Consider the following 57,671-nt stretch of genomic DNA (forward strand, 5'->3'; position numbering starts at 1 on the left):
CGGGGGGGCTTGCCTTGGGCAGGGCTGCAGCTTAGGTTGATGACATTGCTCTGAACCCTACCCCTCCGTAAAAATAGGCGGATGGCAAAAGCTGGGCAATTCCTATGTTTATTATTTGCCGCCGGAAAAAGCTAACTACCCTGATATTCGTCAGATAATTAAAAACACGCCTCATGACATTATCTATTTAAATAGCTTTTTCGACACTACATTCACCATTTTGCCGCTTATCTTCAAGCTTTTATCACGCAAAGATACCGCACCGGTAGTGCTCGCGCCGCGAGGTGAATTTTCTCCAGCAGCGCTTAAAATAAAAATGCTTAAGAAAAAATTGTACTTGGCAACATTTAGGTTTTTAAGGCTCGATAGGAACTTAACTTTCCAAGCGTCAAGTCAGTTTGAAGCCGACGATATAAGAACAGGTATATCCGCAGACGAAAAAACAATCAAAATAGCGTCGGACCTTCCCGCCATGCAGTCTTCCTCTCCAGCCGAGCCTGAACCGTTGGTGAGCGTCGAGGGGCATACCGGACTTTTGCGTGTTATTTTTCTATCGCGAATATCTCCGATGAAAAATCTCGACTTTGCTATCGCCGTGCTTGCGAAAACAAAGTGCGATGTTCAGTTCGATATTTTTGGTCCAAAAGAAGACTTGCCTTACTGGCAACATTGCGAACAGCGCCTTGCTTCTCTCCCGAGCAATATCCAATATCAATACTGCGGTACTGTACTGCCGGTAGACGTGAGGAGGAGATTCGCTGAATACGATCTTTTTCTGTTCCCTACCCAAGGGGAGAATTACGGGCATGTGATCGCTGAGTCTATCAGTGCAGGCACACCTGTTCTGTTGAGCGACAGGACCCCGTGGCGGACGCTTGAGAGAGACAATCTAGGGTGGGTATTGCCATTGGATGCGCCTAATGCATTTGCCGAAACAATAGACACTTACTCCAAAACGTCATGGCAGGAAAGACAAGAAAAGCGCACTCATATGCTCAAGTTCTCTGAGCATCACCTGTGCGCTCCCGAATCGATCAGTCAAAATCGCGACTTGTTTTTCGACTTAGTGCGAGAGAGGGATGAGTTCTAAATAGCGCACTTGATGTTGGGATCATGGATCCCGACGTCTACGCTGTTGCTCATGCACCCAATCTACAATTTCACCGTCAGGGGAATAACCGCTGACGGATTCACGCAACAATTTACGTACCAGTGAATAATTGTCGTCGTTCACTGCGCTCATCAATTCTTGCAGTTTCTCCTTGAGCAGGTCCCAAGACAGATAGTCTTCATTCGCACTCATGATCATTGGGTGCCCCGTCGCAACGACGTCATCTCCTATCAAGAGTTCTTCATAAAGCTTTTCGCCCGGACGCAATCCCGTAAACTCGATGGCGATATCTCCGTGAGGGCTTTTATCTGATCGCACACTTAAACCCGATAAGTGGATCATTTTTTCTGCCAGTTCAACTATTTTCACCGGCTCGCCCATGTCCAAGACGAAGACATCCCCGCCCATCCCCATGGACCCGGCTTGAATAACCAGCTGTGCCGCTTCGGGAATAGTCATGAAATACCGAGTTATTTTCGGGTGCGTTACCGTTAAAGGCCCGCCAGATTTAATCTGTTTGTGGAATAGGGGAATTACGGAACCGGACGATCCGAGCACATTGCCGAATCGAACCATCGTGAATCTGGTTTTATTGACCCTGGAAACATTACTGGGATCGCCATAGAGTACAGGCGCGACTTCCTTGCTCAACGCCTGCAACGTCAGCTCAGCGAGCCTCTTGGTACTCCCCATGACGTTAGTCGGTCGAACCGCCTTGTCCGTGGAGATCAATACGAAATTTGCGACACCTGCCTCGAGAGCCGCCTGAGCGGTATTGAGAGTGCCCATGACATTATTGAATATGCCTTCGGCGATATTATGCTCGACCATTGGAACATGCTTGTACGCTGCGGCGTGGTACACGGTGGAGACGCTCCAACGCTTCATCACATCAAGCAGCTTTTCTGGGTGTCGTACCGAGCCTAATATAGGAAGCAATTTTACAGGTCTCGCCTCCCTGGCCACCCGCTGTTCTAATTCAGACAGGATGCTGTAGAGATTGAATTCACTGTGATCAAAAAGAAGCAGTAGCTTGGGACCTGACAACAGAATTTGACGGCACAATTCTGAACCGATAGACCCCCCCGCACCTGTCACCATGACAACCTGGCCTTTGATGCAACGTGAAAGCAAATCCTCTTGGGGTGGAACAGAATCACGACCTAAGAGGTCGGCAATGTCGACCTCTTGAATATCATCAACTTTGACCAAGCCGCTCGCAAGGTCCATGAATCCTGGCACGCTTCGAACATGAAATGGGAAACCTTCCAGGTAACCCAGAATTTCCCGGCGCCTGGCGCGTGAACAAGAAGGAATAGCCAGGAGAACCTCGCCCACACCCGTCTCATCAATCATGCGTTGAATATTTTTCGGCTTATAAACCTGCAATCCAGAAATCACGCGGTCTGCAATGCTGGCGTCATCATCGATAAATGCAACCGGACGCATCCTGCGCCCCATCCGAAGGGCCGCTACCAGTTGGTTGCCCGCGGCACCGGCGCCGTATATCGCAACCTTGGGCAAGCCATCGTCACGATTGGTGAATGGGACATGTTGCGCGGCCGTGAACCAATCACCCAGGAAATACTGACGCATGGCTAGGCGTAGACCGCCAATCATGACCATGCTCAGCCACCAGTAGTTGAATACAATGGAGCGCGGTACGACAGCCTGATGGTTGCTGTATACATAAACGGCAAGCGCTAACACCAAGGCGGAGAGAGTGACCGCCTTGATGATTGTAATTAACGCATCATTTCCGAAGTACCGCATCACCGCGCGATACATGCCAAACCGAACAAACAAAGGAATGGCGATGACTGGCGCGGTAATGAATAACCAAAGATGAACTAGAAATGGATTACTGAGTTCGTCAAAGCCTAAACGAACAACAAACGCCATCCACAAGGCAAACCAGATCAACAGGATGTCTGTGACGACCTGAAGAAAACGCTTTTGCCGGCGCGACATCCCCAGCAGGTATGCTCTTATCTTGTCCATAGCCCCTTTGATTACCTCTGTCCCTGCATTCAACTTAATAAACCGCCATGCACTAGCATATCTATACAACTGCAGCCTGACCCCATTATGCGGTTTTTTCCAGTTCGCCCGCATGAAACTTAAGGGCCAGGAGCACCAACGGTACATACGCTATCAGCAGCCCACCTGCCCCGCTGAAGCCCATTCCAACGCACAGTGCGATTGGAAGTAGCCAAAACAGATTGATTGCCGTCACAGCCAGCGTAACCGGCAAATGACGTCCGGCCTTTCTAGCCGCGTACTGATAGGCATGGCTGCGGTGTGCTTCGTAGATTTTATCTCCTCGGAGCAGTCGCCGCCCCAGGGTGAAAGTCGCATCGACGATGAAGACGCCTAGCAAGATCAACCACACCCAGAGCAACTCGCTGGCGGCCCAGGCGGCCTGCAAGGAAAGCACGCCCATCACGATGCCGATAAAGCCGCTGCCGGCGTCGCCCATGAAGATGCGCGCTGGCGGGAAATTCCAGTATAGGAAACCGATTACGGCAACCGCCAGGACGACTGGCGGCAAGATGATCTGGTCGTGGCCAGTGAGCCAATACACCAGGCTAGCCCCCAGGCATACACTGACTGCCTCAACACTGGCGATTCCATCTATGCCGTCCATGAAGTTGTAGAGATTGAGTACCCAGACCAAGTACACGGCGGCCAATAAGTGCCCAAGCCAGCCAAGGTCCAGATCAAACCCCATCAATTCAATGGTCGGCAATCCACCCATCCAGAAAAGCGCCCATCCCGCAGAAGAAAAGTGCGCCAAAAGCCGCCAACGCGCGGCCACATGACCGTGGTCGTCCAGAAAACCGATCAGGGCAATCAATGCGCCACTACCGAGCAACGGCACGGCATCAGACCACTGCATCATCCCGGCGGATGCCAGCAGCGCCAATGCCGCGAGATAGGCGAGCACTACGGAGACGCCCCCTCCCCTTGGCGTGGGCACCGAGTGCGAGCTACGGCCATTGGGTATATCCATCAGGCTACGCGACAGTGCATAGCGCCGTAGCACCCATGTCAGTAAGAACGATGCAATCAGCACCGCGGTGAGCACCACAAAGATGGCCATTAGAGATTTAGTTCCTAAAACAGAATTCGTGCAAACCGCGCTCCGAGCAGCGTCTTGCCAATTCAATCGATAGAATTCGTACAGCCGCTGACGGGTCTTCTGGACCCATCGTCACGTCAAGGCCGCAAAAAATGCTGGGCGGTGTTCGACAAGGCTTGATCAACGCTAACGGGCGCAACCCAGCCAAGCAGTCGTTGGGTTTTGCCGATATCGACCTGCAATGAGCCACACAGACGCTGGGACAGTGCCTTGCGTCCCAGCAGTGATGCGCCGGACTGGAGTAACCATGCAGGCACCGGTATCAATCGCGCGGGGACATCCAGAGCGACCGCCATTCTACGCAACAATTGGGTCGTCGAAAGATCCTCTCCGTCACTCACCAGGAAGGTTTCATTGGCAGCCGACGGATGCTCCACACAGGTGACAATGAGGTCCACGAGGTTATCCAAAGCCACCAGACTGCGTTGGTTGTTGATCGCGCCAAAAGGCAAAGGAACGCCTTTGTTCAACCAGCGCATCATGCTGAGAAAATTGGCTTTCACGCCTGGCCCATAGACCAGCGTTGGCCGAATAATGACAACTTCCATGCCGGTTTGAGCAGCTAACAGCCGCAGAGCCTGCTCGGCTTCCATTTTGGAAACGCCATAGGGATCTGCCGGGGCTGGCTCTGCATCTGCCGTGTAGGGCGCGCCCAGGGCTGTACCCTCGCCATTGACCTTGATGGAGCTGACGAATACGAACCGTTTTACCCCCGCCTCAGCGGCCTGCCTGGCGAGCTGCAACGTACCTTCAACATTGACTTTGCGAAATTCGGCCAATGGGTCTGCGCTGGTATCACTCATCACGTGCACACGGGCTGCGCAGTGAATGACGACCGCACATCCGGCGACAGCCTCGTTCCAGTCGGTCAACGCGTCGATTGAATTGACCTGAACCAGCTTTACTTTTTCTGGCACGTCAAGCCAAGCCTTACGCACTGCGATCACGGATTCAAACTGAGAATCCTGTCGCAGCTTCTCCAGCACAGCCCGACCGACAAAGCCTGAAGCGCCGGTCAATAATACTTTTTTCATCGACGATCTCTGCGCCTCAGGGTGGCCTTTCTGAATAGCGCCTCAAGGCGATCAAACAAGGTCACTTTGGAAAAATGCTCAAGATAATAGTCGCGGCCCGAGCGGCCCATTTTTTCGAGTTCTGGCGCCGACAAACCGCCCATGGTACGCACGATGTCTGCCAGCCCCGATGCATCGCCAGAGCCACACGCCATGCCGGCACCCGACTCAACGACAACCCTGGCTGCTTCACCATCAATCATCGCGATAATCGGCTTGCCCGATGCCAGATAAGCCTGAACCTTACCAGGAATGGTCTTTTCGAATACTTCATTGGTTTTGAGCGAAACCAGTAAGGCGTCAGCAACGGCGAAGAGTGCCGGCATTTTTTCCAAAGGATGCCGTCCCAACAAAAGGACATTGTCCAACTGATGCTCCGTTACGTGCGCCTTCAACCAATCACTGGCCCGACCATCGCCGACGATCACCCAGCGCACTGGCAAGTCTCGCTCCAGGGCCTTGGCTGCTTGCAGGATCGCTGGGAAATCCTGAGCCTCTCCGAGATTGCCGGCGAAAACTATAGTAAAGACTGAATCGTCACGCTGGAGCAGGTCAGAAGCGACCCTCACATCACCGGAAAAGTCATCTTCAGCCCAACTGGGGAAGTACACCAGCCGGTCGCTCGATATGGATCGGGTGCAGTACTTTCTGACATTCTCGTCAAAAGAGCGCGATTGCAGCAGCAGATAGTCGGTCCGGTTGTAGATCCAGGACACCATCTTGCCTACGAGCCCAAGCAGTTTCGGATGTTTGACAATACCTACCGCACTCAGTGTTTCAGGCCACAAATCAAGGACCCAGACAAACACCGGCGCCTTCTTTAGACGGCCAATCACGATCGCAGGGATCGCGGCCATGATCGGGGATACGGCGTAGACAAAGATCGAATCGAACGACTGACCACGTAACTTGTAGCTGCCAATCGTCGATGCGCTGGTAAAAAATGAAAGGTAATTCAAGGCCAGCGTGATGCTGCGCTTGCGCCTTGCCAACATCGGAACGCGGATGACGTTTGCGCCCTGATAGTGTGAGAACCGTGCTGGATCCTGCAAAAAGTCTGCATACACCTGCCCTTCCGGGTAGTTGGGCAATCCTGTCAACACAGTCACTTCGTGGCCTTTGGCAACAAAGCCTTCGACCATGTTGTTGATTCGCATGTTCTCTGGCCAAAAATACTGGGTAACTACCAGAATCTTGAGCGGTTTTTCCTGGGCGATGCTATTCAATCAGTATTGCTTCCATACAGTGCGCATGACGTAATCGCGATAGCTGTGGATGATCCTCACAACCTTCTCGGCCACGTTCGGCATGCCGTAATCCGTCACCAGCCGCAGTGTACGTTCTTCACCGACCGCCTGGCTTTCCAGCAGCTCAAGGCCTTGCATGGCACGTTCGACTTCCAGGCCGACCATCATCACTGCCGCCTCTTCCATACCTTCCGGACGCTCGTGCGCTTCACGCAGGTTCAGCGCTGGGAAATTAAGGATGGACGACTCTTCATTGATTGTCCCGCTATCGGACAGCACTGCCTTGGACGTCAACTGAAGCTTGTTGTAATCCTTGAAACCCAGGGGCTTGAGCAACTGCACATTTTTGTGAAACGTCACTCCCATGGCATCTACACGCTTCTGGGTGCGCGGATGCGTTGTCACGATTACCGGGAGATCGTAATGGGCAGCAACGGTATTCAATACGTCGACGAGTTTGAGGAAGTTCTTGTCGGAGTCGATATTCTCTTCACGGTGGGCGCTGACGACAAAGAACTTGCCCGCTTCCAGACCGAGACGCGCCAGTACGTCTGAAGCTTCAATCCCCTCACGGTAGTAATTGAGCACCTCAAACATCGGGCTACCGGTCTTGATGACCATGTCCGGCGGCAAGCCTTCACGCAACAGGTAATCACGCGCGATCGTGCTGTAGGTGAGGTTGATGTCTGCCGTATGGTCGACAATGCGGCGATTGATCTCTTCCGGCACGCGCATATCGAAGCAGCGGTTACCAGCCTCCATATGAAAAGTAGGGATCTTGCGACGCTTGGCCGGAATGACTGCCATGCAACTGTTGGTATCACCCAATACCAGCAATGCCTCTGGCTTTTCTTCTTCAAGTACGCGGTCCACAGCAATGATCACATTACCGATGGTTTGCGCCCCGCTGGCACCTGCTGCATTGAGGAAATGATCGGGCTTGCGGATGCCAAGATCCAGAAAGAAGATCTCGTTCAGCTCGTAATCGTAATTCTGCCCGGTATGCACCAGGACATGCTCACAGTGCTTGTCCAGCGCTGCCATGACCCGTGACAAACGGATAATTTCCGGACGAGTGCCTACGACGGTGACCACTTTCAACTTTTTCATTTCAACACTCTTTCCAGAATCATAAGCGTAGGGACTTGCCCCGGTTTGCATCAGGCTCAGGCGTGAGTCCCAACCGGTAATGCAAAAGTATCCGGACGTTCACGATCAAAAATTTCGTTGGCCCACAGCATAACGATCATCTCATCATCACCGACGTTCGTAATATCGTGGGTCCAGCCTGGCACTGTTTCTACAATGCGTGGTTGCTCGCCCTGGGTGAACAACTCGTAGAACTCACCCGACACAATATGGCGGAAGCGGAAGCAGGCATTGCCTTTGATGACCAGGAACTTCTCGGTTTTACTGTGATGGTAATGTCCACCGCGCGTAATTCCAGGATGAGCAGTGAAATAAGAAAACTGCCCACTGTCCTTGGTCTTCAGCATTTCGACAAATACGCCGCGCGGGTCGCCGTACTTCGGGACCTCATAGGTGAACTGCTCGACAGGCAAGTAACTCACGTAAGTCGAATACAGCGCACGCACCAGTCCAGTACCTACCGGCTCGCTGATCAGCGTGGCGCGACTCTCGTGGAATGCGTGCAATTGATCCGCCAACTCCCCCACCGTCACGCGGTACACGGGTCGAACTTCATTGACCGCGTCGATGGACACTCCGGCATCCATCGCCACAATGAAAGATTCGATGACATCATCGATGTAGACCAGGCTGACTTCAGCTTGCCGATCATTAACCTGAATCGGTAATCCCCGCGTGATGTTGTGGCAAAAAGTCGCCACAGCGGAGTTGTAATCGGGCCGTGCCCACTTACCGAACACATTCGGCAAGCGCAGTACATGAACCGTGGAGCCGTGGCTAAGGTGCAAGTCTTCCAATAGCTGCTCGGCAGCCCGCTTGCTGACCCCGTAGGGATTGTCGCGTTCGGCCTGAATCGAGGAGGTATATAAGACGGGTATGGGCTTGCCACTCGCCTTGATCGCGTCACAAAGCGCGGATGTCAGGTCCGTGTTGCCCACCTTGAATTCGTCCTGAGACTGCGGTCGATTGACCCCGGCCAAGTGAAAAACAAAGTCAGTATCGGCCACCATCGAAGGCAATTGGGCGAGGCTGTTTTCCCGGGTAAAGGGCACAACCTGTATATCCTTTCGCTCACTCAAGTGCGCAATCAGGTTTTTGCCAACAAAACCGTTGGCCCCGGTGATCAATACCTTCATGACTCACTCCTCCGGCGTAGCATGTTCGCCACGCTGGATAGCCTGCATGAAATCGAGCTTGAGCAAGAGACGCTGCATGCCAGCCACATCCAACCTTTCGGTGTTATGGGAGTTGTAGTCTTCAGTTCGAGAGATTTTTTCTTCGCCCAGCTCCACGAACTTGGAGTAGTTCAGGTCGCGCAAATCTGGAGGCACACGGTAGTAGTCACCCTTGTCTTCGGCGCACGCCATCTCTTCACGACTGAGGAGTGCTTCAAACAGCTTCTCACCGTGTCGAGTGCCGATGACTTGTATCGGATGCTCAGGCTTGCCAACCATCGCGGTGAGTGCCTTGGCGAGGATCTCGACTGTAGCCGCCGGCGCTTTTTGCACGAAGAGATCGCCATTGCGACCGTGCTCGAACGCATACAACACCAGGTCCACGGCATCCGCGAGTGTCATCATGAAACGCGTCATGTTCGGGTCGGTCAGGGTCAATGCCTGATCCGCTCGAATCTGCTCGATAAACAAAGGAATCACAGAACCACGGGAAGCCATGACGTTACCGTAGCGAGTACCGCAGATGACGGTTTTTTCGTCATCCACATTGCGGGACTTGGCAACCATCACCTTTTCCATCATCGCCTTGGATATGCCCATGGCATTGATAGGGTAGACCGCCTTGTCGGTGCTCAGGCATACCACACGCTTAACGGTGTTCTGAATGGCGGCTTCGAGCACATTCTCAGTGCCGATGATATTGGTCTTGACCGCTTCCATCGGGTGAAACTCACAGGAAGGAACCTGCTTGAGCGCTGCGGCGTGAAAAATATAGTCAACACCGCGGGTGGCGTTAAGGACACTTTGATAGTCGCGAACATCGCCAATATAGAATTTCAGCTTGGGGTTGGCGTAACGCTTGCGCATATCATCTTGCTTCTTCTCATCTCGACTGAAGATGCGAATTTCAGCAATATCACTGTCGAGGAAGCGTTTAAGAACCGCATTACCGAAAGAGCCGGTACCGCCAGTGATAAGAAGCGTTTTTCCGCTAAACATAATAGGTCCTAGAGCAACCCGCACAGCACGACAAGCTTTTAGCCGGCCACTCACCTCAAAACCTGCTGACCAACATAACCTACTCGCCCCCGGCATTGGCTCGGAGGTCGAGAGGCTCAAGGAAAACGTCGAAGCTGGCTGGCATGCAGGCTGAAAAATCAGCTATGTGTGGTGCAGTTAAAGATGAAGGGGTTGAAATTGATCACTATTTTAAGCCCTGCACCCTCAAAGTCAAAAGCGATCACGGATACGTGACGTCCAGCCACCTGCCACAGGGCGACTGGTATCTGAATCCCCCAGGCAAGACGGGGGAGCGCTGGCAGCGCTTGGCAACGGCTAGCTCTTCAAACCCGAACGATTACGCCCGAGCAACAGGCTCAATGCAGGCCCGACAGCTAAACCAGCGATCAACGCCAGTGTCACGAACACTGATACTGGAAACTCAGCCGTGGTCCAGCCGAGAAAAGATAATGACGCAGCTTGTTGGTTCTCCAGCACAAAGGCCACTACAACCAGAGCCAATAACAGGACGAACACTGCCAATAAAACGCGCTTGAATCTAAGCATGATCTTCTCCGAGGCGAAATTGAATCAAAGCCCCTCTTCTTCATCCTCATTCACCCGATCCCGCAATTCCTTCCCCGGCTTGAAATGAGGGACGAATTTGCCATCGAGGCTCACCGATTGCCCGGTCTTCGGGTTACGGCCCACGCGGGGTGCGCGGTAGTGGAGGGAGAAGCTGCCGAACCCGCGGATCTCAATGCGATCTCCGGTGGCCAGGCATTGGGACATTTGTTCGAGCATGGTCTTGATGGCCAGCTCTACATCCTTGGATGAAAGCAGCCCTTGATGGGTGACAATTCGTTCGATCAACTCCGACTTCGTCATATTTTTCCCTTCTTTTTCAAGCAGCTAGGAAAAGCGCTTCGAAGGTTTTAGCATGACTTGATGTATTTGAACAGCCCAGTCGGTAACTTATCCGCAGGATAAATGGCGAACTGCTATAGGGCGTTTGCCGCCTCAATTACAGATCACCAACATCGTGCGGGTTACAGCGCCGGCGGGGTTCCAGCCGAAGAGGTAATCGCCCTCTTCGTCCTTGGCATCGCTGGACCGGGTGATCACCTTGTAGCCCTGCATCTTGCATTCACGGGCGGCGCGGCTCTCACACTTGTCCCAGTGATTGCCCAGGCCCGAACAATCGATCTCGATGCCGCTGACGCCGCGTCGAGCATGGGTCTTGGCGCTGGTGGTGCTACAACCTGCCAGCATCACCACTATGAGCATTACGATCAGCCTGTTCATTCAGATCCTTATTGAAGCAACAACACGAGAACCATTTTTCTAAAGACTATAGTCAGTTCTGACCCTTCAAGGGCCACGATGGTTCTGAGGGGTTGATTCAACGAATTTCAGGCACAAAAAAGGGCGACCGAAGTCGCCCTTTTTCTATGGTCTGACAGAACTTAGTTCTGTTTTTCCATTTGTGCACGCAGCAGGTCGCCCAGAGTGGTAGGACCAGCAGCAATGTCAGAGGTCGCTGGCTTGTCGCGCAGGCTCTGGATTGCTTCTTTCTCTTCAGCATCGTCTTTCGACTTGATGGAGAGCTGGATTACGCGGCTCTTGCGGTCAACGCTGATGATCTTGGCTTCTACTTCTTCGCCTTCTTTCAGAACGTTGCGCGCGTCTTCAACGCGGTCACGGCTGATTTCGGAGGCTTTCAGAGTCGCTTCGATATCGTCGGCCAGAGTGATGATGGCGCCTTTAGCGTCAACTTCTTTCACGATGCCCTTAACGATTGCGCCTTTGTCGTTGTCCTGAACGTATTCAGAGAACGGGTCGCTTTCCAGTTGCTTGATACCCAGGGAGATACGCTCGCGCTCTGGGTCAACCGACAGGATAACGGTGTCCAGCTCGTCGCCCTTCTTGAAACGACGAACAGCTTCTTCGCCCACTTCATTCCAGGAGATGTCGGACAGGTGAACCAGGCCGTCGATGCCGCCGTCCAGACCAATGAAGATACCGAAATCGGTGATCGACTTGATGGTGCCGGAGATTTTATCGCCCTTGTTGAACTGGCCAGAGAAATCTTCCCATGGGTTAGATTTGCACTGCTTGATGCCCAGGGAGATACGACGACGCTCTTCGTCGATGTCCAGAACCATAACTTCCACTTCGTCGCCGACTTGTACGACTTTCGAAGGGTGGATGTTTTTGTTGGTCCAGTCCATTTCGGAAACGTGTACCAGGCCTTCCACGCCTTCTTCCAGCTCAGCGAAGCAGCCGTAGTCGGTCAGGTTGGTAACACGCGCGGTTACGCGAGTGCTTTCTGGGTAACGGGCTTTGATAGCAACCCATGGATCTTCACCCAGTTGCTTCAGGCCCAGGGAAACACGGTTGCGCTCGCGATCGTATTTCAGAACCTTGACATCGATCTCGTCGCCAACGTTGACGATTTCGGAAGGATGCTTGATACGCTTCCAAGCCATGTCGGTAATGTGCAGCAGGCCATCGACGCCACCCAGATCGACGAATGCGCCGTAATCGGTGAGGTTCTTGACGATACCTTTGACTTGTTGGCCTTCCTGCAGGGATTCCAGCAGAGCTTCACGCTCGGCGGAGTTCTCTGCTTCCAGGACGCTGCGACGGGAAACGACAACGTTGTTGCGCTTCTGGTCGAGTTTGATGACCTTGAATTCGAGTTCTTTGCCTTCCAGGTGCGTGGTGTCGCGCACAGGACGAACGTCGACCAAAGAACCTGGCAGGAACGCACGGATGCCGTTAACGTCGACAGTGAAGCCGCCTTTAACCTTACCGTTGATAACGCCCTTGACCACTTCTTCAGCTGCGAAGGCTGCTTCGAGAACAATCCAGCATTCAGCGCGCTTGGCTTTTTCACGGGACAGCTTGGTTTCACCGAAACCGTCTTCAACCGAGTCCAGAGCAACGTGAACTTCGTCACCGACATTGATAGTCAGGTCACCAGCATCGTTGTAGAACTGTTCCAGCGGGATCAGAGCTTCAGACTTCAGACCAGCGTGAACGGTTACCCAGCGAGCTTGGTAATCGATATCAACGATAACACCGGTGATGATGGAGCCTGCCTGAAGGTTCAGGGTTTTTAGGCTTTCTTCAAAGAGTTCCGCAAAGCTTTCGCTCATTTTAATTCCTGTTGATAAGGGCGAAGAATACGCCCATCTCCACACCCCAGACGGTGTGGGTCAATTTCAGTTAAAAGAAGCCACCGCAGGACTATGACTGGTCCCCTGCGGCCTTCTTGATCATCCGGCGATATCGCGGATGGCGATTTCGCTCAAGATGCGTTCCAGCACCTGCTCGATGGACAACTCCGTGGAATCCAGCTGTATGGCATCAGCCGCCGGCTTGAGCGGGGCTACTGCGCGCTGGGTATCACGCTCATCGCGTGCACGGATCTCATCTAGCAGACTCGACAGACTAACACCATCCACTTTGCCCTTCAACTGCAAGTAACGGCGGCGAGCACGCTCCTCGGCGCTGGCGGTCAGGAAAATCTTCAGCGGCGCCTCGGGAAACACTACGGTTCCCATGTCGCGGCCGTCAGCCACCAGGCCCGGCGGCTCCTGGAAAGCCCGCTGGCGCAGCAGCAATGCGTCACGCACCGCCGGCAGCGCGGCAACCTGGGATGCCCAGGACCCGACTTGTTCGTTGCGCAAGTCATCGGTCACGTCATCGCCTTCAAGGATGATGCGCTGGGGATGACCTTCCGTCGCGCCGACGAACTGCACATCCAGATGCGCCGCCAGCAGCTTCAGGGATTCTTCGTTGGTCAGGTCGACGCCATGGTTGCGTGCGGCAAACGCCAGCAGGCGGTACAGCGCGCCGGAGTCCAGCAGACACCAGCCCAGGCGCTTGGCCAGGATGCCGGCGATCGTGCCTTTGCCCGAGCCGCTTGGCCCGTCGATGGTAATCACCGGTGCTTTGATATTCACAATTGAGCCTCTTGGGCAACACGGATGCCGACTTGGGCACACAGTGTAAGAAAGTTCGGAAAAGACGTAGCTACGTTGGCGCAGTCACGGATACGAATCGGCGCCGCCGCCCGTAGGGAAGCCACGCTGAACGCCATGGCAATCCGATGATCGCCATGGGCATGGACGTCGCCACCTCCCATCGGCCCGCCGTCAATGATAATCCCATCGGGGGTCGGTTCACACTTCACGCCCAGGGCCAGCAGACCGTCGGCCATGACCTGGATCCGGTCGGACTCTTTCACGCGCAGCTCTTCGGCCCCCCGCAGGACGGTTCGCCCCTCGGCACACGCCGCCGCAACGAACAGCACCGGAAACTCGTCGATCGCCAACGGCACCAGCGCTTCAGGGATCTCGATACCCTTCAACACCGCAGCACGCACGCGCAGGTCAGCGACCGGCTCACCGCCCACTTCACGCGGGTTTTCCAGGGTGATATCGGCGCCCATCAGCCGCAGGATATCGATCACCCCGGTGCGCGTCGGGTTGATCCCGACATGCTCGAGCAGCAGTTCGGAGCCCTCGGCGATCGAAGCGGCCACCAGGAAAAACGCCGAGGAAGAAATATCCCCCGGCACTTCAATGTGGGTCGCCATCAGCGCATGACCGGACTCCACCGACGCTGTCGCGCCCTCCACCGCCACTGGATAGCCAAACCCACGCAACATGCGCTCGGTGTGGTCGCGGGTTGGCGCAGGCTCGGTCACCGAGGTTTTGCCCTCAGCGTACAATCCAGCCAGCAGCAGGCAGGATTTGACCTGGGCACTCGCCATTGGCATCGCGTAAGCAAGGCCCTTCAATGCCTGGCCGCCTCGAATGGTCAGCGGCGGACGCCCCTCGGCGCCGGTTTCGATCACCGCACCCATCTCCCGCAAGGGCTTGGCCACGCGGCTCATCGGACGCTTGGACAGCGACGCATCGCCGGTCAATACGCTGTCAAAGCGCTGCGCCGCCAGCAACCCGGACAACAGGCGCATGGAGGTACCAGAGTTACCAAGGTAAATCGGCCCCGGCGCGGCCTTCAAGCCGTGCAGCCCGACACCGTGAATGGTCACGCGCCCGTGATGCGGGCCCTCGATCACCACGCCCATGTCGCGAAACGCCTGCAAGGTCGCCAGCGCATCCTCGCCTTCGAGAAACCCTTCGATCTCGGTCACGCCCTCGGCCAACGACCCCAGCATGATCGAGCGATGGGAGATCGACTTGTCGCCGGGCATCCGCAGGCTGCCGCTCAAGCGGCCGCCCGGGCTGGCGAGAAAGGTCAACTCATCGGCATCCGCAGCGGTTTCCATGTAAGCCCGGCGCGCCAGGATCTTGCTGAAATGTTCACGCGCCACCCGCGCACGGGTGAACACGCCCAGCAATTGATGACCATCCCCGGCGTCCACCGCATCGCGCAGCGCGTCGAGGTCGCTGCGAAAAGTGTCCAGAGTGCGCAACACCGCCTCGCGATTGGCGAGGAAGATGTCGTGCCACATCACCGGGTCGCTGCCGGCAATCCGCGTGAAATCACGGAAGCCACCGGCGGCGTAGCGGAAAATATCGAGATTCTCGTTGCGCTTGGCCAAGGAGTCCACCAAGCCAAAGGCCAGCAAATGCGGCAAATGACTGGTCGCCGCCAACACTTCGTCGTGGCGCTCGACCTGCATGTGCTCGACATCCGCGCCCAACTCGCGCCAGAGGCGATCCACCACCGCCAGCGCGGCCGGCTCGGTCTGCTCCAGCGGCGTCAAAATCACTTTATGGCGACGGAACAGTTGCGCATTGGACGCTTCCACGCCGCTCTGCTCGGAACCGGCAATCGGGTGCCCCGGCACGAAACGCGCCGGCATGCCGCCGAAAGCCCGTTGCGCGGCGCGCACCACATTGCCCTTGGCACTGCCGACATCCGTGAGGATTGCCCGACCCAGATCCATCCCGGCCAGCAACGCCAGCAACTTCTCCATGGCCAGGATCGGCACGGCGAGCTGGATCACATCAGCGCCCTGGCACGCGAGCGCCAGGTCTGCCTCGCAACGATCGACGACGCCCAGCTCAACGGCCAGCTGGCGCGACTGCGGATCCAGGTCTACGCCGACCACTTCACCACACAGCCCGCTTTCACGCAGGCCCTTGGCGAAGGAGCCGCCGATCAACCCCAGGCCGACCACCACCAGGCGACCGATCATAGGCACAGCAGGTTGCAATGCAGTGACATCAACCACGAGTCAGAACCTTGGCCAACGCCTCCAGGAAGCGGGCGTTTTCAGCCGGCAGACCGATGGTGATGCGCAAGTGATTAGGCATGCCGTAGTTGGCCACCGGGCGCACGATCACACCCTCGCTCAGCAGGCCCTGAAACACCGGCGCTGCCACTTGGCCAAGGTCGACGCACATGAAGTTGCCCTTGGACGGAATCCAGTCCAGGCCCAACGCGCGGAAACCCTCTTGCAGCTGCTGCATGCCGCTTTCGTTGATCCGACGGCTCTCGGCGAGGTAGTCGGCGTCCTGTACCGCCGCACACGCCGCCGCCAGGGCGAGGCTGTTGACGTTGAAGGGTTGGCGCACGCGGTTCAGTACATCCGCAACGACGGCAGTGGACAGGCCGTAGCCCACCCGCAGCGACGCCAGGCCATACGCCTTGGAGAAAGTGCGCGACACCAGCAGGTTCGGGTAGGCCGCGAGGAAGTCCAGGCCGTCCGGCAGGTCGCTGCCTTCGGCGTACTCGATGTAGGCCTCGTCGAGCACGACCAGCACGTGCTCGGGTACGTCCTGCAGGAAGTCATTCAACGCCTGCGCATCGAACCAGGTACCGGTGGGGTTGTTCGGGTTGGCGATAAACACCACACGCGTCTGCGCATCGATGGCGGCCAGCATGGCCGGCAGGTCGTGACCCCAGGCCTTGGCCGGAATGACGCGCGCATCGGCACCCACCGCCTGAGTGACGATGGGGTAGACCGCAAACGCATTCTCGCTGAACACCGCGTTCAAGCCCGGCGCCAGGTAGGCACGCCCCACCAGCTCAAGAATGTCGTTGGAGCCGTTGCCTAGGGTGACCTGGTTCAGCTCGACGCGGCATTGCTGCGCCAGCAAGGATTTGAGCGCAAAACCATTGCCATCGGGATAACGGGTCAGCTCGGCCAGCTCATCACGAATCGCCGCCAGCACCTTCGGGCTCGGGCCCAGCGGGTTCTCGTTGCTGGCCAGCTTGACGATCTTCGCCGGGTCCAGGTTCAACTCACGTGCCAACTCATCCACAGGCTTGCCCGGGACGTAAGGCGACAGTTGTTGTACGCCCGGCTGCGCCAGGGCGAGGAAGTTGCCACTCATGTTAACGCCTCACAAAACCGCTTTCGGGTAGGAGCCCAGCACCTTGAGTGCCACGGCTTCCTGACTGATCTGCTCCAACACGCCCTTGACCAGCGGGTCGCGGTGATGGCCGACGAAATCGATAAAGAACACGTAGGTCCATTTACCGCTGCGCGAAGGACGGGTCTCGATGCGCGTCAGGTCAATCCCGTTGTCGTGGAACGGCACCAGCAGCTCATGCAGCGCGCCGGGCTTGTTGCTCATGGAGACGATGATCGAGGTCTTGTCGTCGCCGGTCGGCGGTACTTCCTGGTTGCCGATCATCAGGAAGCGCGTGGAGTTGTCCGGGCGGTCCTCGATTTTCTCGGCCAGGCGCGTCAGGCCGTACAGGCTTGCCGACATGTCCCCGGCGATGGCCGCCGAGTTCCACTCACCCTTGACCCGCTTGGCCGCCTCGGCGTTGCTGGACACCGCCACGCGCTCGACATTCGGGTAGTGGGCGTCCAGCCACTTGCGGCACTGGGCCAGGGACTGGGCGTGGGAATAAATACGGCTGATGCTGTCGGTCTTGGTGTTCTCGCCCACCAGCAGGTGGTGGTGGATACGCAGCTCGACTTCGCCGCAGATCACCATGTCGTGTTCCAGGAAGCTGTCCAGGGTGTGGTTGACCGCGCCTTCGGTGGAGTTTTCCACCGGCACCACGCCAAAGTTCACCGCACCGGCCGCCACTTCGCGGAACACTTCGTCGATGGCCGCCATCGGCTTGCTGATCACAGCGTGACCAAAGTGCTTCATGGCCGCGGCCTGGGTGAAGGTGCCTTCAGGGCCGAGGTACGCCACTTTCAGCGGCTGCTCGAGGGCCAGGCACGAGGACATGATTTCGCGGAACAACCGCGCCATCTCTTCGTTGCCCAATGGGCCCTTGTTGCGCTCCATCACACGCTTGAGCACCTGGGCTTCACGCTCTGGGCGGTAGAACACCGGCACCTCGCCTTCCGCCAGGGACGCCATCTTCACCCGGGCCACTTCCTGGGCACACCGCGCACGCTCGCTGATCAGCTCCAGGACTTTTTCGTCCAGGCTGTCAATGCGTACACGCAGGGCCTTGAGTTCTTGCTCAGACATTAGCCGTGTTCCTTTTCAAACGCTGCCATGTAGGCCACCAGCGCGTTGATCGCGTTGATGTCCACAGCGTTGTAGATGGAGGCGCGCATGCCGCCGACCGAACGGTGGCCCTTGAGGTTCAGCAGGCCACGCTCTTCGGCACCGGCCAGGAATGGCTTGTCCAGACGATCATCAGCCAGGCGGAACGGCACGTTCATCCACGAACGGTCGGTGAGGTTGATCGGGTTGCTGTACAGGCCGCTGGCGTCGATGAAGTCGTACAGGGTGCGCTTCTTCTCTTCGTTCAGCTTGCCCATCGCTGCCACGCCGCCCTGCTCTTTCAGCCACTCGAAGACCAGGCCGGACAGGTACCAGGCGAACGCCGGCGGGGTGTTGTACATCGAGCCGTTATCGGCCGCGACCTTGTAGTTGAGCATGGTCGGGCACAGCGAACGGGCGCGACCCAGCAGGTCTTCGCGGATGATGTTGACCAGGATGCCGCTCGGGCCGATGTTCTTCTGCGCGCCGGCGTAGATCATGCCGTACCTGGACACGTCGATCGGGCGCGAGAGGATGTCCGAGGACATGTCGCAAACCAGCGGGACGTCGCCCACTTCCGGTACCCAGTCGAATTCCAGGCCGCCGATGGTTTCGTTGGCCACGTAGTGAACGTAGGCAGCGTCCTTCGACAGCTTCCACTCGTTCTGACCCGGGATGGCGAAGTAGTCGTAAGGCTTGGCGGTACCGGCCACGTTGATGTTGCCGTAACGGGAAGCTTCTTCGATGGCCTTCTGGCCCCAGATGCCGGTGTCGATGTAATCGGCGGTGCCATTCTCCGGCAACAGGTTCAGCGGCAGTTGGGCGAACTGCTGGCTGGCGCCACCTTGCAGGAACAGCACTTTGTAGTTGGAGGGGATGTCCAGCAAGTCGCGCAGATCCTGCTCGGCCTTGTCGGCAATGGACACGAACTCATCGCTGCGATGGCTCATTTCCATCACGGAGAGGCCTTTTCCATGCCAGTCGAGGAGTTCACCCTGCGCACGCTGCAGGACTGCTTCAGGAAGCGCCGCGGGACCGGCACAGAAGTTATAGGCTCTCTTGCTCACATCCAATCTCACTCTAGATCTGGTGGGGTGGTGCAATAAACAGGTGTTTCGATACTTTCAGAAGGGACAAACAACAAGGGGGCGAATCTTCATCCGCCCCCTGTGTGTCCGCTTATTCCTGCGGTTCTTCTTCGTCTGCGGCAGCATCGAGGGTTGGCTCGTCGACGTGGTCATCGCCTGCTGCGATCACCTCACCGTCAAACGCCTCGCCTTCCAGCTCTTCGCCTTCGACTTCCGATGGTTCCTGCACACGCTCCAGGCCCACCAGCGTTTCGTCACTGGCCAGCTTGATCAAGGTCACGCCCTGGGTGTTACGGCCCAGGCTCGACACTTCATCCACACGGGTACGTACAAGGGTGCCCTGGTCGGAAATCAGCATGATCTCCTCGCCGTCGAGCACCTGCACCGCGCCGACCAGACGGCCATTGCGGTCGTTGCTGACCATGGCGATCACGCCCTGGCCGCCACGCTTGTACTCCGGGAACTCGCTGATGGCGGTACGTTTGCCGTAACCACGCGCCGAAGCGGTGAGGATCTGGCTGCCTTCTTCCGGGATCAGCATCGAAATCAGCTTCTGCCCTTCTGGCAGGCGCATGCCGCGAACACCACGGGCAGTACGGCCCATGGCGCGCACGTCGGACTCCTTGAAGCGCGTCACCTTGCCACCGTCGGAGAACAGCATGACTTCACGCTCGCCATCGGTGATGGCGGCGGAGATCAGCACGTCGCCTTCGTCCAGTTCCAGGGCGATCAGGCCCACGCTGCGCTGGCGGCTGAAGGATTCCAGCGGGGTCTTCTTGACGGTGCCTTTGGCGGTGGCCATGAAGATGAAGTGACCTTCGGTGTATTCCTCGACCGGCAACATGGTGGTGATGTATTCATCACTGTCCAGCGGCAGCAGGTTGACCAGCGGACGACCACGGGCGGCACGGGACGCTTCCGGAATTTCGTAGGTCTTGAGCCAGTACACCTTGCCCTTGCTGGAGAACAGCAGCAGCGTGGTGTGGCTGTTGGCGACCAGCAGGTGAGCAATGTAGTCCTCATCCTTCACGCCGGTAGCCGATTTACCTTTACCGCCACGACGCTGAGCCTGGTACGCAGCCAGCGGCTGGGTCTTGGCATAGCCGCCATGGGAGATGGTCACGACGCGCTCTTCTTCCGGGATCATGTCACCCAGGGTCAGGTCGAGGCGTGCATCGAGAATCTCGGTGCGGCGCACGTCGCCGTATTCGGCGCGGATCACTTCCAGTTCTTCGCGGATCACTTCCATCAGGCGCACGGCGCTGCTGAGGATGCGGATCAACTCGCCGATCTGGTTGAGGATCTCCTGGTACTCGGCCAGCAGCTTCTCGTGCTCCAGGCCGGTCAGGCGGTGCAGGCGCAGTTCCAGGATGGCCTGGGCTTGCTCCGGCGACAGGAAATACTTGCCTTCGCGCAGGCCATATTGCGGGTCCAGGGTCTCTGGACGGCACGAGTCGGCGCCGGCACGTTCAACCATCGCCACCACGGCGCTGGACTCCCAAGGCGTGCTGATCAGCGCCTCCTTGGCTTCCGACGGGGTTGGCGAGGCTTTGATCAGGGCGATCACCGGGTCGATGTTCGACAGCGCAACCGCCTGGCCTTCCAGGATGTGGCCGCGTTCGCGAGCCTTGCGCAGTTCGAACACGGTGCGGCGGGTAACCACTTCACGACGGTGACGGACGAAGGCTTCCAGCAGATCCTTGAGGTTCAGGATGCGCGGGCGGCCATCGATCAGGGCAACCACGTTGATACCAAACACGCTTTGCAGCTGGGTCTGGGCGTAGAGGTTGTTGAGGATCACCTCAGGCACTTCGCCACGACGCAGCTCGATCACCACGCGCATACCGTCTTTGTCAGACTCGTCGCGCAGCTCGGTGATGCCTTCGAGCTTCTTCTCTTTGACCAGCTCGGCGATCTTCTCGATCAGGCGCGCTTTGTTCAACTGGTACGGGAGTTCGGTGATGACGATCTGCTGGCGGCCACCGACCTTGTCGATGTCTTCGATCATCGAGCGGGCGCGCATGTAAATGCGGCCACGACCGGTGCGGTAGGCTTCGATGATGCCGGCGCGACCGTTGATGATCGCGGCGGTCGGGAAGTCCGGGCCGGGGATGTACTGCATCAGCTCATCGACAGTCAGTTCAGGATTGTCGATGAGGGCCAGGCAACCGTCGATGACTTCACCGAGGTTGTGTGGCGGAATGTTGGTGGCCATGCCCACGGCGATACCGCTGGAGCCGTTGACCAGCAGGTTCGGAATCCTGGTCGGCATGACCGCCGGGATCATCTCGGTGCCGTCGTAGTTCGGCACCCAGTCCACGGTTTCTTTATGCAGATCGGCCAGCAGCTCGTGCGCCAGCTTGGTCATGCGCACTTCGGTGTATCGCATCGCCGCGGCGTTGTCGCCGTCGACCGAACCGAAGTTGCCCTGGCCGTCTACCAGCAGGTAGCGCAGGGAAAACGGCTGGGCCATCCGAACGATGGTGTCGTACACCGCAGTGTCGCCGTGAGGGTGATACTTACCGATCACGTCACCGACAACACGGGCAGATTTCTTGTACGGCTTGTTCCAGTCGTTACCCAGCTCGCTCATCGCGAACAGCACACGCCGGTGCACGGGCTTCAAGCCATCGCGCGCATCAGGCAGTGCCCGACCGACAATTACGCTCATCGCGTAGTCGAGGTAGGACTGTTTCAGCTCGTCTTCGATATTGACCGGGAGGATTTCTTTGGCCAGTTCGCCCATGAGAAGCCTGATTCCTTTTTCGGGTGAAACCTCGTCACATCCATATGGGACGAACGAAGCTCGCCGCTGCCGGCAGAGTGCCTGACAACGACTTACGACAAATCAACGAGTTATGACACGGATCTGCACGTTATAGGCCACCCCTCGGGGCAACCCTGGAAACCGCCGGATGTTATCACAATCGCCGCCACGCACCTATCCCCCTGATGCGCATGGAGCATAGTAAGTTGACGGATGACAGGCTTGAGGGCGACGAGAGGGGCTCAGAGCTGGATCCAAGCCCAATTTTGATGACGAATTGGCTTAATGCAGGCGCTTACGGCACATCAACTTGGCCAGCTTGGCGGTGTCCGGCCGCTCGACCACGCCTTTTTCGGTCACGATCACGTCGATCAGGTCGGCCGGGGTCACGTCGAACACTGGGTTGTAGGCGCTCACATCCGCAGCAAAACGCTGGCCGGCGACTTCCAGCAACTCGCCGGTATCGCGTTCTTCCAGGGCAACGTCATCACCAGTGGCCATCATCAGGTCCAGGGTTGAACTCGGCGCCACCACCATGAAACGCACACCGTGGTGCATCGCACACACCGCCAATTGGTAGGTGCCGATCTTGCTGATCACATCACCATTGGCGGCAATGCAATCGGCGCCGACGATCACCCAGGTCACGCCTTTGGTCTTGAGGATGTGCGCGCCGGCCGAATCGGCATTCACCGTCACCGGGATGCCCTCGCCCGCCAACTCCCAGGCGGTCAGCCGCGAACCTTGCAGCCAAGGCCGGGTTTCATTGGCGTAGACCTGCTCGACCATGCCCTCAAGATAAGCCGCACGAATCACCCCGAGCGCCGTCCCCACGCCGCCGGTCGCCAGGGCGCCTGCGTTGCCGTGGGTGAGGATCGCCTGCGCATTGCCTTGGTGTTTACGGATCAGCTCGACGCCCAGTTGGGCCATGGTGAGGTTGGCTTCGCGATCACTTTCATGGATGGCGATGGCTTCTGCCTCCAGCACCGCCAGCGGATCGGCGTGCTTTTTGACGCGGTCCAGGCGGTCGCGCATGCGTTTCAACGCCCAGAACAAATTCGACGCGGTGGGTCGGGTATCGGCCAGCAGTGCGTAGTCTTCTTCCCACGCAGCCTGCCAGTCACCACCCTCGGCGATGCGCTCACGGGCGGCCAGCACCAGGCCATACGCGGCGCTGATACCAATGGCCGGCGCACCGCGCACCACCATCGAACGAATGGCGGCCGCCACGTCATCAACCGTCACACAGGCCACCCAGCTTTCCCGGGACGGCAAGGCACGCTGATCGAGCAGGAACAGCGCGCCATCACGCCAATCGATGGCCTTCACTTTCTCCGCTGCCAACAGTCGATCGCGCATCCCTTACTCCGCACTCATAAACAAAGCCGCCGATTATAGCGATCCGCCAGCCAGGACGCTCGGGTATACTTCGCCCTTCTTTTATAGCTGCCTGGGAAGAAGCCTGCGATGACCGCCACTGCCGCCCCGCTCGACTTATTGTTGCTGCCAACCTGGCTGGTGCCTGTCGAACCGGCCGGTGTGGTGCTCAAGGAACACGGGCTGGGCATCCGCGACGGGCGCATCGCGTTCATCGGCCCACGGGCCGCAGCGCTGAAGCTTTCGGCCAACGAAGTACGCGAACTGCCCGGCATGCTGCTCAGCCCCGGCCTGATCAACGCCCACGGGCATGCGGCGATGAGCCTGTTTCGCGGCTTGGCCGACGACCTGCCGCTGATGACCTGGCTGGAAAAACATATCTGGCCCGCCGAGGCCAAGTGGGTCGATGAAGCCTTCGTGCGCGACGGCACCGACCTGGCCATCGCCGAACAGCTCAAGGGCGGCATCACCTGCTTCTCCGACATGTACTTCTACCCCAAGGTCGCCAGTGACTGCGTGCACAACAGTGGCATGCGCGCGCAGATTGCGATCCCGATCCTGGACTTCCCGATCCCCGGCGCCAGCACCGCCGATGAGGCGATTCGCCAGGGCGTCGAGCTGTTCGGCGACCTCAAGCACCACCCACGCATCAAGATCACCTTCGGCCCGCACGCGCCCTACACCGTGTGCGACGACAACCTGGAGAAAATCCGTGTAATCGCCGAAGAGCTGGACGCTGCTATCCATATGCACGTTCACGAAACCGCCTTTGAAGTGCAGCAAGCCGTCGAGCAGACTGGCGAACGGCCATTAGCTCGCCTGGGTCGCCTCGGGCTGTTGGGCCCGCGCTTCCAGGCCGTTCATATGACCCAAATCAGCGAGGATGACCTGGCTTTGCTGGTAGAAAGCAACACCAGCATCATTCACTGCCCGGAATCGAACCTGAAACTGGCCAGCGGCTTTTGCCCGGTGGAGCGGCTGTGGCAGGCTGGCGTGAACGTGGCCATCGGCACCGACGGCGCCGCCAGCAACAATGACCTCGACCTGCTGGGTGAAACCCGCACCGCAGCGATGCTCGCCAAGGCTGTCGCCGGTTCGGCCACCGCGCTGGATGCCCATCGCGCCCTGCGCATGGCCACCCTCAACGGTGCACGGGCCATGGGCCTGGAAAGCGAGATTGGCTCGCTGGAAGTTGGCAAGGCGGCAGATATCGTCGCCTTCGATCTGTCGGGGCTGGCGCAACAACCGATCTACGATCCGGTCTCACAGCTTATATATGCCACCGGACGCGATTGCGTGAAACACCTTTGGGTCGCCGGCAAGCAGTTGCTCGACGACCGGCAATTGACCCGCATGGATGAACAACAGTTGACCGCCACGGCCATTGCCTGGGGCCAACGCATCAGCGGGCACCACGAATAACGAAGGTTTTGAACCCCTGTGTTCAAGACTGACTCAACGATTTATCAGATTTAGAGGATTCACCATGAGCAACGTCGACCACGCCGAAATCGCCAAGTTCGAAGCCCTGGCCCACCGCTGGTGGGACCGCGAGAGCGAGTTCAAGCCGCTGCACGACATCAACCCGCTGCGGGTCAACTGGATTGACGAACGCGTCAACCTGGCCGGCAAGAAGGTGCTGGACGTGGGCTGCGGCGGCGGCATCCTCAGCGAAGCCATGGCCCAGCGCGGCGCCACCGTGATGGGCATCGACATGGGCGAAGCGCCCTTGGCCGTGGCCCAACTGCATCAACTGGAATCCGGCGTGAGCGTGGAATACCGCCAGATCACCGCCGAGGCCCTGGCCGAAGAAATGCCCGAGCAGTTCGACGTGGTCACCTGCCTGGAAATGCTCGAACACGTGCCGGACCCGTCCTCGGTGATCCGCGCCTGCTACCGCATGGTCAAGCCGGGTGGCCAGGTGTTCTTCTCCACTATCAACCGCAACCCCAAGGCCTACCTGTTCGCGATCATCGGCGCCGAATACATCATGAAGCTGCTGCCGCGTGGCACCCATGACTTCAAGAAATTCATCCGCCCGTCCGAGCTGGGCGCCTGGAGCCGCCAGGCCGGGCTGACCGTCAAGGACATCATCGGCCTGACCTACAACCCGCTGACCAAGCATTACAAGCTGGCCAACGACGTTGACGTCAACTACATGATCCAGACCCTGCGCGAGGAGTGAGCCTGTGAAGTTGCGAGCGGTTCTCTTCGACATGGACGGTACCCTGCTGGATACCGCGCCGGACTTTATCGCCATCTGCCAGGCCATGCGTGCCGACCGCGACCTGGCGCCGATCAACCCGCAGCACATCCGCGATGAAATTTCCGGCGGAGCGAAGGCGATGGTGGCCGTGACCTTTTCCATGGACCCGGAATCCCCAGGCTTTGAGGAGCTGCGCCAGGAATTCCTCGAGCGCTACCTCAAAGGCTGCGCGGTCCACAGCAAACTGTTCGACGGCATGGCCGAGCTGCTGGAAGACATCGAGAAGTCCAAGCTGGTCTGGGGCGTAGTCACCAACAAACCCCTGCGTTTTGCCGAACCGATCATGCAGCAGTTGGGCCTGGCCGAGCGCTCGGCGCTGCTGATCTGCCCGGATCACGTGAAGAACAGCAAGCCGGACCCGGAGCCGATGATCCTGGCGTGCAAGATGCTCGACCTGGACCCGGCCAGCGTACTGTTCGTGGGCGATGACCTGCGCGATATCGAGTCCGGCCGCGACGCCGGCACCCGCACCGCAGCGGTCACCTACGGCTATATCCACCCGGACGACAACCCGCGCCACTGGGGCGCCGATGTGGTGGTGGATCACCCGCTGGAACTGCGCAAGGTGCTGGATAACGCGCTGTGCAGTTGCTGATGGGCGAAATGGATCTTCTGTGAATTCTGTCGAGGTTGTTTATGTTTGATTACTCTGCACGTCCAGAACTGCTCAAAGGCCGGGTGATCCTGGTGACCGGCGCCGGTCGCGGGATTGGCGCGGCGGCGGCAAAAACCTACGCCGCCCACGGCGCCACCGTGCTGTTGCTGGGCAAGACCGAAGCCAACCTGGCCCAGGTGTATGACGAAATCGAAGCCGCAGGCCAGCCGCAACCGGTGGTGATCCCGTTCAACCTGGAGACCGCCCTGCCCCATCAATACGATGAGCTGGCCGCGATGATCGAAAAGGAATTCGGCCACCTCGACGGCCTGCTGCACAACGCCTCGATCATCGGCCCACGTACGCCGATCGAGCAGTTGTCCGGTGAGAATTTCATGCGGGTGATGCACGTGAACGTCAACGCGATGTTCATGCTGACCAGCACTTTGTTGCCGCTGCTCAAGCTGTCCCAGGATGCGTCGGTGGTGTTCACCTCCAGCAGCGTTGGGCGCAAGGGTCGGGCTTACTGGGGCGCCTATGGCGTGTCGAAGTTTGCGACTGAGGGCTTGATGCAAACCCTGGCCGATGAGCTTGAGGATGTGGCCGCGGTACGCTCCAACAGTATCAACCCCGGTGGCACGCGCACCAGCATGCGCGCCCAGGCGTATCCAGGGGAAAACCCGATGGAGCGGCCTGCTCCGGAAGAGATCATGCCGGTGTACCTGTACCTGATGGGGCCGGACAGTGCCGGCATCAATGGCCAGGCGTTCGACGCGCAATAACAGGTACGCAAGAGAAATAAATGTGGGAGCGGGCTTGCTCGCGAAAGCGGAGTGTGAGTCAAAAATTACTGACTGATGTACCGCTTTCGCGAGCAAGCCCGCTCCCACATTTGTATGCAGTGCTCTCTGGATCTTAGTTTTTCACCACTTCCTCAAGGGTGAAACGCCCCAGTGGGTTTTGCAGGAAGTTGCTCACGTTCTTGCGTGAGATGTTGATGTACGGGCTGTAGTACAAGTCGATCCAGTTCACGTCCTGTTTCGCCAGTTTCTGCAGCTCGACATACATCTGCTCGCGCTTGGCCGGGTCCGCCTCGATGCGCGCCTGTGACACCAGCGCCTTGACCTTGTCGTTCTTGTAGCGGGTCATGTAGTTCTGGTTGGTGTCGTGGCCCAGCACGAAGGTGGTCTTCTGGTCCGGGTCAAGGATGTCGTTGGTCCAGTACATCACCGAAATATCGTACTCACCGTCCACCAGCATCTGCCAGCTCTGGGTCGGGTCGACCTTTTGCAGGTTGGCCGTCACACCGACCTTGGCCAGTTGGTCCTTGATGATCACCGCAATCTGCTCGTCGGCTTCATTGCCGGCGTTGACCACGTAGTTGAGCTTCAAGTCCTTGGCGCCGGCCTGCTCCAGCAGCTTCTTGGCGGCGGTCGGGTCGTACGGGCGTTGCAGGTTGTTGGCGTAGTGGTACAGCGAGCCCTTTGGAATGTAGGAATAAGCCACGGTGCCTTGACCGTAAGTGGCGGTCTTCACCAGCGATTGTTTGTCGATGGCCATGTCCAGCGCCTGACGCACTTCCGGCTTGGCCAGCAGGCCGTGCTCGTGGTTGATCAGCAGATGGTCTTCACGGGTGGACGGATCGGCGTGAATAACCACGTTCTTGTCTTTCTTCAGCTCCTCGACCCGCGAGAAGGGTACGAAGATCGCCGTGTCCAGCTCGTTGTTCTGCACCATGCGCATGCGCGTGTTGTCGTCGGTCACGGAGACCCACTCCACGCCATCCAGGCTCACGTTTTTGGCCTGCCAGAAGTTCGGGTTCTTCTTGAGGATCACCCGATCACCCTTGCGCCACTCGTCCACGGTAAACGCGCCGGAAGTCACCGGATTTTCCGAGTAGGCGTCTTCACCCATCTTGGTCATGGCTTTTTCCGACAGGATCGACACCGTTGGCGACGCCAATTGCGAGAGGAAGGCTACCGCCGGCGTCTTCAGGGTGACCACCAGGGTTTTCGGATCAGCCGCCTTGGCCGTGTTGATCAAGTTGAACGGATCGGCCCACAGCGAGGCCTTATTGTCGCGGATGCGCAACAGGCTGAACGCGGCGTCCTCAGCGGTGATCGCCGAGCCGTCGGAAAACTTCGCATCACGCAGTTTGAAGGTGTAGGTCAAGCCATCCTTGGAAATGTCCCAGCTTTCGGCCAGGCCCGGCTCCATCTTGGTGCCCAGGTTGTCGACGCGTACCAGGGTGTCGTAGACGTTGGCGAAAACCCAGGTGTCGCGGTTTTGCGCGCTTTTGATCGGGTCGAACGTGGTGCTGTCTTCACGGCAGCCGATGGTCAGCACGCCGGCGGCGTGGGCCAGCCCGGCAGTGAGGGACCATGCGGTCAATGTAGCGGCGGCGAGCAACTTCAAGTGGCGCGATTGCATATCACAACTCCTTGTTAATGAATGGCAGGGGGTCAAAACAAAGGTTCTTCAAGCACGCAACTGTACCGATGCTCGTGCAGGAAATGCGTCGGCGGCAACACCACGGAACACAAGGCTCGGGCATGCCGGCAACGCGGGTGGAAGGCGCAGCCTGTAGGCAAATTCAGCGGGCTCGGTGGTTCACCCGGCAAGGGTTCGGTAGGCAATGGCCGATGGGGATCGATCTCGGGAATCGCCTGGATCAACGCTGCCGTGTACGGGTGACGTGGCGCGGTAAAGACCGCCTCCACTGGGCCCTCCTCGACGATTTTGCCCAGGTACATCACCGCCACGCGGTCGCACAGGCGACGCACGATGGCCAGGTCATGGGCGATGAACAGGATCGCCAGGTTCATGCGCTGTTGCAGTTCCAGCAACAGGTTGATGATCTGGCCCTGAATCGACACATCCAGCGCCGCCACACACTCATCAGCGATGATCAGCCGTGGCTCCACCGCCAGTGCCCGGGCAATGCCGACCCGCTGGCATTGCCCGCCGCTGAGGGAGCCGGGTTTGCGGTTGGCCAGTTCGGGGCGCAGGCCGACCAGGTCAAGCAGTTCATTCACGCGCGCCGGAACCTGCTCCGGCGTGACCTTGCGCTGCACCCGCAACACTTCGGCAATCGTCTCGCCGATGGTGTGGCGCGGATTCAGCGCGGCATACGGGTCCTGGAAGATCATTGCGGTTTCATGGCGCAGCCGAGTGATGTCGATGGCACTACCGTGAGCCATGTCGATGCCATCAAACAACACCTGCCCGGCGCTGATCGGGTTGAGGTGCAGGATGGCGCGACCCAGGGTGCTTTTGCCGCTGCCGGACTCACCGACCAACCCCAGGGTTTCACCCGCCGCCAGGTTCAGCGATACGCCGTTCACCGCCCTCACCCACTGTTTGTTCAAGCCGAACAAACCGGTGCCAGATGCGGCAAACTTCACCTCAAGGTCCTTGATCTGCAGCAGGCTCATGGGCGCACTCCCAACGGGTAATGACAGGCGACTCGCGCGCCTTCCGGCAGCGCCTCGGTGCACAAGGTGCCGACCTGTGGGCAACGCGGGTTGAAGCGGCAGCCGGCGGGCAATGCGTCCAGCAACGGCGGCTGTCCAGCAATTGTGCGCAGCAAGGCGTGTCCGCTGCTGTGGGCAGGTTGGCATTCAATCAAGCCTGCGGTGTAAGGATGCTGCGGATGCGCCAGCAAATCATATTTGCTGCCGTGCTCACACAGGCGCCCGGCGTACATCACGGCTATGGCGTCGCAGGTTTGCGCGACCACGCCGAGGTCGTGGGTGATCATGATGATCGACAGGCCGCGCCGGTCACGCAGTTCCAGCAGCAGCCGCAGGATTTGCGCTTGCACCGTCACATCCAGGGCGGTGGTGGGTTCGTCGGCGATTAGCACTTTCGGGTTGCAGCCCAGGGCCACGGCGATCATCGCGCGCTGGCGCATGCCGCCGGAAAACTCGTGGGGGTAGTTGTCGACCCGCGCCTGGGGATCAGGGATGCCCACTTGGCGCAGCACGTCGATAGCTTGCAGCCGCGCATCTTTTTTCGAGGCGCCTTGGTGCAGGCGAATACCCTCGGCAATCTGCTCACCGATGCGCATCAAGGGGTCGAGGTGGCTGCTGGGGTTCTGGAAGATCATGCCCAACTGACCGCCGCGCACGGCACGCATGCCGGCGTCATCCAGTGACAATAGATCCTGGCCGGCCAGCCTTACGGCACCGCCTTGCACCCGCAGATTGGGGGAAGGCAACAAGCGCATCAGGCCGCGACAGGCCATGGTCTTGCCCGAACCGCTTTCCCCGACCAGGCCGAGGATCTCGCCCTCGGCCAGATCGAAGGACACGCGATCAACCAGGGTCACATCCCGCCCGGCGTTATTGGCGATCACACTGAGGTCGCGCACCTGCAACAGGCTCATGAACGATCCCCCAGCACTTGCGCCACGCCATCAGCGAGCAGGCTGAAGCCCATGGCCAAGGTCACGATGGCCAGCCCCGGAAAGGTGCAGATCCACCAGGCGGTGGTGATGAAGGCCTGCCCTTCGGCCACCATCGTGCCCCATTCGGCGGTCGGCGGTTGCACGCCCAGGCCCAGGTAACTCACGGCGGCGCCATTGAGCAACACCAATACCGCGTCCGACATGGAAAACACGATGGAGCCGAACATCGCATTGGGCAACAGGTGCCGGAACAGAATCCGCCCATGGCCAAAGCCCAGGCTCTTGGCGGCCAGGGCAAAGTCGCTTTCCTTGAGCACCAGGATCTGTGAGCGGATCAGCCGGGCGTAGGACACCCAGCCCACCAGCGCCATGGCGATATAGAAACTCTTCAAGCCTGGACCGAGGATGGCCATGATCGCCAGCATCAGCACCAGGAACGGGAATGCCAGGATCACATCGATCACACGCATGCAGACACTGTCAAAACGCCCGCCGATGTATCCGGAGACCGCGCCAATGAAGGTGCCGATCATGAACGGGAAAATCACCCCGACGATGGCCAGTTGCAGGTCAATGCGTGCGCCCCAGATCACCCTCGAAAGGATGTCCCGACCATAGTTATCCGTACCGAACGGATGAGCCAGGCTGGGTCCGAGCAAACTGAAATCCGTGTTCTGCGCAATCGGGTCGTAGGGTGCGATCCACGGTGCAAACAGCGCAAGCACCAGCCACGCCAGCAGAATCAGCAAGCCCCACGCCGCCGTCAGCCGGCCATTGCGAAAGCCAAAGCGCAGGCGCAAACGCCACGGGGCAACCAACGGGCGGCTGCTCATTGCATCTTCACCCGTGGGTCAAGGGCCACCGTCGCTACGTCAGCGATGAAGTTGACGATCACTGTCGCGCAGGCCAGCACCATGGCCACGCCCTGCACCACCATGTAATCGCGGGTGAAGATCCCACGCACCAGCAATTGGCCGATGCCGGGGATGGCGAACAGGCTTTCGATCACCACCGTGCCGCTGATCAGCCAGCCGATATTGACCGCCAGCAGGTTGACCGCCGGCACCAGGGAATTGGGCAACACATGGCGACGAAACACCTCGGCTTCCGACAATCCACGTGCCCGGGCGGCGGTCACATGGTCGGCCTGCAATTCCATCAACATGCTCGCCCGCAGGTTGCGCACCAGCACCGCCGACAGCGCCAGGGCAATCGTCAGGCAGGGCAAAACCATGTGGTGCGCCTTGTCCAGCCAGGTGCGGCCATAGCCCGACACCGGAAACAAACCCCACTGCACACTCAGCAACAGGATCAACATCAACCCCAGCCAGAACGCCGGCATGCCCAGGCCGACGGTGGTGAAGACACGAATCAGGTTATCCGCCCAGCCGCCCTTGTTGCGCGCGGCCAAGGTCGCCAACGGCACCGCGATCAACAGCGCCAGCAGCACACTGCCGAGTACCAGCACCAGCGTGGGTTCAATGCGCGTGACGATCAGCTTGAGCGCATCGACCTTGTACAGCAGCGATTGGCCGAGGTCGCCCTTGAGCAGGTTCTTCAGAAAGTAGAAATATTGCAGCCACAACGGCTGGTCGAGGCCGTACTGGGCACGGATCTTCAGCAAGGCGTCCGGTGTGCTGCGCGAGCCCAGCAGCGCACGCGCCGGGTCGCCGGGAATCGAGCGCACCAGCACAAAGGTGATCAGGCTGATGCCAAACAGCACCGGCAGCAATTGCAGCGGTCGGGACAGCACAAAACGGTAGCGCGCCAGGTTCATCCGTCAGCCTCGATGACGCGAGAGAAAGTCCAGCAGCACCGTAAAATATGCCTGGGGCTCCTCATAAAACGGCATATGGCTGCTGTTGGGGAAAACGTGCAGTTCGGCGTGCCGGGCTGCCATTTTCATGCGCATGGCGCAGGCCGGGGTGAGTTCGTCATGCTGGCCGGTGGTGATCAGGATCGGCATCTTGAACTCGGCCATCTCGGGGATGCGGTTCCAGTCCTTGAGGTTGCCGATGTAGAGGAATTCGTTGGGACCTTGCATGGTTTCGTAGGGACCCATGTTCCAGTCGTCGAGCGAGCGTTTGACCGGCGCGGGCCACTCATCCAGGCGGCACACGTGACGATAGTTGAGCAAGGTAATCGCCGCCTGGTACTGCGGGTGGTCCAGGGTGCCCATGGCTTCGTGGCGCTGCATCATCGCCACAGTTTCGCTGCCGAGGGCGCCGCGCAGGCGCTCCAGTTCCTGGGACAGGTGCGGAATGTCGCCCACGGTGTTTTCCAGGATCAGGCTTTTCAGCGCGTCGGGGTAATGGATAGCGTATTCGATACCGAGCCAGCCGCCCCAGGAATGCCCGAGCAGGTGCACGCGGCCCAGATCCAGGGCCTGACGCACGGTTTCGACTTCTTCGACATAACGGCGGATTTCCCACAGCGAAACGTCGGTGGGTCTGGCTGATGCGCCCGTGCCAAGCTGGTCGAATGCAACCACTCGCAGGTTATGCTCTTTGAGCCAGCCATGGGCGTCGCGCAAGTAGTCACACGGCAGGCCTGGCCCGCCGTTGAGGCACAACAGCACCTCATCGCCTTCGCCAAAGCTGTAGACCACGAGGTTATGGCCGTCGACTTGCACGTTGTACTGCTGGTCGGGGGCAATTTCACGCCACATGCATACATTCCTTGTGTTGTATCGGCCTGGCAGGTAGCGGCCGTTTATCAGGCCAACACTACCGAGGATGCCGTGCGTCCATAACCTAGTATTTCTTATAGGTTTGGCCTGGCAGTCCTTCGCCGGGGCGTGGCATTCTACTTGCCGCAAGTCGAGATTCAAATGAATTCGGGAGCCGAACGGATGCTGGCCAAGCTGACTGCGTTAAATCACCGTCTGATGCCGGGCAGGAGCCTGGACGAGCAGATGGACAATACCTTTGTCCTCGCCCAGCAGTTGGGCTTCGATGCATTGGTGTATGACTACACCCCGGTGCCGATGGACCAGGACGGCGCATTGATCACGCCCTCGGTGCTCGCTCTGCGCAATACCCCGCCTGACTGGCATGCCCTGTGGTGCAGCGAAGGGTTCTACCAGATCGACCCGGTGCAACATCTGGCCCTGAGCACGGTGTCACCGTTCGTGTGGTCCTACGACGTCAAGGCCGATACCCCACTGCAAAAGATCATCGATCCCTGCCACGCGCCGGTTTCGTCCTACTTGCACGACCAGCAATTGACCTGCGGCGTCAGCGTGCCGATCCACCTGCCCCGTGGCGGCTTCGCTTCGCTGACCGGACTGCGCACCGGCAACGCCCGCACCGTGTTGAAGGATGCGCAGCAGACCCTGTCGGATTTCAGCCTGATTTCCCATGCCTTGCAGGAAGCGGCCTACCCGCTGTTCAGCAAGGAGCTGCGCACTTATCCGCATATTCACCTGACCAAACGCGAGCGCGAGTGCCTCAAATGGGCCGCCGACGGGCTGACCGCTGCCGAAATCGCCACGCAATTGAGCCGCTCGCTGGCGGTGGTTACCTTGCACCTGGCCTCGGCGATGCACAAGCTGGGGGCCAAGAATCGCGTGCAGGCGGTGGTGCGCGCCACCCATTACCGCCTGCTCGAAGACTGACCGGTGGGCAAAACCTAGCTGTTTTGCTAGTTACTTAAATTTCGCCCACGCATTATCGTGTCCCTGATCCTTTTTTCAGAGCAGGGTACGAAATGGAATTCATCGAAAAAATCCGCGAAGGGTATGCGGCGTTTGGCGCCTACCAAACCTGGTACCGCGTCACCGGTGACTTGTCGAGCGGCCGCACTCCCATGGTGGTTATCCACGGCGGCCCCGGATGCACCCACGATTATGTCGACGCCTTCAAGGACGTCGCCGCCAGCGGCCATGCCGTGATCCACTACGATCAGCTGGGCAACGGCCGCTCCACTCATCTCCCCAAAAAAGACCCGTCCTTCTGGACCGTGGGCCTGTTCCTCGAAGAACTCAACAACCTGCTGGACCACCTGCAGATCAGCGATAACTACGCGATCCTCGGCCAATCCTGGGGCGGCATGCTCGGCAGTGAACATGCGATTCTGCAACCCAAGGGCCTGCGCGCGTTCATCCCCGCCAACTCTCCCACCTGCATGCGCACCTGGGTCAGCGAAGCCAACCGACTGCGCAAATTGTTGCCGGAAGGTGTGCATCAAACCCTGCTCAAACATGAAGCCGCCGGCACCTACCAGGACCCGGAATACCTCGCTGCATCACGGGTGTTTTATGACCAGCACGTGTGCCGAGTCATCCCGTGGCCAGAGGAAGTAGCGCGCACATTTGCCGCAGTCGATGCAGACCCGACGGTGTACCACGCCATGAGCGGCCCGACCGAATTCCATGTGATCGGCAGCTTGAAAGACTGGAAGTCCACGGGCCGTCTGTCGGCGATCAATGTGCCGACGCTGGTGATCTCCGGCCGACACGACGAGGCCACGCCGCTGGTGGTCAAGCCGTTCCTGGATGAAATCGCCGATGTGCGATGGGCGCTGTTTGAAGACTCCAGCCACATGCCCCATGTGGAAGAACGCCAGGCGTGCATGGGGACTGTGGTGAAGTTTTTGGATGAGGTGTGTTCAGCGAAGTACAACGTACTCAAGGCTGGCTGAATCAGTATGGGGGCTGGCAGGTCAGCCCCCCTTACTTACTTCAGACCTCGGTAGCCTCAGCTTTGGTTGCCCTTTTCGGGGCATCCGGCACCAGCGGAATCTCCCGCCCTTCGGCATCAAACAACTTGCCGCCTTTGAAGTAATCCCCATCGCGCAGTTCCGACACATCACGGAAGCACAGGCTACGCTCGGTCCCCGCCACAAACACCGACTGCTGGTCTGAGTTACCGGCGGTGAAGTGGTTGAATGCCAGGTTCAGCAGGATCGCCATGATCGCCGACGAACTGATGCCCGAATGGAAAATGGTCGCGAACCAGGTCGGGAAGTGATCATAGAAGCTCGGTGCCGCAATCGGAATCATGCCAAAACCGATGGAAGTGGCCACGATGATCAGGTTCATGTTGTTGCGGTAATCCACCTTCGACAGCGTGCGGATGCCACTGGCCGCCACGGTACCGAACAGCACAATCCCGGCCCCGCCCAACACGGAAGTCGGCACCGCCGCGATCACCCTGCCCATGAAGGGCAACAAGCCGAGAATTACCAGGAACAGCCCGCCCGTGGCTACCACAAAGCGGCTCTTGACCCCGGTCACCGCCACCAGGCCGACGTTCTGGGCGAAGGCGCTTTGGGTAAATGAGCCGAAGATCGGCGCAAACATGCTCGACAGCATATCGGCGCGCAGGCCGTTGCCCAGGCGTTTCGAATCGACCTTGGTGTCGATGATCTCGCCCACCGCCAGGATGTCCGCCGAGGTTTCGACCAGGGTCACCATCACCACGATGCACATGGAAATGATCGCGGCGACATGGAAGGTTGGCATGCCGAAATGGAATGGTGTAGGGAAACCGAACATCGGACCCTGGGTCACGCCGGAGAAGTCGGCCATGCCAAGGAATACCGCAATCACCGTGCCGATGACCATCGCCAGCAAAATCGACAGACGCGAGATAGTCGCGCTGCCGATCTTGCTCAGCAGCAACACCAGCACCAGGGTCAGCGCCGCCAGGCCGATGTTGGACATGCTGCCAAAATCCGCCGCGCGACTGTTGCCGCCCATTGCCCAGCGCGCCGCAACGGGCATCAGGGTCAGGCCGATGGTCGTGATCACGATGCCCGTCACCAGCGGCGGGAAGAACTTAGTGATCCGTGAAAACACCGGGGTTATCAGCAACCCGATAAACGACGCGGCCATCACCGCCCCGAGAATCGCCGGCACCCCGCCGGCGCCATCACTGCCGACAATCGCCACCATGGTTGCCACACCGGCAAACGACACGCCCTGCACCAGCGGCAACTGACAGCCAAAAAACGGCAGACCCAAGGTCTGTAACAACGTGGCCAAGCCACCGGCAAACAGCGACGCGGCGATCAGCAGGCCGATATCCGCCGGGGACAACCCGGCCGCCTGGCCGACAATCAGGGGCACCGCAACAATGCCGCCATACATCGTGAGCACATGTTGCAGGCCGTAAGCCATGTTGGCGGCGACGCCGAGATTCTCATCTTCTGGCCGCTGCGGTGACGCCTTCGGGATAGTCATGGTGAGGGGTTCTCTGTTTTTGTTGTGCGGCCACTGTATGCAATGTTTGGACTGGATGTCCATAGAGTTGTATACAATCAATCGAACAAGTTACCCTCCATCGGCGTTACAAAAACAATCCGGCCGTGATGAGCCAGAACGCCAAAGGACCCAGAACAATGAAAAAGGCACTACAGGGCGCAACCGTCGCAATCACCCTGCTCGGCGGCGGGGAGGCCGTCGCAGTGGAATGGATGAACAACAGCGTAGGATTTCGCTACGGCCAGCAGTTCACCAATCCGAATAACCCCGACGAATTCAGCAAGCGCATCTACAGCTTCACCCACGCCAGCGGCTACCAGTACGGCAGCAATTTCCTCAACCTCGATGTGTTCCTGTCCGACAGCCGTGACCCGCGCAAGGGGACTGATCATGGCGGGAGTGAGGTGTACGCGGTGTACCGCCACCAACTGTATGCGTCGCGGGTGTTCGATATGCCGTTGGGCACCGGCCTGGTCAAGGATTACGCGCTGACCCTGGGTTTTGACGCCAACCGTAACAACAACTTCGCCTCAGCCAAGAAACGCGCACTGGTGATTGGCCCGACACTGAAGTTCAACACCGTCGGCGTTCTCGACCTGAGCCTGATGTACTACAAGGAAAGGAACCACACCGGCATCCCCGGCGCGAAGGAGTCGAACCACACGTTTGACGACACCTACATGCTCAACCTGACGTGGATGCGCCCCTTCGAAATCGCCAACCATGCGGCGAAATTCCAGGGTTTCATCAATTACGTCGGGGAAAAAGGCGAGGACTACCACGGGCGCGATACCGCGCCCGAGGCCCTGATGCGCACCGCGCTGATGGTGGCGGTGCGACCGGGCAAAAGCGTCAAGCCAAACCTCTACCTGGGGGTGGGCTACGAGTATTGGCATAACAAGTTCGGCGTGGATGGCGGCCGGGGTAGCCGCACATCGACGCCGACGGTGAACCTGGAAGTGACGTTCTAGGCGGTCGCCAGTTCCGAATCACCGGCTTTCGGCCGCGCCAGCCAGTAACCCAACACCGCCAGTGGCGCGGTCGCCAGCATCACGATCACGGTGATCAGCAGCGGTTGCTCGATCATCGACGACACCAGCAGGCTGCTGAGGAAACACAGGCCCAGTTGCAGGGTGTTTTGCAATGCCGCCGCCTTGCCGGAATTTTCCGCAAACGGCATCAGCGCATTCGCCACGACGATGGGGTAACTGGCACCGTTGACCAGCGCCATCAGGCAGAATGGAATCAGCAACGTGGTGAGGGTCGGCACCGTCAGCGTGGCAACCAAGTACAACGCCAGCATGCTGATGCAATATGCCAGCAACAACCAGGGCAACAGCGTCTTGCCCTGGAAGTGCTGCAAGGCGCTGCGGCAACTGTAGCCACCGACCAGGAAGGCCAATGTCGGCAATACGTAGCTCAGGCCAATATCATTCGGGCTGTAGCCCATGTCGCCCAGGATGAAGGGCGAAGCCGTCAGCCAGGCGAAGAAACTGGCCGAGCAGGCGGCGAAGATCATGACGTTGCCGGTAAACACGCGAGACGTCAGTAACTGCCCATAACCGAGGTGCGAACGCTCACCCGCCTCTGCCGGACGTTTCGCCGTGGTGCGCAGAGACAATGTCGGTAGCAGCAACAGCAATGAGACGCCCAGCAATACGCCAAAGATCGCCTGCCAACCCAAGTGATTCAGCACCATCGCGCCCAGCAAAGGCGCCAACGCTGGCGACAACGACATCAGCGGCATAATGCTGGCGAACACACGATGAGCCTTGTCGGCCGGGTAGCGGTCGATCACCAACGCCTGCCAACTGACGGCGGCGGAACACACGCCAATCGCCTGGACAAAACGCAGCGCCAGCAATTGCGGCGCGGTCTCGACCCAGAACATCCCCGCGCAGCCCAGCACAAACAGGCTCAGGCCGGCGAGCAGGACGGGCTTGCGCCCCAGGCGGTCGGACAATGGCCCCCACAACAACTGCCCCACGGCAAAGCCGGCGAGGAAAATACTCAAGCTGGCGCCTACCGCGCCTGCGCCGATATGCAACTGTTCGCCCATGGCGCCGAACGCCGGCAGATACATGTCCATGGCGAGGTAACCGAGCATGCTCAGCCCCGCCAGATACCAAGTGAAACCAAAAGAATTTTTCATTGAAGCCTTGTTAATCCTGCCATCAAACTATTTGCTGACTGGCGCCCATTATGAAGCTGACAGTTTCTGTGTGAAGCGATAATAATTGGACACTCTTATCAATAAATTTGAAGGCAGCTACCATGTGGTCAGAATATTCCCTGGATGTGGTCGATGCCGTGGCGCGCCATGGCAGTTTCAGCGCCGCCGCTCAGGAACTGCATCGCGTGCCGTCAGCCGTCAGCTATACCGTGCGCCAGCTGGAAGAATGGTTGGCAGTGCCGCTATTTGTGCGGCGCCACCGGGATGTGGAACTGACGCCCGCTGGCCGCCTGTTTATCGACGAAGCCCGTGGCGTGATGAAAAAAATGCTCGGCACCCGACGCCTATGCCAGCAGGTCGCCAACGGCTGGAGCGGCCAGTTGAAGGTGGCCGTGGATTCCATCGTCAAACCTCAGCGCTGTCGGCAGTTGGTGCTGGACTTCTATCGACAATTTCCTGAGGTCGAGCTGTTGCTGGAGTACGAGGTGTACAACGGCGTATGGGATGCCCTGGCCGATGAACGCACCGAGATTGTGATCGGCGCGACCAGCGCCGTGCCGGTGGCCAGTCACTTCACTTTCCGCGACATGGGCTTGTTGAACTGGCTGTGCGTGGTCAGCGCGCGACACCCGCTGGCCAGCGTCGAAGGGTTACTGAGTGACGATCAACTACGCCCTTTCGCCTCGCTGTGCATGACCGACACCTCGCGCAACCTGCCCAAGCGCGACACGTGGACATTGGATAACCAGCGACGCCTGGTGGTGCCCAATTGGGCTTCTGCCATCGATTGCCTGCGCGACGGCCTGTGCGTCGGCATGGCGCCGGCGCATCAAGTGTTGCCGTGGGTCGAGCGCGGTGAGTTGGTGGCACTGCAATTGAGCCGGCCGTTTCCGGCCAGCCCGTCGTGTGTGGCCCGGGCGCAGAACAAGCTGTCCCCGGCCATGGCCTGGCTGTTGGAATACCTGGGCGATACCGAGACCCTGAACCAGGAATGGCTCAACGGCCCTACGCCAGCAACCGAGTAATGGCCCGCACGATCATCTCGACCTCTTTTGCATCCAGGGTCAGCGGCGGCAGCAAGCGAATGATTTTGCCCCGCGTGACGTTGATCAGCAGCCCGTGTTCCTGGGCCGCGCGCTGAGCCAGGTCACGGTAGGGGCTGGCCAACTCGATGCCGATCATCAGCCCCTGGCCACGAATCGCCAGGACCTGCGGATGTTCACTCAACTCCACGCGCAACCGCGCCAGCAGGCGCTCGCCCTGTTGCGCGGCGTTCTGTAGCAAACCTTGCTCCTCGATGATGTCCAGCACGGTGCACCCCACACGACACGCCAACGGGTTGCCACCAAAGGTGCTGCCATGACTGCCCGGCGTGAACAGTTGGGCCACCGCGGACCGAGCCAGGCACGCGCCGATCGGCACACCATTGCCCAGGCCTTTGGCCAGGGTCATCACGTCCGGGACGATGCCTTCATGCTGGAAGGCGAACCAGGTGCCAGTGCGGCCGATGCCGGTCTGGATTTCGTCCAGCATCATCAGCCAGCCATGGCCTGTGCAGTGGTCGCGCAGGGCTCGCAGGTAACCCGGTGGTGCAGGCAGTACGCCACTTTCCCCCTGGATCGGCTCCAGCAGCACCGCTGCAATGCGCGGGCCAAATGCCTTTGTGATCGCTTCCAATGCCGCCAGATCACCAAAGCGCACCTTGAGAAAATCCCCCGGCAACCGCTGGAAGCCCAGCCGCACCGAGGGGCCATCGCTCGCGGCCATGGTGCCGAGGGTACGGCCATGAAAGGCGTTCTCCATCACCACCACCAACGGCTCTTCGATGCCCTTTTTCCAGCCATGCAGGCGCGCCAGCTTGAGCGCTGTCTCATTGGCTTCAGCACCGGAATTATTGAAGAAGGCGCGGTCCAGGCCTGACAACTGAGAGAGGCGCTGGGCCAGCCGTTGTTGCCAGTCGATGCTGTAGAGGTTGGAGGTGTGCAGCAAGAGCCCAGCCTGCTCGCTGATCGCCGTCACCAGCCGGGGGTGCGAATGGCCGACATTGGTCACTGCCACGCCGGCGACCGCGTCCAGGTATTCGCGGCCCTGCTGGTCCCAGAGTCGCGTGCCCAGGCCGCGCGTGAAGCTCAGTGCCAAGGGTTGATAAGTGGTCATCAGGCAGGCGGCGGTCATGGTGCGGGCTCCAGTGCATCGTAGTGATGGCTGCAGTATCGTTAGCCACCTCGGCTGGATAAACTGCACATTCCTGCAATGACTTTAAATCAAGGCTTGATAATGGATCTATTCCAGGCAATGTCGGTGTACGTGAAGGTGGTCGAGACCGGCAGCATGACGGCCGCAGCCCAGGCCTGTGGGATGTCCACCACCATGGTCGGCAACCATCTGCGTGCCTTGGAGCAGCGCCTGGGCGTGAGCCTGCTCAAACGCACCACGCGCAAACAAAGCCTCACGGAATTCGGCGGGCAGTATTACCAGCGCTGTCTGGAAGTGCTGGGGTTGGTGGCCGACTCCGAACAACTTGCCGAGCAAGCCCACAGCGATATCCCCAAAGGCAATCTGCGCATCACTGCGCCCCCCGTGTTCGGCACCGAACGCCTGACACCGGCCTTGAGCGAATTTTCCCGGCGCTACCCACTGATCAACCTGTACGTGGTGCTGAGCAATGAGCGGATGGACTTGGTCGACAGCGGCTTCGACGTGGCGATCCGTCTTGGTGAACTGGAAACCTCCAGCCTGATCGCCCGGCCAATGCAGGACTACACCCTCACACTCTGCGCGTCACCTGAATACCTGGCACGACGGGGCACGCCGCAAACGCCCGATGAGCTGCAGCACCACGACTGCCTGGCGTTTGCCTACCCGGCAAGTGACAACTGGCGCGACGCCGACAAACTGTGGCGAATGACCGGCGAGGGCGGCGAGGTCGAGGTCCCGGTGTCCGGCTCATTGACCATCAACAGCTCGCAAGGCTTACGCCAGGCGGCCGTCAACGGCATGGGCATCATCATGCTGGCCGACGCCCTGGTACAACCGGACCTGGAAAGCGGCAAGCTGGTGGCCTTGCTCACTGCCTATCGACTCCCCAGCCGCCCCATGCACCTACTCTACGGCCAGGACCGTTATCGCCTGCCCAAACTGCGCGCCTTCGTGGATTTCGCCATGGAAAAGTGGGCGCGCTAGAAGCTCACGCCCAACGCTCGCAATTGCGCGGCGGTACCTTCGGCCGACACGTGGTGGATCCCCTGCCAGCCGAGGGCGATGGCCGCCTCGATATTGCCGGCAACATCATCGATAAATACCACTTCAGAGGGCTGGATGTCCGGCAGGTGGCCGCGTACCTGACTGAGACTGGCGTCGTAGATTGCCGCATCAGGCTTGATCAGTTTCAGCTCGCCAGACACCACGATATCGCGAAAGCACTGCAGGAAAGGGTAGTTGGCCCGCGCATAAGGAAAGGTTTCCGCCGACCAGTTGGTGAGCCCAAACAACGGCATATCGGCTTGGTGCAGCGCCTTGAGGATCGCCACGCCTTCCGTCAATGGGCCACGCAGCATTTCGTGCCAACGGTCGTAATAGGCCTGGATCAGTCGTTCATGATCTGGGTGCTGCTCGATCAGGCTGCGGGTACCTTCGGCCAAGGAGCGACCAGCGTCCTGCTCGGTGTTCCAGGCCTGGGTGCAGATATTCTCGAGAAACCATTGCCGCTCGTGATCATCGGCAATCAGCTTGCGGTACAGGTGCTGCGGGCTCCAGTCGAACAGGACACCGCCGAAGTCAAAAACCACTGCACGAATTGTCATACGCTCCTCCCATTCATTTGCACGACAGTTTCCCATGCTGATCGCACCCAGCCGCGAGTCAACACGCGTAGGATCGCTCTGATAATTTCACCGCTCAAACGCAACAAACACCTAGGCAGCATCACGTTTGCGCACCGGAACGACCCTCCTCCCATTACGCTTCATACAAGCCGTCATACTTTTTCCTCCCCGCCGAAGAATGGCTTCTTTAATGTCTCCCGTGCAATCGAAGGAATACTGGGGTCTGGAAGGGATCATCCAACATGCCAATAAAACATGATTTGGAGATGCACCATGATAGGCGTACTGAGTTCAGCCCAGATATCGCGTCAGCTTGGCTTGAATGCTTTGCAAGGCTCTCCACCGCGTCAGTCGACGGCCACTGCACCAGAGGCAAACGACTCGGTAAGGATCGCATTCGAGCGCACCAGGAAACAAACGGGAATAGTCCCGAGCCACCTTGTCCCTTTGCAGGAAATTGCGGCGCAGACCAACTCCATCATCGGCGTGCGTCCAGTCGAAACCGTCGCCATCGGGTTGATAGAAGCCGGCCACCCCACCAAGAACTTTCATATCAAGGGAAAAAGTGCCAACTGGGGACCGCAGGCCGGCCTGATCTGCACGGATCAAGCCTTCAGCAAGCTTGAGAAATTCAAGCACGAAGCCCCCGAGAAACTGAACCGCGCCAATGAGCAAGTCGCGGACTGCATCCGCAAAAACGATGCAGTCGCCATCCCTCTGGAAATCTCACAAAATCGCCTCGGTGAATTGATGAGACTCGGCCACATCGTTGAACTGGCACCCACAGAGAAGGACGGCATACTGAGTTTCAGCTCCAAGGGGCCTAGCCAGCAGGTGTATGCATTCGAAGGCAAACGCACGTCGCCCTCAGCAGATAACTACTTGATCAGCCATGAGGGCAAGCCTCTTGAAGTGCTAGCGGAGCACACGGGGGGCAAGGCATTGACGGCCGACTATGACCTGCACATGGTGGCGCCCCACCTCAGCGACTACGGCGCTGAAGACAAGCTGCCGGTGCCCGATGTCGCGCACAGCGTTTTGACGCAAAGGGTTGATAGCTACAGACAGCATCATTCAGACCCCAAGGCTTACCAAGTACCGATGGCGTTGAGTGCAGACTATGAAAGCCCCCTTCACTTCTATGAAAAGGAAGACAAACATCTGGGCAACGCCTCACCGCGAATAAAGCAAATGATTGATTTGATTAATCATCGGTTGGTCGGCAATGGCGAGAAGGTGGTCCACCACAACGCGGACTCCGGCAGCCCGGCAACAGATGTCGCCGCCAACTACCCGGCAACGTTCTTCCTACCGACCAAGCTGGGGCGGTTCGATGAAATCTGCATGATCCACGACAGCAAAGAAATGGCGGAATTGGTCAAGACAGCCAAAGACAGCGGCTATCACGTGCCCCTGAATCCGCTGTGGGAGAAAGAGGTGGTGAGTATCAAGCGCACTGGTTTTAGCAAGGCCCTTCGAGTGTTCAACCAAGGCTGAACGCGCGTTGGGGAAGAACAAAACAGCAGCCTCATAATCGAGACTGCTGTCTATTCCATCACTTAAGCCGAGATGAGACCGTTGATCTTCACGGTCGGATTCACGTCAGCCTCGTAGTCCACACCGTCGATTTCAAAGCCGAACAAACGCAGGAATTCAGCCTTGTAGCCGGCAAAATCGCTGATCTCGTTGACGTTGTCGTCGGTGACCTGATTCCACAGTGCCGCCACGGCGTCCTGGACCTTCGGCTCCAGCTCGGCCAGGTCAGCACGCAAGCGGCCATCGGCGTCGAGTTTCGGCTGGCTGCCGTACAGGCTGTCCTTGAACAGGCCGTAGACCTGTTCGATGCAACCTTCGTGGGTGCCCTGCTCTTTCATCACTTTGAACAGCAGCGACAGGTACAGCGGCATGATTGGAATGGCCGAGCTGGCCTGGGTGACCACGGCCTTGAGCACCGACACACGGGCGTCGCCCTTGAGTGCCGCGAGGTTGTCGCGCAGGGTCAGGACTTTCTTGTCCAAGTCTTTCTTGGCTTCGCCGATGGAGCCGTTCCAGTAGATGTCCTGGGTCAGCTTCTCGCCAAGATAGGTGAAGGCGGTGGTTTTCGCGCCTTCGGCCAAAACGTCGGCGTCACGCAGGGCGTCGATCCACAGCTGCCAGTCTTCGCCGCCCATCACTTTGACGGTGCCGTCGATTTCTTCCTGGGTTGCAGGCTCAAGCGTGGTGTCGACCACAACGCCCTTGTCGGTATTGATACCGCGCAGGGTCACAGCCTTGCCGATCGGCTTGAGGGTGGAGTTGTGCACCACGCCTTGCGGGTCGGTACGGCGTGGCGCGGCCAGGCTGTAGACCACCAGATCGATCTTGCCCAGGTCTTTCTTGATGGTTTCGATGGTCAGGCGCTTGATCTCGTCGGAGAACGCGTCGCCGTTGATGCTCTTGGCGTACAGGCCTTTCTCGACGGCAAACTTCTCGAACGCAGCGCTGTTGTACCAGCCGGCGGAGCTCAGCTTGCCTTCTTCGCCTTCTTTCTCAAAAAACACGCCCAGGGTGTCGGCGCCGCAGCCAAAGGCAGCACTGATGCGCGCGGCCAGGCCGTAGCCGGTGGAAGCGCCGAGGACCAGCACCTTTTTCGGGCCGCCTTCGATGACGCCGTGTTGAGTCACGTAGTCGATCTGCTCTTTGACGTTCGCTTCACAGCCAACAGGGTGAGCGGTCACACAGATAAAGCCACGAACCCGCGGTTTGATGATCATAAAATTTCTGCCTCTTCCAAGGTGCCGAAGGCCAATGGTGGCCATTCAACTTCAATCGTACCGGTCTATGACGTCCAAAAAACCGAAGCGTCACGATAGTCGCAAATCTTCTGTTTACAAAATCCAATCCACTCAACGCTGATCCGGTTAAAAACTGTGTAGCGCCTTCACAATTTTGCAATATTTAAAACGCCTCTCCAGCGTCGAACGCCTTATCATGACGTAGTTGTTTCAATATGTTTCACACCTTCCCACTCGCAGCCACGGATCCGGACCTGTCGAATGGCGTCCAGCTGGAGCTGAGTTTCATGAGCAAGTCTGCCTTACGCAAAAAAGCCGTGTCGGTCGCCTGGGTACTCGGCGTCCTGTTGATCATTTGCCTGATCCCCCTGACAACGGCGGTGTTTCTCAGCCTCGTCGTGGTCTGCGGGGTCTATGATTTCCTGCGCAACGGCCTGTATGACCGTGACACGTTCAAGAAATATTTTATCGGCAGTGGCCGCAACACTTGGCTGCTGGCGCCGTTCAACACCCTGTTCGACCTGTTCAGCTCGCCTAACCGCCACGTCTACACGATGGCCGACCTGCCACCGGCCTGGCGTGAAGACCTGCAACAGGTCATCGACGATGCCATGGCGCACAAGGATCAAATCATTGGCTATCTCGACGAACGCATGGCCGAGAAGAAGCGCGGCATGTTGTTTTTCCAGTGGTATGGCCAACCCATCGAGACCACCCTCGACATCCCGGAACTGCGCAAAAAACTACCATTCGTGAAGACCATCGGCGTGTCGGTTTTCAATGAAAACCGCTCCACCTCCTTCCACTTCGGCCCCCTGCGCATGATGTTCCGCGTGCTCTACAACATGGCGCCAGCACCCCATCACGAAGGCGTCTACATCCAGGTCGGCAAGCACAAGCATTACTGGCACGACGACCCGCTGTTTATCTTCGATGACACCCTGATGCACGCGTCTTTCAACAAAAATGATGCCAAGCGTTACTGCCTGTTTATCGACATCGTGCGGCCAACACCGGTGCCGATGGTTCTTAACGCTGTGATCGCTGGGTTTGCCGGGATGGCCTTTACCCTGCGTCGGGTTTTCTACAAAAACTGGAAGCTGATTCAGTGAGTTCTGCGGCATGATGGTGCTGGACGGTGTTTGCGCTCGGCCTTGCGCCTGAGGTAAATATCCGTCTCGTGCGACCGAATTCGGCGCCCATCATTCTCAAGCCATCGCGGCCCCCTGTGGGTGCGGTGGCTGCGCTTTCAAGGAATCAGAATGCCCCAACGTCAAGTCATCAATGCCTCCGTCAGCCCCAAGGGCAGCCTCGAAACCCTGTCCCAACGTGAAGTCCAGCAACTGAGCGAAGCCGGCACCGGCAGCATCTACACCCTGTTCCGCCAGTGCGCCCTGGCGATCCTCAACACCGGCGCACACATCGACAACGCCAAGACCATCCTTGACGCCTACAAAGACTTCGAAGTGCGCATCCACCAGCAAGACCGTGGCGTGCGCCTGGAACTGCTGAATGCCCCGGCCGATGCCTTCGTCGACGGTGAAATGATCGCCAGCACCCGTGAAATGCTGTTCAGTGCACTGCGCGACATCGTCTACACCGAGAACGAGCTGGACAGCCAGCGCATCGACCTGAGCAATTCCCAGGGCATCACCGACTATGTGTTCCACCTGCTGCGCAACGCCCGTACGCTGCGCCCCGGTGTCGAGCCGAACATCGTGGTGTGCTGGGGTGGGCACTCGATCAACACCGAAGAATACAAATACACCAAGAAGGTCGGCCATGAACTGGGCCTGCGCAGCCTCGACGTGTGCACGGGCTGCGGCCCCGGCGTAATGAAAGGCCCTATGAAAGGCGCGACCATTTCCCACGCCAAGCAACGCATTACCGGCGGGCGCTACCTGGGCCTGACCGAGCCTGGCATCATCGCTGCCGAAGCGCCGAACCCGATCGTCAATGAGCTGGTGATCCTGCCGGACATCGAAAAACGCCTGGAAGCCTTCGTACGTGTGGGCCACGGCATCATCATCTTCCCAGGCGGTGCCGGCACAGCCGAAGAGTTCCTGTACCTGCTGGGCATCCTGATGCATCCGGACAACCGCGACCTGCCGTTCCCGGTCATCCTCACTGGGCCGAAACACGCAGCGCCGTACCTGCAGCAGTTGCACGCGTTCGTCGGCGCCACCTTGGGCGAAGCGGCCCAGGCGCACTACCAGATCATCATCGACGACCCCGCCGAAGTGGCGCGCCAGATGACCGCCGGCCTCAAGGCCGTGAAGCAGTTCCGTCGCGAGCGCAACGACGCGTTCCACTTCAACTGGCTGCTGAAGATCGACGAAGGCTTCCAGCGCCCGTTCGACCCGACCCACGAGAACATGGCCAGCCTGCAACTGAGCCACGCGCTGCCACCCCACGAACTCGCCGCCAACCTGCGCCGTGCGTTCTCGGGGATCGTAGCGGGTAACGTGAAGGACAAGGGCATCCGCCTGATCGAGCAGAACGGCCCCTACGAGATCCACGGTGACCCGGCCATCATGAAACCGCTGGACGAGCTGCTACAGGCGTTTGTCGCCCAGCACCGCATGAAGCTGCCGGGCGGCGCAGCGTATGTGCCGTGCTATCGCGTGGTTCAGTAAGCTAGCGCTGCACTGCCACGCATTTGATTTCCACCAGCAGGCCGGGGTGTGCCAGTTCGGACACTCCGATGGTGGTCCAGGCGCAATGCCCGCGTGGGAACAGGCGGTTTTTCACGTCACGGAAAACCGCCATGTGCTGGCTCATGTTGACGTGGTAGGTGGTCATGTCCACCACGTCGTCGAACGTACAGTCACCCTCCTCCAGGACCTGCCTCAAGTTCTCCCAGGCTGCGACGAATTGCGCCTCTGGATCGTCAATCACAGCCAATGCCTCCGTGCGTCCGACCTGTCCTGCGCAGTACAACGTCTTGCCGACCTTGACGGCGGGCACGTAACCAGCACGTTCGACAATGGGGCGCATGGCAGCAGGGATAATGAGCTGGCGATCGGTCATATGTTGTATCTCTTTGCGGGTGTTTTCGGACGTGCCCGAGGCATAACTCGGGCTATCTTTTTACCTGTTCCGATCAACTCACACCAGAAGAGCAACCTATGGACCAACGGATCTTGTCCTCCATAATTCCTTACCCTAAGGTAAGGAGCATCACGATGGAGATCTTCACTATGGCCACCGCCACGCTTACTTCAAAAGGGCAAATCACCATTCCCGTCCAGGTCAGAACTGCCCTGGGCCTGGAGACAGGCGATCGCGTTGAATTTGTCGAAATGGAAGACGGCAAATTTTCCATGATTGCCGCCAGCAAAACCGTACATGATCTCAAAGGCCTGATCCAAAAGCCCGCCAAGGCCGTCTCGCTGGATGAAATGAACCGTGCCATCGCGGCACAAGGGGCGAAAGCGAGATGATCGGGCTGGATACCAATGTGCTGGTGCGCTATGTCACCCAGGACGATCCCGTGCAATCGCCCAAGGCATCTGAGTTGATTGAGTCGCTCACCGCCTTTGCACCGGGCTTTGTCAGCCTGGTGTCCGTGGTGGAATTGGTATGGGTTCTACAAAGTTGTTATCAGTCTGCCAAGGGTGATGTCGTGACCGTGCTCGAAACGCTGCTACGCACCCGAGAACTGACCATCGAACACGCCGAGATCATCTGGCAGGCACTGCGACGATTCACCGCCAGCACAGCCGATTTCGCGGACTGCCTGATAGAACGCTGTGCTCATGCTGCAGGCTGCGAATATACCGCCACCTTTGATTTGAACGCTGCGAAGGCCGCGGGGATGAAACGACTGATCTGAGCCTTTGCCGTTGCGACGCCCACCAGGCTTTGGTAAAAGTCGCGTTCAACCCCCATCGAGAGAAAGACCTACGTGCGCACGCTTCTTCTCGCTACCTTGACGATGGCGTCCGGCACGGTGATCGCCGAATCGATCACCTGGCCCGACCTGCCAAAGACCTGCTTCGTCAGTGGTCGCTCCGCCACCAGCCTGGACGTCGACGCGGGCTGTGCAGCCTTCCTGATCAACGTGAAAGGCCAGGCCGCAGGCACGCCGATCAAGCTGGATATTCCGCAGTACGCCCTGCACGTCGACGAAGCCACCGGCAAAGAAACCCCGGTGATCCTCATCCAGGCAGAAGAGAACGGCGAAATCAAAGCCGTCGGCTACAAGGAACTGGGCACCGATCAACTCGGCGCCGCGCTATTGCGTGAAGTTCGGCTTCTGGGCACGACGAAGCCGATCTGACCAAGGCTCAACGAACCCAGCCACCGCCTTGCCAATGGTAGCCGTCGTTGCGCTGGACCCAATGTGGATGCACGTAGCGATAACCTTCGCGCACCGGCTCCCAGTGGCCGTGTACTGCGACATAGCGCCCGCCTTCCCAACGCCAATAGCCGCGTGACCAAATGTAGCCATAGCGCACCGGCGGCTCGACTTCGATCACCTGCACCGGCGGCGGTTGCGGCGCGATGACTTCCACATATTCGCGTTGTACCGGCCTGCGCTCATGCACGACGCGCTCTTGCACACACCCGGATGCTGCGACGACCATGGCCGTCAATGCCGCATAACGTAGCCACATACAAACCCCTCGGACGCTGACGCCCAACACTTGCACCGCGAAAAATCCCCCGTTGTGACAGCCGCGCTCCTGCTTGGCTGTGGGTATTTTTAACAGGTGATGTCTGTCAGCTTGCTGAACCCGCAAGCCTCAAGAGGCGCACGCGACGGTCGGTCGTTTCAGGCGCACCAACAGCAGCCCGGCGACAACCACGGCAATGCCGGCGCAGGTCGAGGCATGGATCACATCGCCGAACATCAGCGCTGCCCACACCAGCGTTACTGGCGGCTCCAGGTAGACCAGCGCAGCGACGTGGGTCGCGGTCATGACGCGCAGGAGCATCCAGAGGCTCAAATAGGCAACGAAGGTTGAGAACACAGTGAGCCAGACAATTGAGATCAATACGTCTGGGTCGCGGGGAATGCTCAGCGTGTCGGTATAGAGCACGGCGACGGTAAAGCCGATCAAGGTCAGCAAAGACTGGATGAACAGCGGCAGGACCAAGCCTGCGTCCTGGCTTTGCACCGTGCGGCGCTCATACAGGGTCGCCAGCGTCAGCCCCAGCGCCGCAGCCAAGGGCAGCAAGTAAATGACAAGACCAACGCCTTCCCCGCCACTGCCGTACTGCCCGGCAATCACGATGGAAACGCCAACGAAGCTGATCATCAGGCCAACCCACTGCCAGCCGCCACTGCGCTCGGTTGCGCTACCCATCGACAACGCCGCCGTCATCAACGGCTGCAGGGCCGCGATGATGGCGGCAATGCCAGGAGGCAAGCCGTTCTGGATCGCAACGTAGAGGCAACTCAGGTACAGGAACTGCGAGAGAAACCCAATGACGGCGTAATGGCGAACCTGCGCCCATGAAACCTTCAACAACCTGACGTTCAAGAACAGCCCCAGGCACACCGAGACCAACAGGAATCGCCAGAACAACAGGTTGAACGCCCCGCCGCCCTGCGTGCCCAATTTGGCGCCGATATAGCCAGAGCTCCACGACAGCACAAATGCCGCCTGCAACAGCAGCCGCTTTAAGGTTGATCGCGTCATGAAGCCTCCGGTCAGTGCACGTTGACTGAAAGGCTAATGGCCACGCATGATTCTGTATATTTGAATAACCTGCACCATCAATCCATAAAAGTGGAATCATGGCTAAACAACTGAATATCGACCTGCTGCGTACCTTTCACGCCGTGGCGCGCTTTGGACGTTTCAACGAAGCGGCCGAGCAGGTTCACCGCAGTGCGTCAACCGTGACCACACAGATACAAAAGCTCGAAGATCAGGTGGGCCAACGCTTGTTCAGCCGCAGCAACCAAGGCGTGGAGTTGACGCTCTACGGTAAGAAACTACTGGGCGAAACCACCGAATTCCTCAAGAGCCATGATCGCCTGCTGATCTCGCTGATGCCCCAGCGCATGCAGGGCAAGATCCGCCTGGGTGTACCGGACACCTATGCACCGGCCTTCATTCGGGAGTTTTTACCCCGGTTGATCGCTGACAACCCGCTGCTGGAGCTGGAGGTCGAAGCCCGCACCAGCGGCGAGTTGCTCAACCTGTTCACGGCCAATCACCTGGACCTGACCATCACCGTAAGCGCACACCCGCTGGCCCAGGGAGAACGTCTGGGCCCGGTACAGCCGCTGTGGGTCGCGGCCGAGCACTTTAGCTGTCCGTCGAATGCACCGCTGCCCATCACCGTCCCCATCGCCGGCTGCCCCTATCGCGCCGCCGCCTTGCAGGTACTGAAGGATCACGGGATTTATCACCGGATGCTGCTGGAAAGCCCCAATTCATCCGCCGTCGAGGCCTGCGTGCGCAGTGGCGTGGCGGTAGGCCTGATGGAGGAAAGCCGCATGGGTGAAGGGCTCAGGCAGATGACAGACCTGCCTCCGTTGCCAGCGCAACATCTGTACTTGTTGTGCGATAGCAGCAATGCACTGGCGTTGCATCTGCATGAGCAGCTCAGGCACTTCCAGGTCTGAACGCCAGGGACAAAAAAGCCCGCTGACCGTTACCGGTTCAGCGGGCTTTTTACATCGGCTCGATACTTGGCTTACAGCGCCAGGTCAGAGGCCGGCTTGCTTGGCTCAGCTGCTGGCTTGGCAGCCTCGGTGGCCTTCGGAGCAGCACCTTGAGGAATCGCAGGAGGCGTCGGCAGTTGCAGGATTTCGGCGGTGTACGCCCATTCCTTGGCAACCGCTTCAGGGCTGTCGTTCAGCTTGGTGCCGTAGCTCGGTACGATCTGGTGCAGCTTGGTCTGCCACTCAGGGGTCGCGACCTTGTCCTTGAAGACTTTCTGCAGCACGGTCAGCATGATCGGAGCCGCGGTGGACGCGCCTGGCGATGCACCCAGCAGGCCTGCGATGGTGTTGTCGGCGGAGCTGACCACTTCCGTGCCGAGTTTCAGGACGCCGCCCTGCTCTTCGTCACGCTTGATGATCTGCACGCGCTGACCGGCTTGCCACAGGCGCCAGTCGGATTGCTTGGCGTTCGGGAAGTATTCCTGCAGCGCCTTGAAGCGGTCGTCATCCGACAGCATCAGTTGGCCGGCGAGGTACTCGACCAGTGGGTATTCGCGAATACCGACTTTGGTCATTGGCCAGATGTTGTGGGTGGTGGTGCTGGTCAGCAGGTCCAGGTACGAGCCTTCTTTCAGGAACTTGGTCGAGAAGGTCGCGAATGGGCCAAACAGGATCACGCGCTTGCCATCCAGCACGCGGGTGTCCAGGTGCGGAACCGACATCGGCGGTGCACCCACCGACGCTTTGCCGTAGGCCTTGGCCAGGTGCTGCTCGGCCACGGTTGGGTTATCGGTCACCAGGAACGAGCCGCCTACCGGGAAGCCTGCGTATTCCTTGGCTTCAGGAATGCCCGACTTTTGCAGCAAGTGCAGTGCACCGCCGCCCGCGCCGATGAATACGAACTTGGCGTCGGTTTCGGTCTTGGTGCCGTCTTTCAGGTTTTTGTAGCTCACACGCCACGAACCGTCGGCGTTCTTGGTGATGTCCTGCACTTCGCTCGACAGCTTCAGGTCGAACTTAGGCGTGGTCTGCAAGTGAGCGACGAACTGGCGGGTGATCTCGCCGAAGTTCATGTCGGTACCCAGCGGGCTCCAGGTAGCCGCGATTTTCTGGTTCGGGTCACGCCCTTCCATCATCAGCGGAACCCACTTGGCGATCTGCGCCGGGTCTTCGGAGTACTGCATGCCAGCGAACAGCGGGCTCGCTTTCAGGGCTTCGTAGCGCTTTTTCAGGAACTTGATGTTGTCATCGCCCCACACAAAGCTCATGTGCGGTGTGGTGTTGATGAACGAACGCGGGTTCTTCAGTACGCCCTGCTGGACCTGCCAGGCCCAGAACTGACGGGAGATCTGGAACGCTTCGTTGATCTCGACCGCTTTCGGGATCTCAACGTTGCCGTTCTTGTCTTCCGGGGTGTAGTTCAGCTCAGCCAGGGCCGAGTGACCGGTACCGGCGTTGTTCCAGCCGTTGGAGCTTTCTTCGGCCACGCCGTCGAGGCGCTCGACCATTTCCATCGACCAACCCGGCTCCAGCTCATTGAGCCATACGCCCAGGGTTGCACTCATGATGCCGCCGCCAATCAGCAGCACATCGACTTTCTTTGCCTCTTCCGCGTGAGCGGAGCTGATCCCCAGCGACAAAGCCAGCCCCAGCAGGGCAGTGTTTACTTTTTTAAACATCAGTAGCACCTATGATAAAACGCCATCCGCCCTACCGCCCCTGATCATGGGCAACCCTCCATCGCAGCTGCGCAAGGCAGCACCGCGGGGTTTGCACATTCACGAGAGAACCGCAGGGTGGGCACACAAGGCCGACGTATCGACCTCACTGTTTATGTCCCTTCTGCGCTGACTTCTTATCATTATTGGCTTCAGCTACCTGGGCGACAGCCAATCGCTGGGACGTATGCGGATGTACGCACCCAGGAAAGACTAGACCAAGACGGCGCGCAGAATATCACGGCAAACAGCGTTTATGCGCCGTTTGGCCAATTGACAGCTCTAAATCGCGGCTTTTAATGCTCCGATGTCAAGCTTGGCAGGCGCGACCTGGGGTCACAGGCGCGGAACTCTGCCGAAAAAGGCTGTTCTAGACACCCTCGGCGCCGCTTGCGTAGCATCGACGGCTCCCCTTCGTGCAATCCATTCCAATAGAGTTACCCATGACAATCCAGCAAACACCCAGGCATGTGCTGCCCGCGCGCAGCGCCGCAAAAATGGAAGCTGCCATGGCCGTGGGCGCCTTCGCGATCGGCACTGGCGAGTTCGCCATCATGGGCCTGATGCCCGACATCGCCCACAACCTCAACTTGAGCGAACCCCAGGTCGGCCACGCGATCAGCGCCTACGCCCTTGGCGTGATGGTCGGCGCCCCACTGCTGGCGATCCTCGGCGCCAAACTCCTGCGCAAACATATGCTGCTGTTGCTGATGGGGCTGTATGCCCTGGGTAACCTGGCCACGGCCTTCACCCCGACCTTCGGCTCACTGGTGGCGTTTCGATTTATCAGCGGCCTGCCCCACGGTGCCTATTTCGGTATTGCCGCAGTGGTGGCTTCGAGCATGGTGCCGAACGACAAACGCGCCGGCGCTGTAGCACGGGTGATGATGGGACTCACCCTGGCGATGCTCCTGGGCAACCCGATTGCGACCTTCCTTGGACAATATCTGGGCTGGCGCTCGGCGTTCGCGTTGGTGAGCGTCATCGCGCTGTGCACGATTGCACTGGTCTGGCAATTCGTTCCCGACCGACGCGACGAACCCCGTAGCGACCCACGCAAGGAACTGCGCGCCTTCACCAAACCGCAGGTGTGGATGGCCCTGGCCATTGGCGCCATTGGTTTTGCGGGAATGTTCTGCGTGTTCAGCTACCTGGCGCCGACCATGCTCGAAGTCACCAAAGTCTCGCCGCAATGGATCCCCTTCGGCCTCGCGGCATTTGGCGTGGGTGGGATCATCGGCAATATCGCTGGCGGCAAGCTGTTCGACCGCCTGCAGTTTCGCGCGGTGGGCTTGATCCTGGTGTGGTCGATGGCGGTGTTGGTGTTCTTCCCGTTTGCCGCAGGCTCGTTGTGGGGCGTGCTGCTGGGGATCGGACTGGTCGGCACCATGGTGTCATTGGCGGCGCCGCTGCAGATCCGCTTGATGGATATCGCCCACGAAGCGCCGAGCCTGGCGGCGGCGTCCAACCATGCCGCATTCAACTTGGCCAACGCGCTGGGGCCGTGGTTTGGCGGGATGGCGATCACAGCTGGACTGGGGTGGACGAGTACCGGGTATATCGGGGCCGCCACGGCACTGGTTGGGCTGGGCGTTTATCTGGCGGCGCGAAAGATGCGCGGTGGACATTAAGTGCTAGGCACGTGAACGATTGTGTCGCAGGAATGATCCTACGAAAGGCACCATGAATCGGCGCGACTATAAAAAAAGAGGCGCGCCAGCCCCTGCAGACAAGAACCATTCTCAGCCTCCTGCGATGACGCACTATTGCGTGGGCGTATTGTGTTTTTTTCTCTACAATTCGTGAACGCAAATAAAGGAATTTTTCGTGAGCCGCCCAACGAATTCAGGGTATACGGATTTAATGGTTGATGGGGCACCTTCACCCCATCAATCTGATACCACCCTCAGATGGTTGATAGATCGACTCCGTAGTTGAGTTCCTCTGCGAAGTCCGGCAGTCCGTAACCGATGGTTTTCTTGTAGAAAGGAGAGACCTTCGCAGTCGGTGCCTTCTTCTTGTGCTTCGTGGTGTAGAGCATTCGTGCCCGCATCACCTCGAAGGAGTAACCGCGCCCTTCACGGTTCTTGTCCTTGGCCAGTCGGTTGATGGACTCCGTGTAAGCGTTGGTGACGGGCATGTCCGTCTCGAAGTAGGTCATGGTCTCTTCGCGCCAGTTTCCCACTGCCCTGACCAGATCGCTCCAGACTTCCTTTTGGCCCTTCGGGATGGTGGCTATCCACTCGTCCAGGGCGGCTTCTGCCTGGAGCCGTGTGGTGGCGTCCCAGATGCCGTAGAAGCGCTCCTTGTGCTCGTAGGCGGCCAGCAGTTGCGGGAACGCGCCTGTCCAGGTCTCCATGATGAGGCGCTCCCGGTCTGAGACTTCGTGAGCGCGTTTCAGCAGGATTTTCCGGTCTCCCTTGAGAGTCCGGCTCTGGGACGGTTTCAGCTCCTTTCTGAGGCCCTTGCGCACTCTCTCTAGGGCATCGTTGGCCATGCGCACCACATGGAACTTATCGACCACGATACGGGCCTGGGGCAGCACAGCCTTGACCGCTGCCCGGTAGGGGTTCCACATGTCCATGCTGACGATCTCGACCTTCTGCCGGTCTTTCAGCTTCATCAGGTAGTTGGTCACCACGTCCTGGCGGCGGGTGGCCAGCAGGTCGAGCAGGGTTCGCTCCTCAATGTTGGTCAGAATGCAGCGGTAGCGCTTGTTCAGGTATAGCTCGTCAATGCCCAGGATGCGGGGCGTCTCGAAGCGGTGCCAGCGCCCCAGGAACTCGGCGCGGGCGTTGAAGATGTCGCGCACCGTCTTCTCGTCCAGGCCGGTCTGTGCCGCCACAAAGGTGTAGGGGTGGTTGAAGGATTCCTTCTCCACGTACTCATGCAGCCGCAGTGTCATACGGAATCCGTCCACCATCTCCGGTAGCTGGGGCCTGAATGTTGTCTTGCAGGCCCGGCAGGTGTATCGGCGGCGGACCACCCAGAGAGTGACCCGCTTGCCGTGGATGGGCAGATCACGATAGGGAACGTCACGCTTGCCGAACCGTACGAACTCACCCTGCACGCCGCATTCCTCCCAGGCGATGGGATCGGGCACGTCCACCTGGAAGTGCATTTCGTCGTCGGTTGATTTGCAGCCCAGTACTTGGTATTGCGGCAGGTGAAGGATGTTGTCGGGAAGTTCGGTCATGGTGTTGTATAGGCGTAGGTGTCAGTCAGATCCATCCGACTCGGCATTGGTGTTTGCTTTTTTACCCAACAAGCTGCTGGAAACGAAAAGTAAGGCACCGAGGACAATTGCAATATCAGCCAGGTTGAAGGCCGGCCAATGCCAGTCTCGCCAATAGAAATCAAAGGAATCCACAACATAGCCGCGAAAGACCCGGTCAATCAGGTTGCCCATGGCGCCACCGAGGATAAGACTGTAAGCGATGGCTTCTCCTTTATGACGATTTTCAAGGATCAGCTTGATCAGAAAAATCGAGACCACTACCGCGATTCCGATAAAAAA

Annotated in this window: 53 protein-coding genes (1 of these 53 running past the window's edge); 18 read left to right on the forward strand and 35 right to left on the reverse strand. The window is 58.9% G+C overall.

What is annotated here, in order from left to right; all coding sequences use genetic code 11:
- Positions 1–115: 115 nt before the first annotated feature.
- Positions 116–1,090: a glycosyltransferase family 4 protein gene (locus H096_RS27715; RefSeq protein WP_156717535.1), complete on the forward strand. Its 975-nt coding sequence runs from the start codon at positions 116–118 to the stop codon at positions 1,088–1,090.
- Positions 1,091–1,111: 21 nt separating this feature from the next.
- Here H096_RS27715 and H096_RS27720 read toward each other — a convergent pair whose 3' ends face one another.
- The 18 genes from H096_RS27720 to mtnA form a co-directional block, all read right to left on the reverse strand.
- Complete coding sequence (locus H096_RS27720; protein WP_033902511.1) at positions 1,112–3,112, reverse strand: nucleoside-diphosphate sugar epimerase/dehydratase; 2,001 nt, start codon at positions 3,110–3,112, stop codon at positions 1,112–1,114.
- Between the two features lie 85 nt (positions 3,113–3,197).
- Positions 3,198–4,214, reverse strand: coding sequence for a glycosyltransferase family 4 protein (locus H096_RS27725; RefSeq protein WP_033902512.1), 1,017 nt, complete (start codon positions 4,212–4,214; stop codon positions 3,198–3,200).
- Positions 4,215–4,330: 116 nt separating this feature from the next.
- Positions 4,331–5,287, reverse strand: coding sequence for an SDR family oxidoreductase (locus H096_RS27730; RefSeq protein WP_033902513.1), 957 nt, complete (start codon positions 5,285–5,287; stop codon positions 4,331–4,333).
- On the reverse strand, positions 5,284–6,552 hold the full coding sequence (locus H096_RS27735; RefSeq protein WP_033902514.1) for a glycosyltransferase family 4 protein: 1,269 nt from the start codon (positions 6,550–6,552) through the stop codon (positions 5,284–5,286). The genes H096_RS27730 and H096_RS27735 overlap by 4 nt, the downstream gene beginning before the upstream one ends.
- Entirely contained in the window at positions 6,553–7,683 is a 1,131-nt protein-coding gene (gene wecB / locus H096_RS27740) for a UDP-N-acetylglucosamine 2-epimerase (non-hydrolyzing) (protein ID WP_033902515.1), read from the reverse strand.
- A gap of 56 nt (positions 7,684–7,739) precedes the next feature.
- The gene (locus tag H096_RS27745; protein WP_033902516.1) at positions 7,740–8,858 is read right to left on the reverse strand and encodes a capsular polysaccharide biosynthesis protein CapF; all 1,119 of its coding nucleotides are present in this window, start codon (positions 8,856–8,858) and stop codon (positions 7,740–7,742) included.
- Between the two features lie 3 nt (positions 8,859–8,861).
- On the reverse strand, positions 8,862–9,896 hold the full coding sequence (locus tag H096_RS27750; protein ID WP_033902517.1) for a polysaccharide biosynthesis protein: 1,035 nt from the start codon (positions 9,894–9,896) through the stop codon (positions 8,862–8,864).
- Between the two features lie 336 nt (positions 9,897–10,232).
- The gene (locus H096_RS27755; protein WP_033902518.1) at positions 10,233–10,463 is read right to left on the reverse strand and encodes a lipopolysaccharide assembly protein LapA domain-containing protein; all 231 of its coding nucleotides are present in this window, start codon (positions 10,461–10,463) and stop codon (positions 10,233–10,235) included.
- Between the two features lie 24 nt (positions 10,464–10,487).
- Complete coding sequence (gene ihfB, locus H096_RS27760; RefSeq protein WP_003369729.1) at positions 10,488–10,784, reverse strand: integration host factor subunit beta; 297 nt, start codon at positions 10,782–10,784, stop codon at positions 10,488–10,490.
- A gap of 132 nt (positions 10,785–10,916) precedes the next feature.
- A complete protein-coding gene (locus H096_RS27765) occupies positions 10,917–11,201 on the reverse strand; it encodes a hypothetical protein (RefSeq protein ID WP_033902519.1) in 285 nt (94 codons plus the stop codon).
- A 161-nt stretch (positions 11,202–11,362) separates the two neighbouring features.
- Entirely contained in the window at positions 11,363–13,057 is a 1,695-nt protein-coding gene (gene rpsA / locus H096_RS27770) for a 30S ribosomal protein S1 (RefSeq protein ID WP_033902520.1), read from the reverse strand.
- Positions 13,058–13,177: 120 nt separating this feature from the next.
- Positions 13,178–13,867 carry a (d)CMP kinase gene (gene cmk / locus H096_RS27775; RefSeq protein ID WP_033902521.1) on the reverse strand — a complete coding sequence of 230 codons (690 nt, stop codon included), beginning with the start codon at positions 13,865–13,867 and terminating at the stop codon, positions 13,178–13,180.
- Positions 13,864–16,074 carry a bifunctional prephenate dehydrogenase/3-phosphoshikimate 1-carboxyvinyltransferase gene (locus H096_RS27780; protein ID WP_033902522.1) on the reverse strand — a complete coding sequence of 737 codons (2,211 nt, stop codon included), beginning with the start codon at positions 16,072–16,074 and terminating at the stop codon, positions 13,864–13,866. Before H096_RS27780 ends, cmk begins: the two co-directional genes overlap by 4 nt.
- A 28-nt stretch (positions 16,075–16,102) precedes the next feature.
- Entirely contained in the window at positions 16,103–17,215 is a 1,113-nt protein-coding gene (gene hisC / locus H096_RS27785; protein WP_033902523.1) for a histidinol-phosphate transaminase, read from the reverse strand.
- Between the two features lie 9 nt (positions 17,216–17,224).
- The gene (pheA, locus tag H096_RS27790) at positions 17,225–18,319 is read right to left on the reverse strand and encodes a prephenate dehydratase (protein WP_033902524.1); all 1,095 of its coding nucleotides are present in this window, start codon (positions 18,317–18,319) and stop codon (positions 17,225–17,227) included.
- Positions 18,319–19,404: a 3-phosphoserine/phosphohydroxythreonine transaminase gene (gene serC / locus H096_RS27795; RefSeq protein WP_033902831.1), complete on the reverse strand. Its 1,086-nt coding sequence runs from the start codon at positions 19,402–19,404 to the stop codon at positions 18,319–18,321. The genes pheA and serC overlap by 1 nt, the downstream gene beginning before the upstream one ends.
- Before the next feature lie 112 nt (positions 19,405–19,516).
- Entirely contained in the window at positions 19,517–22,171 is a 2,655-nt protein-coding gene (gene gyrA / locus H096_RS27800; RefSeq protein ID WP_033902525.1) for a DNA gyrase subunit A, read from the reverse strand.
- 303 nt (positions 22,172–22,474) lie between these two features.
- The gene (mtnA, locus tag H096_RS27805; RefSeq protein WP_033902526.1) at positions 22,475–23,551 is read right to left on the reverse strand and encodes an S-methyl-5-thioribose-1-phosphate isomerase; all 1,077 of its coding nucleotides are present in this window, start codon (positions 23,549–23,551) and stop codon (positions 22,475–22,477) included.
- 108 nt (positions 23,552–23,659) lie between these two features.
- Between mtnA and H096_RS27810 the strand changes: the two genes are divergently transcribed.
- The 4 genes from H096_RS27810 to H096_RS27825 all read left to right on the forward strand — a co-directional run bounded on the left by H096_RS27810 (position 23,660) and on the right by H096_RS27825 (position 27,212).
- Positions 23,660–24,991 carry a TRZ/ATZ family hydrolase gene (locus H096_RS27810; protein ID WP_033902527.1) on the forward strand — a complete coding sequence of 444 codons (1,332 nt, stop codon included), beginning with the start codon at positions 23,660–23,662 and terminating at the stop codon, positions 24,989–24,991.
- Positions 24,992–25,055: 64 nt separating this feature from the next.
- The gene (ubiG, locus tag H096_RS27815) at positions 25,056–25,754 is read left to right on the forward strand and encodes a bifunctional 2-polyprenyl-6-hydroxyphenol methylase/3-demethylubiquinol 3-O-methyltransferase UbiG (protein ID WP_033902528.1); all 699 of its coding nucleotides are present in this window, start codon (positions 25,056–25,058) and stop codon (positions 25,752–25,754) included.
- Positions 25,755–25,758: 4 nt separating this feature from the next.
- Positions 25,759–26,430 (forward strand): N-acetylmuramic acid 6-phosphate phosphatase MupP, encoded by a 672-nt coding sequence (mupP, locus tag H096_RS27820; protein WP_033902529.1) that lies wholly within the window; start codon positions 25,759–25,761, stop codon positions 26,428–26,430.
- Positions 26,431–26,471: 41 nt separating this feature from the next.
- Positions 26,472–27,212: a YciK family oxidoreductase gene (locus tag H096_RS27825; protein WP_016975315.1), complete on the forward strand. Its 741-nt coding sequence runs from the start codon at positions 26,472–26,474 to the stop codon at positions 27,210–27,212.
- 133 nt (positions 27,213–27,345) lie between these two features.
- Here H096_RS27825 and H096_RS27830 read toward each other — a convergent pair whose 3' ends face one another.
- From H096_RS27830 to H096_RS27855, 6 genes are read right to left on the reverse strand one after another with little or no spacing between them, the layout of a single operon-like run.
- Positions 27,346–28,860, reverse strand: a complete 1,515-nt coding sequence (locus H096_RS27830; RefSeq protein WP_033902530.1) for an ABC transporter substrate-binding protein — start codon at positions 28,858–28,860, stop codon at positions 27,346–27,348.
- A gap of 32 nt (positions 28,861–28,892) precedes the next feature.
- Positions 28,893–29,864: an ABC transporter ATP-binding protein gene (locus H096_RS27835; RefSeq protein ID WP_033902531.1), complete on the reverse strand. Its 972-nt coding sequence runs from the start codon at positions 29,862–29,864 to the stop codon at positions 28,893–28,895.
- Entirely contained in the window at positions 29,861–30,817 is a 957-nt protein-coding gene (locus tag H096_RS27840; protein ID WP_033902532.1) for an ABC transporter ATP-binding protein, read from the reverse strand. Before H096_RS27840 ends, H096_RS27835 begins: the two co-directional genes overlap by 4 nt.
- The gene (locus H096_RS27845; protein ID WP_033902533.1) at positions 30,814–31,671 is read right to left on the reverse strand and encodes an ABC transporter permease; all 858 of its coding nucleotides are present in this window, start codon (positions 31,669–31,671) and stop codon (positions 30,814–30,816) included. The genes H096_RS27840 and H096_RS27845 overlap by 4 nt, the downstream gene beginning before the upstream one ends.
- A complete protein-coding gene (locus tag H096_RS27850) occupies positions 31,668–32,615 on the reverse strand; it encodes an ABC transporter permease (RefSeq protein WP_033902534.1) in 948 nt (315 codons plus the stop codon). The genes H096_RS27845 and H096_RS27850 overlap by 4 nt, the downstream gene beginning before the upstream one ends.
- 3 nt (positions 32,616–32,618) lie before the next feature.
- Positions 32,619–33,506, reverse strand: a complete 888-nt coding sequence (locus H096_RS27855; protein WP_033902535.1) for a proline iminopeptidase-family hydrolase — start codon at positions 33,504–33,506, stop codon at positions 32,619–32,621.
- A 183-nt stretch (positions 33,507–33,689) separates the two neighbouring features.
- Between H096_RS27855 and H096_RS27860 the strand changes: the two genes are divergently transcribed.
- Positions 33,690–34,454, forward strand: coding sequence for a LuxR family transcriptional regulator (locus H096_RS27860; protein WP_033902536.1), 765 nt, complete (start codon positions 33,690–33,692; stop codon positions 34,452–34,454).
- 92 nt (positions 34,455–34,546) lie between these two features.
- A complete protein-coding gene (locus H096_RS27865; protein ID WP_033902537.1) occupies positions 34,547–35,479 on the forward strand; it encodes a proline iminopeptidase-family hydrolase in 933 nt (310 codons plus the stop codon).
- 40 nt (positions 35,480–35,519) lie between these two features.
- Here the strand turns inward: H096_RS27865 and H096_RS27870 are convergent, their stop codons facing one another.
- Entirely contained in the window at positions 35,520–37,022 is a 1,503-nt protein-coding gene (locus tag H096_RS27870) for a nucleobase:cation symporter-2 family protein (protein WP_033902832.1), read from the reverse strand.
- A 158-nt stretch (positions 37,023–37,180) separates the two neighbouring features.
- Here H096_RS27870 and H096_RS27875 point away from each other — a divergent pair, with 158 nt between their 5' ends.
- Positions 37,181–38,014 (forward strand): nucleoside-binding outer membrane protein, encoded by an 834-nt coding sequence (locus tag H096_RS27875; RefSeq protein ID WP_033902538.1) that lies wholly within the window; start codon positions 37,181–37,183, stop codon positions 38,012–38,014.
- Here the strand turns inward: H096_RS27875 and punC are convergent.
- Positions 38,011–39,195, reverse strand: coding sequence for a purine nucleoside transporter PunC (punC, locus tag H096_RS27880; protein WP_033902539.1), 1,185 nt, complete (start codon positions 39,193–39,195; stop codon positions 38,011–38,013). The genes H096_RS27875 and punC overlap by 4 nt on opposite strands.
- Positions 39,196–39,317: 122 nt before the next feature.
- Here punC and punR point away from each other — a divergent pair, with 122 nt between their 5' ends.
- On the forward strand, positions 39,318–40,241 hold the full coding sequence (gene punR / locus H096_RS27885; protein WP_033902540.1) for a DNA-binding transcriptional activator PunR: 924 nt from the start codon (positions 39,318–39,320) through the stop codon (positions 40,239–40,241).
- On the opposite strand, the gene H096_RS27890 is transcribed toward punR, so the two are convergent.
- Positions 40,222–41,391 (reverse strand): aspartate aminotransferase family protein, encoded by a 1,170-nt coding sequence (locus H096_RS27890; protein ID WP_033902541.1) that lies wholly within the window; start codon positions 41,389–41,391, stop codon positions 40,222–40,224. The genes punR and H096_RS27890 overlap by 20 nt on opposite strands.
- Positions 41,392–41,493: 102 nt before the next feature.
- Here H096_RS27890 and H096_RS27895 point away from each other — a divergent pair, with 102 nt between their 5' ends.
- On the forward strand, positions 41,494–42,399 hold the full coding sequence (locus H096_RS27895; RefSeq protein WP_033902542.1) for a LysR family transcriptional regulator: 906 nt from the start codon (positions 41,494–41,496) through the stop codon (positions 42,397–42,399).
- Here H096_RS27895 and H096_RS27900 read toward each other — a convergent pair.
- The gene (locus H096_RS27900) at positions 42,396–43,019 is read right to left on the reverse strand and encodes an HAD family phosphatase (RefSeq protein ID WP_033902543.1); all 624 of its coding nucleotides are present in this window, start codon (positions 43,017–43,019) and stop codon (positions 42,396–42,398) included. The two genes, H096_RS27895 and H096_RS27900, sit on opposite strands and share 4 nt — an antisense overlap.
- A 294-nt stretch (positions 43,020–43,313) precedes the next feature.
- Here H096_RS27900 and H096_RS27905 point away from each other — a divergent pair, with 294 nt between their 5' ends.
- Positions 43,314–44,537, forward strand: coding sequence for an anthrax toxin-like adenylyl cyclase domain-containing protein (locus H096_RS27905; protein WP_033902544.1), 1,224 nt, complete (start codon positions 43,314–43,316; stop codon positions 44,535–44,537).
- A 62-nt stretch (positions 44,538–44,599) separates the two neighbouring features.
- Here H096_RS27905 and fabV read toward each other — a convergent pair whose 3' ends face one another.
- On the reverse strand, positions 44,600–45,793 hold the full coding sequence (fabV, locus tag H096_RS27910) for an enoyl-ACP reductase FabV (RefSeq protein WP_033902545.1): 1,194 nt from the start codon (positions 45,791–45,793) through the stop codon (positions 44,600–44,602).
- A gap of 308 nt (positions 45,794–46,101) precedes the next feature.
- Between fabV and H096_RS27915 the strand changes: the two genes are divergently transcribed.
- Together H096_RS27915 and ppnN are read left to right on the forward strand one after the other, a co-directional pair.
- On the forward strand, positions 46,102–46,926 hold the full coding sequence (locus H096_RS27915; protein WP_033902833.1) for an aspartyl/asparaginyl beta-hydroxylase domain-containing protein: 825 nt from the start codon (positions 46,102–46,104) through the stop codon (positions 46,924–46,926).
- Between the two features lie 150 nt (positions 46,927–47,076).
- The gene (gene ppnN / locus H096_RS27920) at positions 47,077–48,450 is read left to right on the forward strand and encodes a nucleotide 5'-monophosphate nucleosidase PpnN (RefSeq protein WP_033902546.1); all 1,374 of its coding nucleotides are present in this window, start codon (positions 47,077–47,079) and stop codon (positions 48,448–48,450) included.
- Between the two features lies 1 nt (position 48,451).
- Here the strand turns inward: ppnN and H096_RS27925 are convergent, their stop codons facing one another.
- Complete coding sequence (locus tag H096_RS27925; protein ID WP_033902547.1) at positions 48,452–48,844, reverse strand: RidA family protein; 393 nt, start codon at positions 48,842–48,844, stop codon at positions 48,452–48,454.
- A 155-nt stretch (positions 48,845–48,999) separates the two neighbouring features.
- Between H096_RS27925 and H096_RS27930 the strand changes: the two genes are divergently transcribed.
- The 3 genes from H096_RS27930 to H096_RS27940 all read left to right on the forward strand — a co-directional run bounded on the left by H096_RS27930 (position 49,000) and on the right by H096_RS27940 (position 50,096).
- Complete coding sequence (locus H096_RS27930) at positions 49,000–49,257, forward strand: AbrB/MazE/SpoVT family DNA-binding domain-containing protein (RefSeq protein ID WP_033902548.1); 258 nt, start codon at positions 49,000–49,002, stop codon at positions 49,255–49,257.
- Positions 49,254–49,649, forward strand: coding sequence for a type II toxin-antitoxin system VapC family toxin (locus H096_RS27935; RefSeq protein ID WP_033902549.1), 396 nt, complete (start codon positions 49,254–49,256; stop codon positions 49,647–49,649). The genes H096_RS27930 and H096_RS27935 overlap by 4 nt, the downstream gene beginning before the upstream one ends.
- A 102-nt stretch (positions 49,650–49,751) precedes the next feature.
- A complete protein-coding gene (locus H096_RS27940) occupies positions 49,752–50,096 on the forward strand; it encodes a hypothetical protein (RefSeq protein WP_033902550.1) in 345 nt (114 codons plus the stop codon).
- Positions 50,097–50,103: 7 nt separating this feature from the next.
- Here H096_RS27940 and H096_RS27945 read toward each other — a convergent pair whose 3' ends face one another.
- Positions 50,104–50,433 carry a YXWGXW repeat-containing protein gene (locus H096_RS27945; protein WP_033902551.1) on the reverse strand — a complete coding sequence of 110 codons (330 nt, stop codon included), beginning with the start codon at positions 50,431–50,433 and terminating at the stop codon, positions 50,104–50,106.
- 129 nt (positions 50,434–50,562) lie between these two features.
- Entirely contained in the window at positions 50,563–51,462 is a 900-nt protein-coding gene (locus H096_RS27950) for a DMT family transporter (protein WP_033902552.1), read from the reverse strand.
- 98 nt (positions 51,463–51,560) lie between these two features.
- Between H096_RS27950 and H096_RS27955 the strand changes: the two genes are divergently transcribed.
- Positions 51,561–52,397 carry a LysR family transcriptional regulator gene (locus H096_RS27955; protein ID WP_033902553.1) on the forward strand — a complete coding sequence of 279 codons (837 nt, stop codon included), beginning with the start codon at positions 51,561–51,563 and terminating at the stop codon, positions 52,395–52,397.
- A gap of 71 nt (positions 52,398–52,468) precedes the next feature.
- On the opposite strand, the gene mqo is transcribed toward H096_RS27955, so the two are convergent.
- Positions 52,469–54,115 carry a malate dehydrogenase (quinone) gene (gene mqo / locus H096_RS27960; RefSeq protein ID WP_033902554.1) on the reverse strand — a complete coding sequence of 549 codons (1,647 nt, stop codon included), beginning with the start codon at positions 54,113–54,115 and terminating at the stop codon, positions 52,469–52,471.
- Between the two features lie 482 nt (positions 54,116–54,597).
- Between mqo and H096_RS27965 the strand changes: the two genes are divergently transcribed.
- Positions 54,598–55,785, forward strand: coding sequence for an MFS transporter (locus H096_RS27965; protein WP_033902555.1), 1,188 nt, complete (start codon positions 54,598–54,600; stop codon positions 55,783–55,785).
- A gap of 275 nt (positions 55,786–56,060) precedes the next feature.
- Here H096_RS27965 and H096_RS27970 read toward each other — a convergent pair whose 3' ends face one another.
- Both H096_RS27970 and lspA read right to left on the reverse strand, forming a co-directional pair.
- Entirely contained in the window at positions 56,061–57,350 is a 1,290-nt protein-coding gene (locus H096_RS27970) for an ISL3-like element ISPpu12 family transposase (protein WP_033902556.1), read from the reverse strand.
- A gap of 21 nt (positions 57,351–57,371) precedes the next feature.
- Positions 57,372–57,671, reverse strand: partial view of a signal peptidase II gene (lspA, locus tag H096_RS27975; protein ID WP_003821921.1) — the 3' portion only. 213 nt of this gene lie beyond the right edge of the window; the window shows 300 of its 513 coding nt (coding positions 214–513); its start codon lies off the right edge, out of view; it ends in the stop codon at positions 57,372–57,374.

The organism is Pseudomonas sp. FH1 (genome assembly GCF_000510895.2).
In the GTDB taxonomy this organism is placed as follows: Bacteria; Pseudomonadota; Gammaproteobacteria; order Pseudomonadales; family Pseudomonadaceae; genus Aquipseudomonas; species Aquipseudomonas azotoformans_A.

What these genes read in the sequence shown, in the direction of transcription:
- H096_RS27720 (WP_033902511.1), bottom strand. Translation starts at nt 3,112, where the DNA reads ATGGACAAGATAAGAGCATACCTGCTGGGGATGTCGCGCCGGCAAAAG.
- H096_RS27725 (WP_033902512.1), bottom strand. Translation starts at nt 4,214, where the DNA reads ATGGCCATCTTTGTGGTGCTCACCGCGGTGCTGATTGCATCGTTCTTA.
- H096_RS27730 (WP_033902513.1), bottom strand. Translation starts at nt 5,287, where the DNA reads ATGAAAAAAGTATTATTGACCGGCGCTTCAGGCTTTGTCGGTCGGGCT.
- wecB (WP_033902515.1), bottom strand. Translation starts at nt 7,683, where the DNA reads ATGAAAAAGTTGAAAGTGGTCACCGTCGTAGGCACTCGTCCGGAAATT.
- H096_RS27745 (WP_033902516.1), bottom strand. Translation starts at nt 8,858, where the DNA reads ATGAAGGTATTGATCACCGGGGCCAACGGTTTTGTTGGCAAAAACCTG.
- H096_RS27750 (WP_033902517.1), bottom strand. Translation starts at nt 9,896, where the DNA reads ATGTTTAGCGGAAAAACGCTTCTTATCACTGGCGGTACCGGCTCTTTC.
- H096_RS27755 (WP_033902518.1), bottom strand. Translation starts at nt 10,463, where the DNA reads ATGCTTAGATTCAAGCGCGTTTTATTGGCAGTGTTCGTCCTGTTATTG.
- ihfB (WP_003369729.1), bottom strand. Translation starts at nt 10,784, where the DNA reads ATGACGAAGTCGGAGTTGATCGAACGAATTGTCACCCATCAAGGGCTG.
- H096_RS27765 (WP_033902519.1), bottom strand. Translation starts at nt 11,201, where the DNA reads ATGAACAGGCTGATCGTAATGCTCATAGTGGTGATGCTGGCAGGTTGT.
- rpsA (WP_033902520.1), bottom strand. Translation starts at nt 13,057, where the DNA reads ATGAGCGAAAGCTTTGCGGAACTCTTTGAAGAAAGCCTAAAAACCCTG.
- H096_RS27780 (WP_033902522.1), bottom strand. Translation starts at nt 16,074, where the DNA reads ATGATCGGTCGCCTGGTGGTGGTCGGCCTGGGGTTGATCGGCGGCTCC.
- hisC (WP_033902523.1), bottom strand. Translation starts at nt 17,215, where the DNA reads ATGAGTGGCAACTTCCTCGCCCTGGCGCAGCCGGGCGTACAACAACTG.
- pheA (WP_033902524.1), bottom strand. Translation starts at nt 18,319, where the DNA reads ATGTCTGAGCAAGAACTCAAGGCCCTGCGTGTACGCATTGACAGCCTG.
- gyrA (WP_033902525.1), bottom strand. Translation starts at nt 22,171, where the DNA reads ATGGGCGAACTGGCCAAAGAAATCCTCCCGGTCAATATCGAAGACGAG.
- mtnA (WP_033902526.1), bottom strand. Translation starts at nt 23,551, where the DNA reads ATGCGCGATCGACTGTTGGCAGCGGAGAAAGTGAAGGCCATCGATTGG.
- H096_RS27810 (WP_033902527.1), top strand. Translation starts at nt 23,660, where the DNA reads ATGACCGCCACTGCCGCCCCGCTCGACTTATTGTTGCTGCCAACCTGG.
- ubiG (WP_033902528.1), top strand. Translation starts at nt 25,056, where the DNA reads ATGAGCAACGTCGACCACGCCGAAATCGCCAAGTTCGAAGCCCTGGCC.
- H096_RS27825 (WP_016975315.1), top strand. Translation starts at nt 26,472, where the DNA reads ATGTTTGATTACTCTGCACGTCCAGAACTGCTCAAAGGCCGGGTGATC.
- H096_RS27830 (WP_033902530.1), bottom strand. Translation starts at nt 28,860, where the DNA reads ATGCAATCGCGCCACTTGAAGTTGCTCGCCGCCGCTACATTGACCGCA.
- H096_RS27835 (WP_033902531.1), bottom strand. Translation starts at nt 29,864, where the DNA reads ATGAGCCTGCTGCAGATCAAGGACCTTGAGGTGAAGTTTGCCGCATCT.
- H096_RS27840 (WP_033902532.1), bottom strand. Translation starts at nt 30,817, where the DNA reads ATGAGCCTGTTGCAGGTGCGCGACCTCAGTGTGATCGCCAATAACGCC.
- H096_RS27845 (WP_033902533.1), bottom strand. Translation starts at nt 31,671, where the DNA reads ATGAGCAGCCGCCCGTTGGTTGCCCCGTGGCGTTTGCGCCTGCGCTTT.
- H096_RS27850 (WP_033902534.1), bottom strand. Translation starts at nt 32,615, where the DNA reads ATGAACCTGGCGCGCTACCGTTTTGTGCTGTCCCGACCGCTGCAATTG.
- H096_RS27855 (WP_033902535.1), bottom strand. Translation starts at nt 33,506, where the DNA reads ATGTGGCGTGAAATTGCCCCCGACCAGCAGTACAACGTGCAAGTCGAC.
- H096_RS27860 (WP_033902536.1), top strand. Translation starts at nt 33,690, where the DNA reads ATGCTGGCCAAGCTGACTGCGTTAAATCACCGTCTGATGCCGGGCAGG.
- H096_RS27865 (WP_033902537.1), top strand. Translation starts at nt 34,547, where the DNA reads ATGGAATTCATCGAAAAAATCCGCGAAGGGTATGCGGCGTTTGGCGCC.
- H096_RS27870 (WP_033902832.1), bottom strand. Translation starts at nt 37,022, where the DNA reads ATGACTATCCCGAAGGCGTCACCGCAGCGGCCAGAAGATGAGAATCTC.
- H096_RS27875 (WP_033902538.1), top strand. Translation starts at nt 37,181, where the DNA reads ATGAAAAAGGCACTACAGGGCGCAACCGTCGCAATCACCCTGCTCGGC.
- punC (WP_033902539.1), bottom strand. Translation starts at nt 39,195, where the DNA reads ATGAAAAATTCTTTTGGTTTCACTTGGTATCTGGCGGGGCTGAGCATG.
- punR (WP_033902540.1), top strand. Translation starts at nt 39,318, where the DNA reads ATGTGGTCAGAATATTCCCTGGATGTGGTCGATGCCGTGGCGCGCCAT.
- H096_RS27890 (WP_033902541.1), bottom strand. Translation starts at nt 41,391, where the DNA reads ATGACCGCCGCCTGCCTGATGACCACTTATCAACCCTTGGCACTGAGC.
- H096_RS27895 (WP_033902542.1), top strand. Translation starts at nt 41,494, where the DNA reads ATGGATCTATTCCAGGCAATGTCGGTGTACGTGAAGGTGGTCGAGACC.
- H096_RS27900 (WP_033902543.1), bottom strand. Translation starts at nt 43,019, where the DNA reads ATGACAATTCGTGCAGTGGTTTTTGACTTCGGCGGTGTCCTGTTCGAC.
- H096_RS27905 (WP_033902544.1), top strand. Translation starts at nt 43,314, where the DNA reads ATGATAGGCGTACTGAGTTCAGCCCAGATATCGCGTCAGCTTGGCTTG.
- fabV (WP_033902545.1), bottom strand. Translation starts at nt 45,793, where the DNA reads ATGATCATCAAACCGCGGGTTCGTGGCTTTATCTGTGTGACCGCTCAC.
- H096_RS27915 (WP_033902833.1), top strand. Translation starts at nt 46,102, where the DNA reads ATGAGCAAGTCTGCCTTACGCAAAAAAGCCGTGTCGGTCGCCTGGGTA.
- ppnN (WP_033902546.1), top strand. Translation starts at nt 47,077, where the DNA reads ATGCCCCAACGTCAAGTCATCAATGCCTCCGTCAGCCCCAAGGGCAGC.
- H096_RS27925 (WP_033902547.1), bottom strand. Translation starts at nt 48,844, where the DNA reads ATGACCGATCGCCAGCTCATTATCCCTGCTGCCATGCGCCCCATTGTC.
- H096_RS27930 (WP_033902548.1), top strand. Translation starts at nt 49,000, where the DNA reads ATGGAGATCTTCACTATGGCCACCGCCACGCTTACTTCAAAAGGGCAA.
- H096_RS27935 (WP_033902549.1), top strand. Translation starts at nt 49,254, where the DNA reads ATGATCGGGCTGGATACCAATGTGCTGGTGCGCTATGTCACCCAGGAC.
- H096_RS27940 (WP_033902550.1), top strand. Translation starts at nt 49,752, where the DNA reads ATGGCGTCCGGCACGGTGATCGCCGAATCGATCACCTGGCCCGACCTG.
- H096_RS27945 (WP_033902551.1), bottom strand. Translation starts at nt 50,433, where the DNA reads ATGTGGCTACGTTATGCGGCATTGACGGCCATGGTCGTCGCAGCATCC.
- H096_RS27950 (WP_033902552.1), bottom strand. Translation starts at nt 51,462, where the DNA reads ATGACGCGATCAACCTTAAAGCGGCTGCTGTTGCAGGCGGCATTTGTG.
- H096_RS27955 (WP_033902553.1), top strand. Translation starts at nt 51,561, where the DNA reads ATGGCTAAACAACTGAATATCGACCTGCTGCGTACCTTTCACGCCGTG.
- mqo (WP_033902554.1), bottom strand. Translation starts at nt 54,115, where the DNA reads ATGTTTAAAAAAGTAAACACTGCCCTGCTGGGGCTGGCTTTGTCGCTG.
- H096_RS27965 (WP_033902555.1), top strand. Translation starts at nt 54,598, where the DNA reads ATGACAATCCAGCAAACACCCAGGCATGTGCTGCCCGCGCGCAGCGCC.
- H096_RS27970 (WP_033902556.1), bottom strand. Translation starts at nt 57,350, where the DNA reads ATGACCGAACTTCCCGACAACATCCTTCACCTGCCGCAATACCAAGTA.